The sequence below is a fragment of the Shewanella sp. SM71 genome (genome assembly GCF_025653905.1).
Lineage (GTDB): Bacteria > Pseudomonadota > Gammaproteobacteria > Enterobacterales > Shewanellaceae > Shewanella > Shewanella oncorhynchi.
The window spans coordinates 57,672-115,342 of record NZ_JAKKRW010000003.1; the positions used below are offsets into that span (position 1 = coordinate 57,672).

At 46.1% G+C, this 57,671-nt stretch carries 44 protein-coding genes, 8 tRNA genes and 1 pseudogene (1 of these 53 only partly in view); 36 read left to right on the forward strand and 17 right to left on the reverse strand.

What is annotated here, in order from left to right:
* Nucleotides 1-741 carry the 5' portion of an AEC family transporter gene (locus tag L5L97_RS03925; RefSeq protein ID WP_263146999.1) on the reverse strand. The gene continues 222 nt to the left of window position 1, outside the view, so the window shows 741 of its 963 coding nt (coding positions 1-741); the start codon lies at nucleotides 739-741; the stop codon falls past the left edge of the window.
* Nucleotides 742-1,032: 291 nt separating this feature from the next.
* On the opposite strand from L5L97_RS03925, the gene lldR reads away from it, so the two are divergent.
* Complete coding sequence (gene lldR, locus L5L97_RS03930) at nucleotides 1,033-1,932, forward strand: LysR family transcriptional regulator LldR (RefSeq protein ID WP_105251752.1); 900 nt, start codon at nucleotides 1,033-1,035, stop codon at nucleotides 1,930-1,932.
* A gap of 36 nt (nucleotides 1,933-1,968) precedes the next feature.
* Here the strand turns inward: lldR and L5L97_RS03935 are convergent, their stop codons facing one another.
* The 3 genes from L5L97_RS03935 to barA all read right to left on the reverse strand — a co-directional run bounded on the left by L5L97_RS03935 (nucleotide 1,969) and on the right by barA (nucleotide 5,721).
* Nucleotides 1,969-2,202 carry a DUF3319 domain-containing protein gene (locus L5L97_RS03935; protein WP_131523583.1) on the reverse strand — a complete coding sequence of 78 codons (234 nt, stop codon included), beginning with the start codon at nucleotides 2,200-2,202 and terminating at the stop codon, nucleotides 1,969-1,971.
* A 143-nt stretch (nucleotides 2,203-2,345) separates the two neighbouring features.
* A complete protein-coding gene (locus L5L97_RS03940; RefSeq protein ID WP_028761381.1) occupies nucleotides 2,346-2,945 on the reverse strand; it encodes a YjaG family protein in 600 nt (199 codons plus the stop codon).
* Nucleotides 2,920-5,721 carry a two-component sensor histidine kinase BarA gene (gene barA, locus L5L97_RS03945; RefSeq protein ID WP_105251754.1) on the reverse strand — a complete coding sequence of 934 codons (2,802 nt, stop codon included), beginning with the start codon at nucleotides 5,719-5,721 and terminating at the stop codon, nucleotides 2,920-2,922. Before barA ends, L5L97_RS03940 begins: the two co-directional genes overlap by 26 nt.
* Nucleotides 5,722-5,821: 100 nt before the next feature.
* On the opposite strand from barA, the gene rlmD reads away from it, so the two are divergent.
* Both rlmD and relA read left to right on the forward strand, forming a co-directional pair.
* On the forward strand, nucleotides 5,822-7,174 hold the full coding sequence (gene rlmD / locus L5L97_RS03950) for a 23S rRNA (uracil(1939)-C(5))-methyltransferase RlmD (protein WP_263181207.1): 1,353 nt from the start codon (nucleotides 5,822-5,824) through the stop codon (nucleotides 7,172-7,174).
* A 152-nt stretch (nucleotides 7,175-7,326) separates the two neighbouring features.
* The gene (relA, locus tag L5L97_RS03955; RefSeq protein WP_263181209.1) at nucleotides 7,327-9,534 is read left to right on the forward strand and encodes a GTP diphosphokinase; all 2,208 of its coding nucleotides are present in this window, start codon (nucleotides 7,327-7,329) and stop codon (nucleotides 9,532-9,534) included.
* Between the two features lie 488 nt (nucleotides 9,535-10,022).
* Here the strand turns inward: relA and L5L97_RS03960 are convergent, their stop codons facing one another.
* Entirely contained in the window at nucleotides 10,023-11,048 is a 1,026-nt protein-coding gene (locus tag L5L97_RS03960; RefSeq protein ID WP_263147011.1) for a transposase, read from the reverse strand.
* Nucleotides 11,049-11,542: 494 nt separating this feature from the next.
* On the opposite strand from L5L97_RS03960, the gene L5L97_RS03970 reads away from it, so the two are divergent.
* The 5 genes and pseudogenes from L5L97_RS03970 to L5L97_RS03990 all read left to right on the forward strand — a co-directional run bounded on the left by L5L97_RS03970 (nucleotide 11,543) and on the right by L5L97_RS03990 (nucleotide 15,628).
* On the forward strand, nucleotides 11,543-11,962 hold the full coding sequence (locus tag L5L97_RS03970) for a tetratricopeptide repeat protein (protein ID WP_011919768.1): 420 nt from the start codon (nucleotides 11,543-11,545) through the stop codon (nucleotides 11,960-11,962).
* Between the two features lie 134 nt (nucleotides 11,963-12,096).
* Nucleotides 12,097-12,309, forward strand: a pseudogene (locus tag L5L97_RS03975) (IS6 family transposase); the annotation flags it as partial.
* Between the two features lie 53 nt (nucleotides 12,310-12,362).
* Nucleotides 12,363-13,055 (forward strand): IS6 family transposase, encoded by a 693-nt coding sequence (locus tag L5L97_RS03980; RefSeq protein ID WP_263181210.1) that lies wholly within the window; start codon nucleotides 12,363-12,365, stop codon nucleotides 13,053-13,055.
* A 478-nt stretch (nucleotides 13,056-13,533) separates the two neighbouring features.
* A complete protein-coding gene (locus L5L97_RS03985; protein ID WP_263181212.1) occupies nucleotides 13,534-14,508 on the forward strand; it encodes a DUF1852 domain-containing protein in 975 nt (324 codons plus the stop codon).
* A 55-nt stretch (nucleotides 14,509-14,563) separates the two neighbouring features.
* Nucleotides 14,564-15,628, forward strand: coding sequence for a methionine synthase (locus tag L5L97_RS03990; RefSeq protein WP_263181213.1), 1,065 nt, complete (start codon nucleotides 14,564-14,566; stop codon nucleotides 15,626-15,628).
* A 179-nt stretch (nucleotides 15,629-15,807) separates the two neighbouring features.
* On the opposite strand, the gene L5L97_RS03995 is transcribed toward L5L97_RS03990, so the two are convergent.
* Together L5L97_RS03995 and aguA are read right to left on the reverse strand one after the other, a co-directional pair.
* Nucleotides 15,808-17,514 (reverse strand): amidase, encoded by a 1,707-nt coding sequence (locus L5L97_RS03995; RefSeq protein WP_263181215.1) that lies wholly within the window; start codon nucleotides 17,512-17,514, stop codon nucleotides 15,808-15,810.
* Between the two features lie 73 nt (nucleotides 17,515-17,587).
* Nucleotides 17,588-18,700, reverse strand: a complete 1,113-nt coding sequence (aguA, locus tag L5L97_RS04000) for an agmatine deiminase (RefSeq protein WP_263181216.1) — start codon at nucleotides 18,698-18,700, stop codon at nucleotides 17,588-17,590.
* 508 nt (nucleotides 18,701-19,208) lie between these two features.
* Between aguA and mazG the strand changes: the two genes are divergently transcribed.
* The 11 genes from mazG to rpoS all read left to right on the forward strand — a co-directional run bounded on the left by mazG (nucleotide 19,209) and on the right by rpoS (nucleotide 29,714).
* The gene (gene mazG / locus L5L97_RS04005) at nucleotides 19,209-20,135 is read left to right on the forward strand and encodes a nucleoside triphosphate pyrophosphohydrolase (protein WP_263181217.1); all 927 of its coding nucleotides are present in this window, start codon (nucleotides 19,209-19,211) and stop codon (nucleotides 20,133-20,135) included.
* A gap of 116 nt (nucleotides 20,136-20,251) precedes the next feature.
* On the forward strand, nucleotides 20,252-21,889 hold the full coding sequence (locus L5L97_RS04010) for a CTP synthase (protein WP_263181218.1): 1,638 nt from the start codon (nucleotides 20,252-20,254) through the stop codon (nucleotides 21,887-21,889).
* 230 nt (nucleotides 21,890-22,119) lie between these two features.
* Nucleotides 22,120-23,415, forward strand: coding sequence for a phosphopyruvate hydratase (gene eno, locus L5L97_RS04015; RefSeq protein WP_263181219.1), 1,296 nt, complete (start codon nucleotides 22,120-22,122; stop codon nucleotides 23,413-23,415).
* Nucleotides 23,416-23,514: 99 nt separating this feature from the next.
* The gene (gene ftsB / locus L5L97_RS04020; RefSeq protein ID WP_105253074.1) at nucleotides 23,515-23,814 is read left to right on the forward strand and encodes a cell division protein FtsB; all 300 of its coding nucleotides are present in this window, start codon (nucleotides 23,515-23,517) and stop codon (nucleotides 23,812-23,814) included.
* A 12-nt stretch (nucleotides 23,815-23,826) separates the two neighbouring features.
* A complete protein-coding gene (gene ispD, locus L5L97_RS04025; RefSeq protein WP_263181221.1) occupies nucleotides 23,827-24,618 on the forward strand; it encodes a 2-C-methyl-D-erythritol 4-phosphate cytidylyltransferase in 792 nt (263 codons plus the stop codon).
* A gap of 37 nt (nucleotides 24,619-24,655) precedes the next feature.
* Nucleotides 24,656-25,141 (forward strand): 2-C-methyl-D-erythritol 2,4-cyclodiphosphate synthase, encoded by a 486-nt coding sequence (gene ispF, locus L5L97_RS04030; RefSeq protein WP_168822943.1) that lies wholly within the window; start codon nucleotides 24,656-24,658, stop codon nucleotides 25,139-25,141.
* A 20-nt stretch (nucleotides 25,142-25,161) separates the two neighbouring features.
* The gene (gene truD, locus L5L97_RS04035) at nucleotides 25,162-26,277 is read left to right on the forward strand and encodes a tRNA pseudouridine(13) synthase TruD (protein ID WP_263181222.1); all 1,116 of its coding nucleotides are present in this window, start codon (nucleotides 25,162-25,164) and stop codon (nucleotides 26,275-26,277) included.
* Nucleotides 26,274-27,023, forward strand: coding sequence for a 5'/3'-nucleotidase SurE (surE, locus tag L5L97_RS04040; RefSeq protein WP_105251808.1), 750 nt, complete (start codon nucleotides 26,274-26,276; stop codon nucleotides 27,021-27,023). The genes truD and surE overlap by 4 nt, the downstream gene beginning before the upstream one ends.
* Nucleotides 27,020-27,655 (forward strand): protein-L-isoaspartate(D-aspartate) O-methyltransferase, encoded by a 636-nt coding sequence (locus L5L97_RS04045; RefSeq protein WP_028761363.1) that lies wholly within the window; start codon nucleotides 27,020-27,022, stop codon nucleotides 27,653-27,655. The genes surE and L5L97_RS04045 overlap by 4 nt, the downstream gene beginning before the upstream one ends.
* A 100-nt stretch (nucleotides 27,656-27,755) precedes the next feature.
* Complete coding sequence (locus tag L5L97_RS04050) at nucleotides 27,756-28,652, forward strand: peptidoglycan DD-metalloendopeptidase family protein (RefSeq protein WP_263181224.1); 897 nt, start codon at nucleotides 27,756-27,758, stop codon at nucleotides 28,650-28,652.
* A gap of 81 nt (nucleotides 28,653-28,733) precedes the next feature.
* On the forward strand, nucleotides 28,734-29,714 hold the full coding sequence (gene rpoS / locus L5L97_RS04055; RefSeq protein ID WP_263181226.1) for an RNA polymerase sigma factor RpoS: 981 nt from the start codon (nucleotides 28,734-28,736) through the stop codon (nucleotides 29,712-29,714).
* A 132-nt stretch (nucleotides 29,715-29,846) separates the two neighbouring features.
* On the opposite strand, the gene mutS is transcribed toward rpoS, so the two are convergent.
* Nucleotides 29,847-32,417, reverse strand: coding sequence for a DNA mismatch repair protein MutS (mutS, locus tag L5L97_RS04060; RefSeq protein WP_263173231.1), 2,571 nt, complete (start codon nucleotides 32,415-32,417; stop codon nucleotides 29,847-29,849).
* A 402-nt stretch (nucleotides 32,418-32,819) separates the two neighbouring features.
* Between mutS and recA the strand changes: the two genes are divergently transcribed.
* The 13 genes from recA to L5L97_RS04125 all read left to right on the forward strand — a co-directional run bounded on the left by recA (nucleotide 32,820) and on the right by L5L97_RS04125 (nucleotide 40,150).
* Nucleotides 32,820-33,887 (forward strand): recombinase RecA, encoded by a 1,068-nt coding sequence (recA, locus tag L5L97_RS04065; RefSeq protein ID WP_263181228.1) that lies wholly within the window; start codon nucleotides 32,820-32,822, stop codon nucleotides 33,885-33,887.
* A gap of 17 nt (nucleotides 33,888-33,904) precedes the next feature.
* Nucleotides 33,905-34,375: a regulatory protein RecX gene (locus L5L97_RS04070; RefSeq protein WP_372833087.1), complete on the forward strand. Its 471-nt coding sequence runs from the start codon at nucleotides 33,905-33,907 to the stop codon at nucleotides 34,373-34,375.
* Nucleotides 34,376-34,694: 319 nt separating this feature from the next.
* Nucleotides 34,695-37,319: an alanine--tRNA ligase gene (alaS, locus tag L5L97_RS04075; RefSeq protein WP_263181230.1), complete on the forward strand. Its 2,625-nt coding sequence runs from the start codon at nucleotides 34,695-34,697 to the stop codon at nucleotides 37,317-37,319.
* 9 nt (nucleotides 37,320-37,328) lie between these two features.
* A complete protein-coding gene (locus tag L5L97_RS04080) occupies nucleotides 37,329-38,585 on the forward strand; it encodes an aspartate kinase (protein ID WP_006082603.1) in 1,257 nt (418 codons plus the stop codon).
* Between the two features lie 118 nt (nucleotides 38,586-38,703).
* The gene (gene csrA, locus L5L97_RS04085; protein ID WP_006082602.1) at nucleotides 38,704-38,901 is read left to right on the forward strand and encodes a carbon storage regulator CsrA; all 198 of its coding nucleotides are present in this window, start codon (nucleotides 38,704-38,706) and stop codon (nucleotides 38,899-38,901) included.
* Nucleotides 38,902-39,106: 205 nt separating this feature from the next.
* Nucleotides 39,107-39,198, forward strand: a tRNA-Ser gene (locus tag L5L97_RS04090).
* 22 nt (nucleotides 39,199-39,220) lie between these two features.
* Nucleotides 39,221-39,297 (forward strand) — tRNA-Arg (locus L5L97_RS04095).
* Between the two features lie 44 nt (nucleotides 39,298-39,341).
* Nucleotides 39,342-39,418 (forward strand) — tRNA-Arg (locus L5L97_RS04100).
* Between the two features lie 86 nt (nucleotides 39,419-39,504).
* A tRNA-Arg gene (locus L5L97_RS04105) sits at nucleotides 39,505-39,581 on the forward strand.
* Between the two features lie 49 nt (nucleotides 39,582-39,630).
* Nucleotides 39,631-39,707: transfer RNA gene (locus tag L5L97_RS04110), tRNA-Arg, on the forward strand.
* Nucleotides 39,708-39,756: 49 nt separating this feature from the next.
* Nucleotides 39,757-39,833 (forward strand) — tRNA-Arg (locus L5L97_RS04115).
* A 45-nt stretch (nucleotides 39,834-39,878) separates the two neighbouring features.
* Nucleotides 39,879-39,970, forward strand: a tRNA-Ser gene (locus L5L97_RS04120).
* A 103-nt stretch (nucleotides 39,971-40,073) separates the two neighbouring features.
* A tRNA-Arg gene (locus L5L97_RS04125) sits at nucleotides 40,074-40,150 on the forward strand.
* Nucleotides 40,151-40,754: 604 nt separating this feature from the next.
* Here L5L97_RS04125 and L5L97_RS04130 read toward each other — a convergent pair.
* From L5L97_RS04130 to pepA, 3 genes are all read right to left on the reverse strand, one after another.
* Complete coding sequence (locus tag L5L97_RS04130) at nucleotides 40,755-43,631, reverse strand: valine--tRNA ligase (RefSeq protein WP_263181232.1); 2,877 nt, start codon at nucleotides 43,629-43,631, stop codon at nucleotides 40,755-40,757.
* A gap of 20 nt (nucleotides 43,632-43,651) precedes the next feature.
* The gene (locus L5L97_RS04135; RefSeq protein ID WP_263140268.1) at nucleotides 43,652-44,155 is read right to left on the reverse strand and encodes a DNA polymerase III subunit chi; all 504 of its coding nucleotides are present in this window, start codon (nucleotides 44,153-44,155) and stop codon (nucleotides 43,652-43,654) included.
* A gap of 343 nt (nucleotides 44,156-44,498) precedes the next feature.
* On the reverse strand, nucleotides 44,499-46,007 hold the full coding sequence (gene pepA / locus L5L97_RS04140) for a leucyl aminopeptidase (RefSeq protein WP_006082597.1): 1,509 nt from the start codon (nucleotides 46,005-46,007) through the stop codon (nucleotides 44,499-44,501).
* Nucleotides 46,008-46,250: 243 nt separating this feature from the next.
* On the opposite strand from pepA, the gene lptF reads away from it, so the two are divergent.
* Both lptF and lptG read left to right on the forward strand, forming a co-directional pair.
* Complete coding sequence (gene lptF, locus L5L97_RS04145; protein ID WP_113939369.1) at nucleotides 46,251-47,363, forward strand: LPS export ABC transporter permease LptF; 1,113 nt, start codon at nucleotides 46,251-46,253, stop codon at nucleotides 47,361-47,363.
* Nucleotides 47,360-48,418, forward strand: a complete 1,059-nt coding sequence (gene lptG, locus L5L97_RS04150; protein ID WP_105251819.1) for an LPS export ABC transporter permease LptG — start codon at nucleotides 47,360-47,362, stop codon at nucleotides 48,416-48,418. The genes lptF and lptG overlap by 4 nt, the downstream gene beginning before the upstream one ends.
* Nucleotides 48,419-48,525: 107 nt before the next feature.
* Here lptG and L5L97_RS04155 read toward each other — a convergent pair whose 3' ends face one another.
* From L5L97_RS04155 to L5L97_RS04175, 5 genes are all read right to left on the reverse strand, one after another.
* Nucleotides 48,526-49,035, reverse strand: a complete 510-nt coding sequence (locus tag L5L97_RS04155; RefSeq protein ID WP_263173219.1) for an RDD family protein — start codon at nucleotides 49,033-49,035, stop codon at nucleotides 48,526-48,528.
* A 59-nt stretch (nucleotides 49,036-49,094) separates the two neighbouring features.
* Nucleotides 49,095-49,352 carry a DUF2960 domain-containing protein gene (locus L5L97_RS04160; RefSeq protein ID WP_006082593.1) on the reverse strand — a complete coding sequence of 86 codons (258 nt, stop codon included), beginning with the start codon at nucleotides 49,350-49,352 and terminating at the stop codon, nucleotides 49,095-49,097.
* A 30-nt stretch (nucleotides 49,353-49,382) separates the two neighbouring features.
* Entirely contained in the window at nucleotides 49,383-49,733 is a 351-nt protein-coding gene (locus L5L97_RS04165) for a DMT family protein (RefSeq protein ID WP_006082592.1), read from the reverse strand.
* Nucleotides 49,730-50,227: a GNAT family N-acetyltransferase gene (locus L5L97_RS04170; RefSeq protein WP_113939489.1), complete on the reverse strand. Its 498-nt coding sequence runs from the start codon at nucleotides 50,225-50,227 to the stop codon at nucleotides 49,730-49,732. Before L5L97_RS04170 ends, L5L97_RS04165 begins: the two co-directional genes overlap by 4 nt.
* A gap of 443 nt (nucleotides 50,228-50,670) precedes the next feature.
* The gene (locus L5L97_RS04175) at nucleotides 50,671-52,176 is read right to left on the reverse strand and encodes a carboxypeptidase M32 (protein ID WP_263181234.1); all 1,506 of its coding nucleotides are present in this window, start codon (nucleotides 52,174-52,176) and stop codon (nucleotides 50,671-50,673) included.
* Nucleotides 52,177-52,569: 393 nt separating this feature from the next.
* On the opposite strand from L5L97_RS04175, the gene L5L97_RS04180 reads away from it, so the two are divergent.
* Both L5L97_RS04180 and L5L97_RS04185 read left to right on the forward strand, forming a co-directional pair.
* Nucleotides 52,570-53,205: a YqiJ family protein gene (locus L5L97_RS04180; protein ID WP_028761348.1), complete on the forward strand. Its 636-nt coding sequence runs from the start codon at nucleotides 52,570-52,572 to the stop codon at nucleotides 53,203-53,205.
* A 36-nt stretch (nucleotides 53,206-53,241) separates the two neighbouring features.
* On the forward strand, nucleotides 53,242-55,020 hold the full coding sequence (locus tag L5L97_RS04185; RefSeq protein ID WP_105251822.1) for a flotillin family protein: 1,779 nt from the start codon (nucleotides 53,242-53,244) through the stop codon (nucleotides 55,018-55,020).
* A 157-nt stretch (nucleotides 55,021-55,177) separates the two neighbouring features.
* On the opposite strand, the gene L5L97_RS04190 is transcribed toward L5L97_RS04185, so the two are convergent.
* A complete protein-coding gene (locus tag L5L97_RS04190; RefSeq protein ID WP_263181235.1) occupies nucleotides 55,178-57,547 on the reverse strand; it encodes an OmcA/MtrC family decaheme c-type cytochrome in 2,370 nt (789 codons plus the stop codon).
* Nucleotides 57,548-57,671 lie beyond the last annotated feature (124 nt).

Sequence of the window (57,671 nt, forward strand, 5' to 3'; positions counted from 1 at the left end):
TTGGATAGCCAGCTTGAAGAGGTTGATAAGGCTCAGTTCGATAAAATTCTTGGGGCTAAATACGCTGCTATCTTTCTGGTAGCGCATCGCTTTGGCGAGTACCATGCCGATAGCAAATAGGGCGCAGGGGCTTGAGGTATTGCCTATTTGCTGGATCATTAGCGCCAGCCCTGACGGCAGTTTTATCTCTAGCGCCGAAATGCCGACGCCAATTAAGCTACCAATAACGATAGGGTTTTTACCGACCGCCATCGCCATTATGACTAAGGCGTGGTGTTGTCTTTGGGTGTTAGTGGCCAGTTCCATCGAGACTAAGGCGACGGCAAACATCAGCACGGATAATAAGCTGGCAATCGCGGCGGCGACTAAGGCACTTTGTTGCTGCGGAAAGAGGATGATGAGCAGTGGAATACCAATAAATGCCGTATTACCAAAGGTGGCATTGAGGGCTCGAATAGCGGCAACCGCATGCTGTTTAGGGTTAGCGATCAGCGATAGCCCAAGGCAGACAAGATAAGTGATTACCATAGCTGTGCTGTAGCCCGCAATAAATCCCCATTGCAAAATCTCGTCAATCGGCTGCTGGGCGAGGGCGATAAGCATGATTGCAGGGAACGCAATATAGTAGACATATTGGTTTAGCACTTGATCCGTATCGACGGGCAAGAGTTTTAGTTTTTGCACTAGTGTACCGAGCAACATGATCCCGAAGACGGCAAACAGAGGGGTTAAAATGGTCATTTCCCTCACTCATCCTTACGATTAAATTTGAATAAACTCGCCCACCGTCGTCATTTTACTGTCGCTATGATTCTTGGTGGACAGAGTTACAGCACTTGCTTCTTTTTATGTCACTTTAGAGCCAGATTTAGCGCCAGCGCAGTAAAACTCGCCACAAAATAACATACCATTTCAATCTAAGGCTATTGCGCTATGGTCGTATAAGTGAATAATTCAATGATTTAAAACACAATCACTTAGTGAATTTAGCGTTTTAACGTCAATACCCAATATGTGAAATTAGGATATGCAATGAGTGATGATTTAGGCGCTGAACTACAACTTGTCTATCTTTTTGTGCATTTAGTCAATGCGGGCAGTTTTTCGCAGGCGGCGAAGGAGCTCGATATGCCCATCGCCACTGTGAGCCGCAAGTTAGCGAAGTTGGAAGAGAAGCTCGATAAACAGCTCTTTATGCGCAGCACCCGCAAGTTACGATTGACAGAGGAAGGGCTGGCGCTCTTTCAACGCTACCAGAGTGTGGTTGCTCAATTTGATGAACTAAGTGGTTTAGGCAGTGATAAACCCGAGGGAACCTTACGCATCGCCGCGCCGATTTCGATTATTTCCATTGTGTTTATTCAGGCATTGAATGAGTTTGGCCGTTTGTATCCAGATATCCGTTTGCACATTTCCCAGAGCAATGAGTTAGTCGATTTGATCGACAAAGGCATAGATGTGGCGATTGTTGGCGGTGCTCAGCCTGATTCTTCTTGGGTGTCGAGTACCTTAGGCGAGCTCGACTATTGCCTGTTTGCCACACCAGAATATTTGGCTCAGGCACCTAAACTTGAGCATCCCGATGATCTTGAAGCCCATCAACTGATAAAAGTCTGGCCGCTGTTTAATTGGCATTTAAAGCATCCAAGCGGCGAGTCTTTTTATTTTAATGGCCCGACTAAGCTCACCCTCACGGATTTACACGGAGCGATTCAGGCGACCTTAGGCCATGGCGGGATCTTGTATGGTCCTGAACTATTTGTAAAACAGCAGATTAAAGAGGGAAAACTCAAAGTATTACTGCCTGAATGGATTGGCGAACAGAGGCGAATTTCGATTTTATATCATCAGCGCAGCCAGCAGCCGCTAAAGGTAAGAGTCTTTATTGAGTTTATGCAGTCAAAGGCGCCAGAGTTATTCTCTATGCGTTGATTTAACCGAGTTATTCTTTAATAAGGGAACTGATTTTTAGCGTCTTTTAGGTTTTACGGTGTTTTTGCTCATGGTGTTTTGCGTTTGTTTTGCGTCTTGCAGGCTGGAGCGTGTCGCGGGCAGTATGCCGAGTTCTAAGAAGTATCCCACTAAACGCCGTAGTTCAAATAAAGAACCGATACGCTGTTGATCTTTGATGGTCAGTTTCCAACTGTCGGTGCGTCCTTCGCTATTGGTTAAGATAAATCCTTGATAAACAATCTTTCTCATTGGAATAACTCAATCTTTATTGATGCTATTTATAGCAACTGGATATCTTTGACGGGATTCGTTGGTGAGGGTGTAAAACGATGATCCCTTTCTTATTCTGCATGGATAATAGGTGCTTGAGTAACCCCAAGCACCCCTATCAATTAAGCGACGCTGATACCGATATTTGATACGCCAGCTTCGATAATGTCTTTGCGTAAACCTTTGACCAGTTCTGCAGTGATCTTCGGATTTTCTTCAATAATTTCCAGCAGAGAATTTTGTAATTCTTTCTCTTCTTCCATGACTTCATGGGCGAAAACGAAATCATCTAATGCTTCATCCACCAAATCGACATCGCTGATCGCTTCGATGTAGTTAGCCACTGTGCTGGATGACAATTTGCTGATATTGACTATGTCTTCTTCAATTTTGCCTTGAATCGCACCCAGTAAGGTCGATATGGCGACCACTGCATCCATAGCAGGGTAGACGCCATAGGCTTCAAAATCAGCAGGATCTGGGGTGTTATCTTCCAAGCGTTGCAGATGCACATCGACATTGAATTTGAGCTTGGAGTCGTACTGGGATTGCCACAATAGTTCTAATGCGGTACTCAACACAGTAGGATCGCCAAACTCACAAACTTCGGAAAACAGTTGATAGTTGGGCAACATACGTTGGCAAAGTGCAGTGGCAAAGAGTTGTTTTTGTGGCAGTGTTAACGCCTTGAGACGTTTAAAGAAGCCCGTTTTTTTGGTCATCTGTTATTTCCGCTGATAGCTGTGATATCACTTGATTTGCCGCAGATTCTACCTTAGTTAACTCATCAAGTAACTCTAGTATTTCGGGTTCGAGATCTTCAACCGATGTTTCACGTTTTAGTGCTGATTCAATTTCTTGGCATAACCTTTGTGTGGTGGGCACGCCGCAGTAGCAGCTCGCACCATGCAGCTTATGGATAGTACTGAGCATGACAGGGTGATCGTTTTGACTTAGCGCCGTTTGAATCGTCGCCACGGTTTGCGGCAATGAGTCGAGCAACATTCTGAGCATATCTAAGGCGAGATCGGCCTTGTGATTGGCTTGGGTTAAGCATAAATCCCAGTTCAGCGTATGCAGGTCAAAATGGGTGAACTTAGGTCGAGTGATCCAGCGATGAATAATGTCTTTGAGCGCCGCTTCATCAATAGGTTTCGGTAAATATCCGTCCATACCACTGCCTAAAATCAGTTCGCGTTCTTCGGCAATGGCATGGGCTGTCACGGCAATTATCGGCGTGTTGCGGTTCATCGAGCCTTGGCGAATTTGCTTCGTGGCACTAATGCCATCTGTGCCAGGCATTTGGATATCCATAAAGATCAAGTCGAAGGTGCGAGTCTTCGCCTGTTTAACTGCCTCATCACCACTGTTGACGGCAACCACAGTCGTCACTAATTCGCTGAGTAAAGTATCAATCAGTTTTAAGTTGGCAAAGTTATCATCTACCGCGAGCACGGTTAAAGATTGGCGCGCAACCGGCGTTGATATTGTCGCAGGGGCTATGATGTCGTACTCCATCGGTGGATAGAGTAAGTTGCGCGCAAGCTGATGCTCACTGACTGGCAGAGACAACACCACATCGGCATTCGGGCGAATAAATTGGGTTAAGGCATCCTGTTCTTGGCAATCGTATAGCACTATAAGGCAATCTGTTTTGGTCTTCGCTAAGTTTAGTGTACTTACCAGTTGTGCTGAATCGCTAAACCCATGGCAACTCAAGAGAACATAGTCGTATGGCGCTTCGGCCGTGGTGAGCGTAGTCAACAAGCTTGGAATATGCTGATGATGGGTGACTTTTGTATCCCATTGATTCAATTGGCGGCTTAATACTGCGTGGGTGAGTACCCGCGGTTCGTAAAACAGTATGGTTTTGTCTTTGAGTTTTTCGAGCGGCAGTGAGTCACCGATTTGGAATTGACCTAAGCCGAGCGGCAAACTGAACCAGAAGTTTGAGCCTTTTTCTGGGGATGAAGTAAAGCCGATTTGGCCACCCATTTGATTCACTAAACGTTTAGTGATCACTAAACCTAAGCCGGTGCCACCAAAGCGGCGCGAAATCGACGAGTCTGCTTGGCCAAAGGCTTGAAATAAAAAGTCCTGCTGGCTTTCATCGATGCCGATACCTGTGTCGACCACATCACAGCGCAGTACCACTTGTTCATCCGATTGGCTCTGCAGTTCGATTTTGACCATCACGCTGCCAGAGTCAGTGAATTTAATCGCGTTACCAACCAAGTTATTGATGATTTGGCATACGCGCATAGCATCGCCATTGACATTGTCGGGCACGTTGGGGGCGATATCGACGACGAGTTCTAGGCCTTTGGCCTGGGCGCTGCCGGAGATCAAGGTAATCGTATCGCTTATGGTTTCCCTAAGGCCGAAGGGCATGTTTTCTAACACCATTTTACCGGCTTCGAGTTTAGAAAAGTCGAGAATGTCGTTGATGATACCCAGCAGGTTAGTGGCGCTGCGTTCTATGGTCTTGATGTAATCGACTTGGCTCGAATGCAATGGTGTTTTGACTAATTGCCGAGCAAAACCGATAACGCCATTGAGCGGCGTACGTAACTCGTGGGACATATTCGCTAAGAATTCAGATTTAATTCGGCTGGCTTCTAGGGCGCGTTTTTTAGCTAAATCCAGCTCGACGTTTTGGATTTCAATCTGCTCTAAGGTTTCCCGCAGATCCGACGTCGCTTGGTCGATATTTTGCTGCATCTCATCATGGTATTCTGACAACGAACCTGCCATGGCATTGATGCCGCGTTTGAGTAAGTCCAGCTCACCAATCAAGTTGCCATCTAAGCGGGCGTCCAATTTACCTTCACGGATTTTAGCGACGACGCGCACCATTTCAGTAATGGGCTGAGTGACGTTTTTCACTAGCCGGAAAGTAAATAGCAGGTTTAACTGCACGCCGATCAACACGATAATAAAGGCGGCGACTGCGGCTCTATGTTGCTCTAACAAGGCGCGTTCTTTATTGATTATTATCGAGATATAACCTAAAAGATGACCATCGTCTGTCTGGATATCGTAATTAGCGGGAGCAGCAATGGGGCCTGTGGCAAAAATGGGCGTCCGTAAAATAAGGCTGTCGTCCACATGTTCAATTTCGGTTTTATGCAGCGTGTTGAGTGCTTCTTTGTAGCGCATAATCTCAAAGTCTTTGTGATAGTGGGAGGTCACAAAGAGTTGATTATTAGCATCGAAAATCGCGATGGATTTTACTAAGGTGGATTTGTTGAGCTGTGCCGCCGCGAGTAAGCGTTTGGTCGCCTCGCGATCATTCGCCACTAAGCCGATCTCACTGGCAATCGACAGTGGCTCGATAATATTGCTGCCCTGTTCGACGAGCGTATCTTCGAGCTCATAAAAACGGTTTATGGTAAAGTAGCTGCCCAGAAGGATACCGACCAAGATTGTTGGCGCGAGCGCCAGCACAAGAACCCAAGAACGTAGGCTGTATTTGGTCATGTTGTTGACAGGGTTCATAGCAGCGGCGGTGTTTCCTGTGACAGAGACTAAGATAATTTTATAAGACTGCCAGAAAGAGGGCGGTCTTTGCCAGTATTTTATTGATTTAGAGGCCGAAATGGCGCAATTTTTTAAAGCAAAACCAAATAGTTCCAAACAGTTGTCGGCTAAGTTATCGCTGAGCGTAGAACAGCTCGATCACTTAGGTGCTGGTATAGCACAACATCAAGGTAAAGTCGTGTTTATCCCTGGCGCTTTGCCCGATGAAACCGTAACGGTACAGCTCACCGAGCAAAAGAAAAATTATGCCCGTGCCAAGTTGATTAAAGTCGATTCATCAAGTCCTGAGCGCGTTGAGCCTGAGTGTCCACACTACCACACCTGCGGCGGCTGCGACTTACAGCATATGTCATTATCGGGTCAGCGTGAGCATAAAGAAGCCGCGTTGCTGGATATTATGGCTAAGTTTGCCGGTGCCGAAGGCGGCACGTTATCACCCGCATTAACGGGTGAAGGTTGGCATTATCGTCGCCGCGCCCGTCTTGCAACTTTATTTGATAAAAATACCAAGCACTTAAGTTTAGGCTTTCGCGCCGCCAGTAGCAGTAGTGTGGTGCCAATCAGTCAATGTCTGGTGTTAGCTAAGCCGTTATCGGACTTGATCGTACCCTTTGCTAAGTTACTGAACCAATTGTCGGCTAAAGCCAGCTTAGGCCATCTTGAGTTGATTGCCGCCGATAATGGTCATTTCGCCGTGCTGCGTATCACTAAGGCGCTAAATGATAAAGATCTCGCTAAGTTGTCAGCCTTTGCTGAGCTGCATCAGATCCATATTTGTCTGCAGGACAACGAAGGCCAATTCCAAGGCGTCGGCGCTGAGTTAGTGTTACCTGTTTATCAACTGCTAGATGAAAATACGCAGTCGCATGCGGTGAGCTTAAGTTTCACCCCAGGTAACTTTGTGCAAGTGAACGGACAGATTAACAAGGCCATGGTCGCTCAAGCGATGGATTGGTTAGCGCCAGCGCCAGATGAGCGCATTTTGGATTTGTTCTGCGGCATGGGTAATTTCAGTTTGCCCTTAGCGAAAATGGGCGCTGATGTGATTGGCGTCGAAGGGGTTGCCGAGATGGTGATTCAGGCACGGGTGAACGCGAAAGCTAACAATCTGGATAAACTGACCTTTTACCACGGCGATTTAAGTGCGGATTTATCCCTTGAGCCTTGGATGGGCAAGATTGATAAATTACTGCTCGATCCCGCCCGTGCTGGGGCATTTGAAAGCTTGCAATGGCTTAAGAAGATGAAGCCACGCAAAGTCGTGTATGTATCTTGTAATCCTGCGAGCTTGGCCCGCGATAGTGCAGTACTGTTAGAGCGCGGTTACCGATTACAGCAATTGGGACTTATCGACATGTTCCCACAAACACACCATATCGAAGCCATGGCACTGTTTGAATTAACCAAGTAATTTGCGCTGGCAAAGTAAGCAAAGCGTTTGAATAACGTAAAAAATGTGATTATTACGTCGGTTGGGTTTGACAAGTTCGCGCCAATGCTGAAGATAGGAGAGCTGAAGTGGTGCCCACTTTCTCTCTGAGCACGGATAAGGAAATAAATTAGATGGTCTCTGTTCGCGAAGCGCACTTTAATGATCCCGATTTTCACTTAGAAGATTGGGTAGCTCGCTATGTTGGTCATGCCGATGAAGCGCAGATGCTGCTCTCATTGATAGGGCAGATTGACGCCTTACCAGCCAAGAGTCCTGCGGCGAAGAGAGAACTGCTCGAACGTGCTCGAGAGATGATCGAAATCCTCGCACCGCTAAACATGGACATTGAAACCCTGCAGGCGGCAATTTTGTTTGTGGTGCTCGATGCTGGGTTATTGACCGAAGAAGCCATCCAAGAGAAATTTGGTGAGCCGCTGGCGCGTTTAGTCGCGAGTGTCGTGACCATGAATGCCATCGGCGCCTTGAAAATCAATCCTAATAGTCGCTCAACCGAGCCGCAAATCGACAATATTCGCCGCATGTTATTGGCTATGGTTGAAGATGTACGCGCCGTGGTCATCAAACTGGCTGAGCGTGTGTGTTTGCTGCGGGCGGTGAAAAATGCCGATGAAGAAACTCGCGTGCTGCTGGCCCGTGAAATTGCCGATATTTATGCGCCGTTAGCTAACCGTTTAGGGATTGGACAATTGAAGTGGGAGCTGGAAGATATTTCTTTTCGCTATCTGCATCCTGATACCTATAAAGACATTGCTAAGCAATTAGATGGCAAACGACTGGATCGTGAAGTCTTTATCGACAAGTTTGTCAGCCAGTTGCAACAAAGATTAGATGAAGATCAAATTCGCGCTAAGGTCTACGGCCGGCCGAAACATATCTACAGTATTTGGCGCAAGATGAAGGGCAAGCACCTCAAATTTGATGAGTTGTTTGACGTGCGCGCCGTGCGTATCGTGACTGAGCGTCTGCAGGATTGTTATGGCGCGTTAGGTGTGGTGCATACGCTCTGGCACCATATTCCACGGGAATTTGACGACTATGTCGCTAACCCTAAGCCTAACGGGTATCAATCGATTCATACCGTGGTGGTGGGGCCTGAGGGCAAAACCGTTGAAATTCAAATTCGTACCCAAGACATGCATGAAGATGCAGAACTCGGTGTGGCCGCGCACTGGAAATACAAAGAAGGCAATCATTCCGGTAAGCAAAGCGGTTACGAAGAAAAAATTAACTGGCTGCGTAAAATTCTGCAATGGCAGGAAGACGTGGTCGAAAGTGGCAACTTGGTCGAAGAAGTCCGCAGCCAAGTGTTTGAAGACCGAGTCTATGTGTTCACCCCAAGCGGTGAAGTCGTCGACTTGCCACTGGGCTCAACCGTGCTCGACTTTGCCTATTACATTCACTCCCAAGTGGGACATAAATGTATTGGCGCTAAGGTCGATGGCCGTATTGTACCGTTTACCTATCAGGTTGAAACGGGCGAGCGTATCGAGATCATCACCTCGAAACAGCCCAATCCTAAGCGCGACTGGCTTAACCCTAACTTAGGTTATATCCGCACCTCGCGTGCGCGTTCGAAAATCCAGCATTGGTTTAAGCAGCAGGACAGAGATAAGAATATTGTCGCCGGCAAAGAAATGCTTGAATCTGAATTGGCGCGGGTGAGCCTTAAAATTAAAGACGCGGCTATTGCGGTCGAGCGCTTTAATATGGCGAACATGGATGACTTACTGGCGGCGATTGGCGGCGGTGATGTGCGTCTGCATCAAGTGGTTAACCATATTCAGAGCCGACTGCGACTCGACGAAGTGTCAGAAGAAGATGCGGTCGAAGAATTAGTTAAGAAAGGCCAACATAAACCGACCTCCAGTGGCCGTGGTCAGGTTGAAGTCAACGGTGTGGGTAACTTGCTTAACCATATCGCTCGTTGTTGCCAGCCCGTTCCCGGTGATGAGATTTTAGGTTTTATCACTAAGGGCCGCGGTATTTCTGTGCATCGCGCTGATTGTGAGCAAGTTAAAGAGTTAATGCGGGTTCACCCAGAGCGTGGCGTCGATGTGGTCTGGGGCGAAAATTACTCCGGCGGTTATCGCATGCGTCTGCGGGTATTAGCCCACGATCGCAGTGGCTTATTGCGTGACTTAACCTCAGTGCTGGCGGCCGAAAAATCCAATGTACTGGCCATGAGTTCGTCATCGGACACTAAAAATCAGACAGCCGCGATTGAGTTGGAACTGGAGCTTTATAACCTCGATGGTTTATCGCGAGTGTTATCTAAACTGACCCAAGTCGATAGTGTGATCGAGGCAAGACGGCTTTAAGGCTAGCAACGCCTATCGAAGTGAATAGCCTTGAAATCTCTAGCAATATAAAAGACTTTGAGAAGCCATCTTGAAGCTAGAAAGTAATAAAGGATAGGGGCGGCAAGGCGAATTTCGCTGGCCGCCTTTTTATTTGGTTTTTTTATGAAAATTGAGTTGGATGACCAGTTAATTTAGTCTTTTGTATGTTTAGCTGTTGCTGCAAGCCATTCATAATGGCTTGTCATGGCATTCACTCACCGACTCGCAGCCAGTCCATCCGTGGATGCTCGACCGCCCCGTCCATGGGGCGGACGGTCGTCTCGCTAATCATCATGGCACGCCTTTCGAGTGCTTGCGTAACCTGTTGGTTTTAAAGGCTAGATCTAATCTTAACGATTATAGACACCACTCTATTGGGCAGAAATGAGCTATGTTTTGCACGGAATTCTCTGCATTCCGGATAAACAAAAATAATTCTAAGCGCTGAATCGTGGGCAGCGATGAACTTAAGGATGTAACGCTTGGCTTGAGGCTTTACCTTTACACCATTTGCCGCTGTTGTGCTGCTTTTTAAACTCGCACATACTATCCCATCGACCACTTATGCCACTGTATTGACGGCGAAACTCTTTGGCTGAAGTGAGCCATGCATCGGACGAAATGCCTAATTCATCGAGCAGTTTTGGCAGCTGATTATCAATATAACCTTTTTTATCAAGGCGAATGGCTCGTCCCGTCCAATCTATTAACTCAAGATAATCAGCAAAATGAAACGGAATACCCGTTTGCTGATTCTGAAGTGTTGAACCATCAAATTTTGCGAGGGCTTTATGTGGTATTTGCTGTAGGTTATCTGCGGTAGTTTTGGCCAGTTGGGGCGCGTTGCTATGAGGATTAAGCGCATTCACGCGCTCCTGAATCGATGTAAAATCAGAGGATTGCAAAGAGTCGGCAATCCCTGCTCGAATAGGATTTAAATCGACATACATCATGCACGCCAGCAGTGCTTGCTCATCTAACAAGGCTTGTGACTTAAAACGGCCTTCCCAAAAAGCACCTTTACACTCATCTTCACGATTGGCCTTACGGGCAATTTCTTCATTTAAACAGCGCATAAACCAAGAGATACTGCTCAGTCGCTCATGCCACTCGGCGAGAAATGCATCAAGTAACATCGCTTCACCGTCGATTAAAGCATCACCATTCATATACTTAGTGGCGACAGCATGGCCTTTAGTGATTTGACACCAGCGGCGAATAATATCTTTTTGCGTTAGCGATTTCGCCTTGTCGACATCAATTTTAAGCACTAAATGATAGTGATTACTCATCACCGCATAGGCACAAATATCAATACAAAAAATAGCGGACAAGACTTTGATTTTATCAACAATCCAGCCACGTCGATGCTCGTAACTGCGACCAGTGAGTTTATCCTCACCACACAAAAAAGCCCTTCTAACACAGCGATTTATCACATGATAGAAAGGCGTTGCATTGGCATCAATTAATTGTCTTCTAGCCGAAGTCATCACAAGTCACCGTACTGGCTAAATTAGGATAACTTAAAGCCTAGTCTAGAGGGCAAGAAAACACAAAAAGATATGGCTGTCCTCTCTATCTTCCCTATCTTTCTATCTCCTCTCTATCTCACTCTATCTCACTCTATCTCACTCTATCTCACTCTATCTCACTCTATCTCACTCTATCTCACTCTATCTCACTCTATCTCATTGATGATGTTAGTTAAGAGAGCATCGCTCATGATAAACTCGTTCCTCAGTTTGCGACAGAACCCTCGGAAGATGTATGGCGTCCACTACGAGAAGCAGATATGTCTCATAGAGTCGATGCAGTAAGTTGGTGGAACAGTACCGGAAGAGGATATGGAGCAAGACCTCCTGAGGTTAGAAACTGGATGCTGGACTCAAATAACTATTACCTTGATCATTACTCTATAAACAGATCGCAAGGTGCTATGTTAGGGCAAACATATTTAAAGCCATTGATTTAAAACGAGGTTCTTATGGGTGGCATTGAATCTGAAATTGTTAAAAAAATCGAGCTTGGGAATTCCTTTGAAGATAAGGGGGATTTTAACAAAGCATTGGAGGTTTATTTTTCGGCATTAACTGATATAGAAGATGCCATTGTTGATAAATATAAATCGGAAGAGGCTCGGTGGTTAATTTCATGCATATGTGGTGTGTATTTCTTAAAAAAAGAATATCTTGAGGCAAAGAAGTGGGCTCTTGAGATATTTAAATATAACATTCCTGAGTATGGAACGTCAGAGCTAATTGATTTAGGGGTAATATATTTCGAGCTGGAAGATAAGGATAATGCTTTTGAGTGTTTTTCAAAAGCATATGCAAGAGGGAAAGGCAGAGCCTTTCAAGGCTATAACAAAAAATATTTTGATTTTTTTAAATCGTATAAAAAATAGGGTAATGCCTCCAATCAGTTGAAATGGTGCCTTTCGATAAAGGCACCAATCACTTTCTCGGGTACTGTCGCAAAGTTGACGTTAAGAGTTTCATGGTGGATGATCTTCGAATATGAATTTGGAGCATCCACAGCATGACACTCAATTTTTCGGGACGGCATTATCCATCAGATATCATCATGCTGGCACTTCGCTATTACCTTGCTTATAAGCTTAGCTACCGTGATATTGAGGAAATCTTCGCTGAGCGTAATATCCACTTTGACCACTCAACCTTAAACCGTTGGGTTATTAAATACGTGCCACAACTTGAAGCTAAGTTCAGAGCAAAAAAGCGGGTTCTGTCGCAAACTGAGGAACGAGTTTATCATGAGCGATGCTCTCTTAACTAACATCATCAATGTCGCTAAACTTTTCTGGACGCCATTTCCCAACAGATATCATCATGCAAGCCCTACGATATTACCTGGCCTATAAACTGAGTTACCGTGAAATTGAGGAGATGTTCGCTGATCGTAATATCCATTTTGACCACTCAACACTGAACCGTTGGGTTATCAAATATGCGCCGCAACTCGAAGCCGTATTCAGGAAGAGAAAGCGTCGAGTATCAGGGTCGTGGCGAATGGACGAAACCTACATAAAGATTAAAGGTCGCTGGGTTTACTATTATCGCGCCGTGGATAAATACGGTGCTATTATTGATTTTTATTTGAGTGAGACCCGTGATGAACCTGCTGCTCGGGCGTTTTTCAATAAAGCTATCAACCAACATGGCTTACCTGAAAAGGTCGTCATTGATCAAAGTGGGGCGAATGCTGCGGCATTAGACACCATTAATATTCGTCTTTGGCTGTCTGGTTGCATGTTGTTTATGATTGAGGTTTTAGCCATAAAATATCTGAATAATATTGTTGAGCAAAGTCATCGAAAAGTGAAAGGTAAAATGCATCAATGTTTGGGTTGGAAGTCTTGGGAATGTGCCGAATCAACGCTTGCTGGCGTTGAACTTTGGTTCATGATAAAGAAAGGGCAAATGAACACCACCGAAAAGATGACACCATGGGAACAATTTTATTCTTTAGCCGCATAATTGTATCTGAGGGATCTTGCGCCCTCAAATCTTAGCTGCAAGCTCTCAGTTTGCGACAGAACCAAATATGTGTAATCGGCTATTACAAGCCGGCTCTAGGAGAACTAACTCGAAAATATATTGCTGCTCCTGCTTTTCCCTATCCCAAGTTCAGGTTAATCCACAAAGCCATGTTAATTGATCATGAATATGGCTCATGTTGTATGTGAAATAAAACCGTTTTTGTTCATGTGTCGAACCACGTATAAATGACTCCAAGCGAAATATTAGACAAGCTTGAAGTTGCACCCTAGCTAAGCCATCAGGACTTAAGTCATCGGCACTTAAGTTAAAAGCAAGTAGCCCCATAACTGAGTGAGAACCTCAGTACAGAACCTCAGACAGAACACGAATAATGTCTATCAGAGTAGGGTCGAGAAGCTAGAAGAGCAGTGCATAAACTCAGGTTTGAAATCAGACAACGGGATACTGGATCACTATGAATAAGCATTTTACATTTACGATTAACAGCATTTGTCTTGATGAAAATTATCATCCCTCAGACAAGACGCGTATCACGACCAACTTTGCTAATTTGGCCAGAGGAAGTCATCGCCAAGCGAACTTACGCAACGCGTTAAAGATGATTGACAACAGTTTTAATGCCTTAGCGCATTGGGATAACCCTAAAGGCGATCGTTATACTGTCGAACTCGAAATTATCTCCGTTAATCTGGATATTGACGGCAGCGGTCAAACCTTCCCATCGATTGAAGTTTTGAAAACCAATATTGTTGATCATAAAACTAATAAACGTATTGAAGGCATTGTCGGCAATAACTTTTCATCTTACGTACGCGATTATGACTTTAGCGTATTACTGGCAGAACATAATAAGGGCCAAGCCAAATTTAGTATTCCAGATGATTTTGGGGGGCTGCATGGCAAGCTATTTCAGTCTTTTGTTAATTCTGATGCTTACAAACAGAATTTTAATAAGCCACCGGTTATCTGCCTCAGTGTGTCGGATAATAAAACCTACCATAGAATTGAGAATCAGCATCCCGTATTAGGGGTTGAATATCAGCCAAATGAATCGTCTTTAACTGAGCAATATTTCAAAAAAATGGGCTTACAGGTGCGCTATTTTATGCCACCAAATAGTGTGGCGCCGTTAGCTTTTTATTTCTTTGGTGATTTACTCAATGATTACACCCATCTTGAGTTGATAAGCACCATCAGCACTATGGGAACTTTTCAAAAAATCTATCGCCCTGAGATTTATAACGCCAATGCTGTTGCAGGAAAATGCTATCAACCTAATTTGAAAAATCTGAATCATTCACTGACTCAAATTGTTTATGATCGAGCTGAACGTAGCCAATTGGCGAATGAGCAAGGCAAATTTGCAGCGGAGCACTTTATCAAACCCTATCAAACGTTTTTTGAACAATGGTCTGCTAATTACCTTTAGTCGCTCTGCGCCTAATCGTCACGCTCAATAATTAACCCAATACGGCATCATTATTATGACAACACGACTTAATAAAACATCGCTTAACCAGACACTGTTACCGACTTCAACTGCGGGCAGTTTGCCTAAACCTTTATGGCTTGCAGAGCCTGAAACACTTTGGTCTCCATGGAAATTGCAAGGAGAGGAATTAATTACCGGTAAACACGATGCACTGCGTTTGTCATTACAGGATCAACAGCTAGCAGGGATTGATATTGTCAGTGATGGCGAGCAAACGCGGCAACATTTTGTCACTACCTTTATTGAGCACCTCAACGGAGTTGATTTTTCAAAACGTAAAATCGTTAAAATTCGTGATCGCTATGATGCGAGCGTGCCCACGGTTGTTGGCCCAGTGAGTCGCCAAAAGTCGGTGTTTGTTGAAGATGCCAAATTTTTACGCAAGCAAACTACGCAACCGATTAAATGGGCGCTGCCTGGCCCTATGACCATGATAGATACGCTTTTTGATGACCATTATAAAAGTCGCGAAAAGCTCGCTTGGGAATTTGCCAAAATTCTTAATGAGGAAGCCAAAGAATTAGAAGCTGCGGGTGTTGATATTATCCAATTTGATGAGCCTGCCTTTAATGTGTTTTTTGATGAGGTAAACGATTGGGGTATTGCGTGTTTAGAAAGAGCCATTGAAGGGCTTAAATGCGAAACGGCGGTGCATATTTGTTATGGTTACGGCATCAAAGCTAATACCGATTGGAAAAAAACCTTGGGCTCAGAGTGGCGCCAATATGAAGAAGTGTTTCCTAAACTGCAAAAGTCTAATATCGATATTATCTCGCTAGAATGTCACAACTCCCATGTGCCAATGGAGCTACTTGAACTCATTCGCGGTAAGAAAGTCATGGTCGGCGCGATTGATGTCGCCACCGACACGATTGAAACCGCTGAGGAAGTGGCTGACACCCTACGAAAAGCCCTTAAATTTGTCGATGCCGACAAGCTCTATCCTTGTACCAATTGCGGCATGACGCCTTTATCCCATCAAGTCGCAAGAGGCAAACTCAACGCCTTAAGTGCAGGCGCAGAGATCGTCAGAAAAGAACTCTTGGCATTAAGATAAGACGCGTTAAGTGTTGCAGCCTGTTTTACAGCAGTATGTTTTATAGCAGTATGAGTCCAGCTTTGTTGAAAAGGTATCGATGTCGGTATTAAAAAACGGGATTGGCATCTTGATGCCAATCCCGTTTTCATTTTTAAGCTCATGCATTTAGTGCTTGGGCTTATGCATTGTCTTAGCGCTTATTCACCAAGCTTTGGTGTACGTGGCGGGATCATGCGCCTGTTACCTGTTGACTCAAATGCACCTGCAAATTTAAGCAGGTTGTTATCGTCATAGGCACGACCTGCGAAGGTCAAACCGACTGGCATGCCAATATCGGCCATCACTCCCATAGGCACAGTCACAGTCGGCACGCCTAAATGGCGAATCGCAAGGTTTCCGTTAGCGACCCAAACTCCGTTGCTCCAAGCGATATCGGCGGAAGCCGGATTCACATGCGCATCGGCAGGGCCGACATCTGCCACGGTTGGGAACAGCACTGCATCGAGCTTTAGTTCGTCCATCCAGTCTTCGAGATCTAGCTTACGCGTCTTCTCTAAGCCACGCAGACCATCGGGAATACTGTCGATCTGGTCATAGGATTTAAGACCACGCTTAGCCATGTTGACGTACTCTTCCATGCCTGCCGCTAAGTCACCTTCACGGTTTGGCAAGGTGCCTAAATCGTGTGGAAAAATCAGATAGCCGTTAACATCTTCAAGCTTGTTGAGTTTAGGGTCATTGTTAGCACGCAGGAATTCATCGAATGCCCAACCCGAGAGTTCCCATAATTCATCATGGAGGAATTGAGGCGAGACGATACCGCGGTTAAACACGGTCGGCGCGCCGGGGCGATCACCTTCACAATTTGATACCAGCGGGAAATCCACTTCAATCACTTCGGCGCCAGCGGCTTCTAAGGCTTTACGAGCCGCTTCCCATAGATCGATAACCGATTGGCGGGTATGAATACGTTGACCCGTTGGGCCGCCAATGCCCGGATTTTCGCTGGTGCCCGCCAATTCATCTTTATTGATGTACATGCGCGGCACACCAAAACGCTTACCTTTAAGCGTGTCGGCTTGAGCGGCAAGCTCCAGATAAGATGCTGGACGGACACTTGATGCTTTAGGGATTTGTACCCAAGGTTGCAGACGCCAGAGATCGCCACGGGTGATAGGATCGTCTGCCACAATAACATCCAACACTTCAAGCATATCGGCCATAGTGCGGGTATAAGGCACGACGACATCCATAGTCGGCGTTAACGGCCAGTTACCGCGCACCGAAATCACGCCCCGTGACGGAGTGTAAGCACATAAACCGTTATTGGACGCAGGGCCACGGCCACTCGACCAAGTTTCTTCAGCAAGACCGAAAGCCGAATAACTTGCCGCCGTGCCTGTGCCCGCCCCATTGGAAGAGCCCGAAGCGAATGGTGCAGTAAGATACTCAGCATTGTATGGGCTTTCAGCGCGGCCATAGTGACCACGCTGCATGCCGCCATTGGCCATGGGTGGCATATTGGTTTTGCCTAGGCAAATGGCACCCGCGGCGCGTAGGCGCTCAACGGCAAAGGCATCATATTGCGCCACTAAATCCTTAAAGGCTGGGCTGCCAGACGCCGCCGTCAGTCCCTTCACCAAATAGCTATCCTTGGCGGTATACGGAATACCCTCAAGTGGGCTCAGTGTTTCACCACGGGCGCGGCGCGCATCTGACGCCTCAGCTTCTTTGAGCGCATCGGGATTGTGTACCACTAACGCATTGAGCTTAGTCTTTGTCGCAGGGCCGTCATACGCCTCAACCCGCGCGAGATACGACTTAACCAACTCCACTGCGGTGGTGTGGCCAGATTCGAGCGCAGCACGCAGCTCGGCAATGGAAACTTCAGTGACTTCAAACATCTTGCGCCCTCCCGCAGAAAGCCAATTGTGGTGTAATAACAGTGACATCAATCGTCATGCTGTTCTCCTTGGGTTACTTTCCAGCAGGGATTTGCTGAGTAATACAATGGATATTGCCGCCACCTAATAAAATCTCACGGGCTGGCACACCCACAATCTCATGCTCTGGGAAGATTTCCTGCAGTTTTTGGGCGGCGATATCATCGGTTGCAGGGTCAAGCAGTGGGAACACGATGCGATTATTGGTGATTAAAAAGTTCACATAAGAACCGGCTAAACGCTCACCCGCCGTGCGTGGCACGCCAGTGCCTTCGGTCACACCTTTTGATTCTTCTTCGGTGCAATGCAGCGGCCCCGGTTGTGGCAATAGATGGATTTTTAACTTACGGCCTTTGGCATCCACGGTATTTTGCAAGACCTCTAGCGCCGCTTTTGAGCGTGGATATTGTGGATCAGTCTCATCATCGGTCCAGTGCAGAATGACTTCACCAGGACGGGCAAAACAGCACATATTGTCGATATGACCATCGGTCTCATCCATATACACGCCATCTTGCAACCAGATAAACTGCTTAACATTCAAATAGTCACGCAGTAAGTCTTCAATCTGTTCTTTTGTCAGTTCAGGGTTACGGTTGGCATTGAGTAAACATTCTGCACTCGTCATACAGGTGCCTTCACCATCGACATGGATGGAGCCACCTTCGAGGATCAGCGGCGCGCTGTAACGGGCAAAACCATGCTGCGCAAGCATTTGCTGCGCGACTTGCTCGTCCTTATCCCATGGGAAGTACAAACCACCGTTATGGCCGCCCCAAGCATTAAAACCCCAGTCAACACCACGGCATTCGCCATTGTCATTCACAACTACGGTTGGCCCAGTATCGCGAGCCCAGCAATCGTTACTGTCCATTTCAACCAAGGTAACGTGGGATGGCATTACCGTTTTAGCTTCGGCTAAAAAGGCTTTAGGAACACCCATATACACTGGAGTTGCCGCACCAATGGCATCGGCCACCATAGCAAAGGTCGCCTGAGCATAAGCACCAGCTGCACGCCAGTTATCAGGACGATAGGGCCAAATCATCCACACCGCTTGCTGCGCAGCCCATTCGCCAGGCATATAAAAACCATCTTGGGATGGCTTAGTCGTTAACTGCGTGGCATCCACTGTCACGTTTGTCATGAGTTTTGTCTCCAGTAATGCTTAAAAACGATAAGGGTGTGCGTCCTAACATCGGACGACAGAATCGAAATATACCTAACATCAATCAAATGAATAAATTGAAGGACCGCATTTATCATGTGCATAGTTTGGCCGCAATTGTCAGGTCTTCACTCGGTGAGTTTTAGCTTCATTGAAATATTGCTGCGTATCTTATCATTTAAGATGGCTTGCGCTAAATACTTGTATGCAGGACATAGATGAGAATTTGTAGGGGAGGAAGGTTGTCAATTTATTGCTCACGAGATGAGTAAATTACGAAATGGAGCGAATGCTCTTTAGTTAAAATAAGTCTTAGTTGAAATACAGCACTAAAATCTGATCTCAGCATCAAAATAGCGCTTTTATTTTACCTAGCTTATCATCATCGCTTTATTGTAGCCTTTTGCTAAAAAACACTGCTAAGGCGTATTTTTTGTTCTTTCTCAATATTCGCCCGTTGCAGTATTTATCTTTAAAGGATATCAGCATGACTTCCCACACTGCGCCATTAACCTCATTTTCTACTACTGAACCTTCTCTCACTGAACCTTCTACAACAGAACCTTCTACAACAGAACTGTCTATAACAGATGTAGAGCCGCTGCTTAAGATAATGGAAAAACTGCGCGATCCACAAACAGGTTGCCCGTGGGATAAAGCGCAAACCTTTCAAACCATAGTGCCTTTTACTTTAGAGGAAGCCTATGAGGTCGCCGATACCATAGAGCGTTTAGCCTGGGATGAGTTACCCGATGAACTTGGGGATTTGTTATTTCAAATCGTATTCTATTGTCAGCTTGGTAAAGAGCAAGGCAAGTTTGACTTTACGAGCGTGATTGAGAAAATTAGCGACAAGTTAACCCGTCGTCATCCCCATGTGTTTGGTGAGCAAAATCCGCAAATAGGCGATAGTGCCCAAGCGATGAAAGCCAATTGGGAGGCGATTAAAGCGATTGAGCGTGAGCAAAAGGCGCAGCAAGTGGTGGGTGAAACCCAAGCAGATACTGTGGTTTCTGCGTTAGACAATATTCCGCGTACCCAACCTGCGTTGTCGCGCTCAATCAAAATTCAGCAAAGGGTGGCGCGAGTCGGGTTTGATTGGGCCGAGCTTGAGCCCGTGGTCGCTAAAATCCATGAAGAAATCGATGAAGTCTTGCATGAAGTGAATCAACCCGAGCAAGACCAAGCTAAAGTGCAGTCCGAAATGGGCGACTTGCTGTTTGCCGTGGTGAATTTAGCTCGCCATCTTAAGGTCGATCCAGAACAAGCGTTGCGCCAAGCCAATCTTAAATTTGAACGCCGTTTTCGCGGTGTAGAACAGTTGGCGAGTGACAGCGGTAAAAGCATGGAAGAGCACACATTAATGGAGCTTGATGCCTATTGGGACCAAGTAAAAGCGACGGAGACGAGATAAACGGCAAATTATCCCGATTGGTGTTTGTCGAATCGCGCCGCCTTTGGTATACTACTGCCCCGTCCTAGTGCTTTCTTACAAGCACGTATTTTCAAACTCATTTTCTCAGGTTCAGCATGACTACAAGGTATATCTTCGTTACTGGTGGCGTTGTTTCATCACTAGGTAAAGGCATTGCAGCAGCATCATTAGCTGCAATTTTAGAGGCCCGCGGTCTCAATGTAACCATCATGAAACTGGACCCTTACATTAACGTTGATCCGGGTACCATGAGCCCAACCCAACATGGCGAAGTATTTGTTACTGAAGACGGTGCAGAAACAGATCTCGACTTGGGTCACTATGAGCGTTTCATCCGTACGAAGATGAATCGTCGTAACAACTTCACTACCGGTCGTATTTACGAAGAAGTATTACGTAAAGAACGTCGTGGCGATTATTTGGGCGCAACCATTCAGGTTATCCCACACATTACTAATGCGATTAAAGAAAAAGTATTAGCAGGTGGCGAAGGCCATGATGTGGCTATCGTCGAAATCGGCGGTACTGTGGGTGATATCGAATCCTTGCCGTTCCTAGAGTCTATCCGTCAGCTCGGTGTTGAGCTGGGTCGTGATCGTACTCTTTTCATGCATTTAACCTTAGTGCCTTTCTTAGGTGCTGCAGGCGAAGTGAAAACTAAGCCAACTCAACACTCAGTGAAAGAGCTGCGTTCTATCGGTATTGCACCAGATGTGCTGGTTTGCCGTGGTGATCGTGCGATTCCTGCGAATGAAAAAGCCAAAATTTCGCTGTTCTGTAACGTCGAAGAGCGTGCGGTTATTTCATTAAAAGATGTTGATAGTATTTATAAAATCCCAGCTTTGTTACGTTCACAAGGTTTGGATGACTTAGTGGTTAAGCGTTTCGGTTTAGAATGCCGTGAAGCGGATCTGTCTGAGTGGGAAAATGTGATTTATCAAGAAGCTAATCCAAACGGCGAAGTCGTTATTGGTATGGTGGGTAAATATATTGAACTGCCAGATGCCTATAAGTCAGTCAACGAAGCATTAAAACACGCAGGCCTTAAAAACCGCGTATCAGTGACCATCAAGTATATTGATTCACAAACCGTAGAAGCTAAAGGCGAAGAAGTCTTACAGGGCTTAGACGGTATCTTAGTACCAGGCGGTTTTGGCGAGCGTGGTGTTGAAGGTAAGATACTGGCGGCAAAATTTGCCCGTGAAAATAATCTACCATATTTCGGTATTTGTTTAGGTATGCAAGTTGCTCTGATTGAATTTGCGCGTAATGTTGCAGGCATGACTGATGCACATTCAACTGAATTCAATAAAGAAACACCATTCCCAGTGGTGGGTTTGATCACTGAATGGATTGACGAAGAAGGTAATGTTGAGCAGCGCCATGAAGCGTCTGACTTAGGTGGCACTATGCGTTTAGGCGCTCAATTGTGTCATTTACTCGAGGGTTCAAAAGCGGCTCAAGCCTACAAAGGCAACAGCTGTGTAGAACGTCATCGTCACCGTTACGAAGTGAACAACAAATACAGAGAGCGTTTAGAGCAAGCTGGCATGATTTTCAGCGGTTTGTCTTCTGATCGTAAACTGGTGGAAATGATCGAATTAAAAGATCACCCATGGTTTGTTGCAGGTCAATTCCATCCTGAATTCACCTCAACGCCGCGCGATGGTCACCCATTGTTCGAAGGGTTTATTGCTGCGGCAAGTGCGCATCAAAAACGTGATCTGAAGTAAGAATATTTGAGGCCGGACCCGCGACAGTGGTGCCGGCCTTTTGCTACACTCGTCGCGACTTGAAACATAAGAATTTAATACTTCTGGGTGTAAACAGCATGCGTATCCGTTGCATCTGTATGGACGCAAACCGTAAATGGAATTTGGTTATTTTCTGCGGTATGTGACTTCCATTTATTCCCATAGGTATTGGTTTTTTCTTTTATCTTTAAACTTAAATCGAGGGTGTTATGGCTAAGATTATTAACGTGATTGGTCGCGAGATTATGGATTCTCGTGGTAACCCAACTGTTGAAGCCGAAGTGCATTTAGAAGGTGGTTTTGTGGGTATGGCTGCGGCGCCTTCTGGTGCATCAACCGGTAGCCGCGAAGCGTTAGAATTACGTGATGGCGATAAGAGCCGTTATTTAGGCAAAGGCGTATTAACGGCTGTTGCTAACGTAAACGGTGTCATTCGCGCTGCATTATTAGGCAAAGATGCGACGGCACAAGCTGAGCTTGATCAAATCATGATCGACTTAGATGGCACAGAAAACAAAGACAAGTTAGGTGCAAACGCGATTCTGGCTGTGTCTTTAGCGGCTGCTAAAGCAGCTGCAGCATCTAAAGGTATTCCTTTATACGCGCACATCGCTGAATTAAACGGTACACCAGGCCAATATTCTATGCCTGTGCCTATGATGAACATCTTAAACGGTGGCGAGCACGCGGATAACAACGTTGATATCCAAGAATTCATGGTGCAACCTGTTGGCGCGAAAACTTTCCGTGAAGCACTGCGCATGGGCGCTGAAATTTTCCATACGCTGAAAAAAGTATTGCACGACAAAGGTCTAAGCACTTCTGTGGGTGACGAAGGTGGTTTTGCACCTAACTTAGCGTCAAACGCTGATGCGTTAGCCATTATCAAAGAAGCGGTTGCACTTGCTGGCTACAAGTTAGGTACTGATGTGACGTTAGCGCTGGATTGCGCTGCATCTGAATTCTACAAAGACGGCAAATACGATTTAGCGGGCGAAGGCAAAGTCTTCGACTCGAACGGTTTCTCTGATTTCTTAAAATCATTAGCTGACCAATACCCAATCGTGTCTATCGAAGATGGCTTAGACGAATCAGATTGGGATGGTTGGGCTTACCAAACTCAAATTATGGGCGATAAGATCCAATTAGTGGGCGACGATTTATTCGTTACTAACACTAAAATCTTAACCCGTGGTATTGAAAACGGTATTGCTAACTCAATCCTTATCAAGTTTAACCAAATTGGTTCATTGACTGAGACTTTAGCGGCTATTCGTATGGCGAAAGAAGCGGGTTATACCGCCGTGATTTCACATCGTAGTGGTGAGACTGAAGATTCAACCATTGCTGACTTAGCCGTGGGTACTGCTGCAGGTCAAATCAAAACCGGTTCACTGTGTCGTTCTGACCGTGTCGCTAAATACAACCAATTGCTGCGCATCGAAGAGCAATTAGGTGAAAAAGCCCCATACCGTGGTTTGAAAGAGATCAAAGGTCAGGCGTAATTTAATATTTGATGTAAAAAGGCCACCACTTGGTGGCCTTTTTTGTTGTACTATCTGCTGTATATTTTTTTAATCCAAGATACTGACGCTAATTCCTCCATGAAATTTTTTGTCATTGCACTCATAGTGCTACTCGGTGTACTGCAATTCCGTCTTTGGTCGGGAGGTAATAGTCTTCCTGAATATTTCGTTCTGCAAAAACAAATTGCCGCCCAGCAAGAAGGTAACGCCAAACTCAATGAGCGTAACCAAGTGCTGAAGGAAGAAATCATCGATCTGAAAAGTGGTACAGAAGCCATAGAAGAGCGCGCACGCAACGAACTTGGCATGGTTAAAGAAGGCGAGACCTTCTATCGCGTCGTGGGTGGTGAGCGCTCGGTATCGAGTCCATCTCAGTAATATGGAGTTAGGATGACAGAGCTAGGACATTTAGATCTTGGATTAAATGAACAATCCAATCCCGATAGTCAATCTGATCTGGTAACACAAATTGAATTGCAGCGCCAAGCTGAGCATGTCACTCAAGCTGTGGTTGCCATCGTTCCCGCCGCAGGCATAGGTAGCCGTATGGGCGCCGACAGACCTAAGCAATATCTTGAGGTGTGCGGCCAGAGTATTCTTGCTCATACCTTAGATAAGCTCTTGTCCTATCCGCACATTTCTCAAGTGATCGTTGCCTTACATTCGAACGATACTATCTTCGATACCTTGCCACAGGCCGTGCACCCTAAATTGATTACAGTAATAGGTGGCGGTGAGCGCGCTGATTCTGTGTTGGCGGCGCTGCAAATTGCGCCCGAGCACAGTTGGGCCTTAGTGCATGATGCGGCAAGACCTTGTTTAACCGCGACGGATATCGACAAGTTACTCGCATCCAGAGTGCAATTCCCCCAAGGTGCTATTTTGGCAATGCCTGTACGCGATACCATGAAGCGCGCGAATAAACAGGGTGAAATCAGTGCCACTGTGTGCCGCGATAATTTATGGCATGCATTGACGCCGCAGTTATTTCCAGCGCAGCAATTAAAAAATTACCTCAATGCGGCTCTGGCTGCAGGTGCGGTAGTCACAGATGAGGCTTCGGCGATGGAATGGGCGGGGATATCACCCGGACTCGTTTCGGGCCGTGCTGATAATATAAAAGTAACGCATCCCGACGATTTAGGGCTAGCCGAACTGTTTTTGATGCGTGCCGTTAAATAGTCATAATCAAAGTAAAATAATACGTTAGGAATATTAAATGAAAATCCGTATCGGCCATGGTTTCGATGTGCATAAATTTGGTGCGGCGCGGCCACTTATCCTTTGTGGCGTGGAAGTACCCTATGAAACAGGCCTAGTCGCACATTCAGATGGTGATGTGGTACTGCATGCGATTTCCGATGCCATCCTCGGTGCTTTAGCGCTCGGTGACATAGGAAAACATTTCCCCGATACCGATGCCGCCTATAAGGGGGCCGATAGCCGCGTATTGCTGCGTCATTGCTATGCTTTAGCGAGAGCGAAAGGCTTTGTGCTCGGCAATCTTGACGTCACTATCATAGCCCAAGCTCCTAAAATGGCACCGCACATAGAGGCAATGCGCCAGATATTAGCCGCCGATTTAACCGCGGAACTTGACGATATTAATGTCAAAGCGACCACGACTGAACAGCTTGGATTTACCGGGCGTAAAGAAGGTATTGCGGTAGAAGCCGTGGTACTTATGGCCCGCAAACACGATTAACTTAAGAGTAAAAAAGTCCCATGAGCGAATTACATTATCTGTATGGTAAGCCTTTAGGTACAGCAGATCTAAGAACCCAAAATAGCGATTTTATTGTGAAAGAGATTTTGCCTTTTAGCCCGACGGGTGAAGGTGAACATCATATGCTGCATGTACGCAAAGAAGGGCTAAATACAGTACAAGTCGCTGAAATGATCGCTAAGTTCGCTAAGGTGCATCCAAAGGAAGTCACCTACGCTGGGCAAAAAGATAAAAATGCCATCACAGAACAGTGGTTCGGGGTGCGTATTCCAGGTAAAGAAACGCCTACTTGGAAGGAGCTCAATAGCGAACGTTTGACCATATTGTCGAGCAGCCGCCACAGCAAGAAACTGCGAATTGGTGCCTTAGTCGGTAACCGCTTTATTCTTACCCTGAGAAATGTCACCCAAGTGGAAGACATTATCAGTCGTATCGAAAAGGTCGCTCAAGTGGGCGTGCCCAATTACTTTGGTGAGCAGCGCTTTGGTCATGATGGCAAAAACTTAGTGTTTGGCCGCCAAATGATGGCGGGTAAAAAAGTGAAAGACAGAAATAAGCGCAGCATGTATTTGTCTGCCGTGCGCTCAAATCTGTTTAACACTGTAGTGTCGTACCGATTAGCCAACCATGGCACTAAGCCTTTAGCGGGTGATTGTGTGATGTTAGCGGGCAGCAAAAGCTTCTTTGTTACGCCTGAATGGGATCTCATCGTATTGAAGCGTCTGATTGAAAAAGACATTCAACTTTCTGCACCATTGTGGGGGCGCGGCATGATGTTACCCCAAGGTGAAGCTGCTGCGGTGGAAACCTTAGCCATGAGTGAGTTAGCTGACGATTGCTATGGTTTAGAGCACGCCGGATTAGAGCAAGAACGCCGTCCGTTACTGCTTGAGCCCCAAGGCCTTAAATACGAACAAACCGCTGATGGCTTAGTGCTGGAGTTTGTGTTGCCTGCGGGCAGTTTTGCAACATCATTATTGAGAGAGTTGGTTAATTATCAAGATGTTAAAGAGCAGCAATGGCAAGCTACATTGGTGCAGGAGCCTGCGCCTGAGGTAATTAACGCTAACGTAGTGGCTAACACTGATACTGTTAAGACTGAAGCAGAGTCATGATCCGTATCCTTGTTAGCAATGACGATGGGATTAATGCTCCAGGTATCAAAGCCTTATCTGAGGCTTTGGCTGAAATAGCGACTGTGCTGACTGTTGGGCCGGATCGAAATTGCTCTGGTGCGAGCAACTCATTAACCTTGACTAATCCATTAAGAATTAATAGGTTAGATAATGGCTATATTTCCGTTCACGGTACACCGACAGATTGCGTTCATTTGGCTATCCGAGAATTATGTGATGGCGAACCTGATATGGTGGTGTCTGGCATCAATGCGGGGGCAAATATGGGTGATGACACCTTATATTCGGGGACAGTTGCCGCCGCGATGGAAGGACGCTTTTTAGGTTTTCCTGCAATAGCGATTTCGCTTAATGGCCGTAAATTCGAACATTATCAATCGGCTGCTGTTTATGCTCGGCGGATAGTTCAAGGTTTGTTGGCCCAGCCTTTGGCAAAAGATCAGATCTTAAATGTGAATGTGCCTGACTTGCCACTTGATCAAATTAAAGGGATCAAAGTGACTCGCCTCGGTGCTCGTCATAAGGCCGAAGGCATAGTGCGAACGCAAGATCCTGCCGGACGTGAAATCTTCTGGCTTGGTCCACCGGGACAAGAGCAGGATGCCACAGAGGGCACTGATTTTCATGCTATCGCCAATGGCTATGTTTCAATTACGCCCTTGACGGTTGATTTAACCGCCTACGGACAACTAACGGCATTGCAAAATTGGGTAGATAAAATATGACTCGAGTTGCCTTAACATCGGCGGTGAATTTAGCTAAAAAGCTTCAAGATGCGGGGATCCGTAATCAAGCCGTGTTAAAGGCGATATCGCATACGCCGCGAGAAATGTTTCTCGATAATGCGCTAGCCCATAAAGCCTATGAAAATACGGCTTTGCCAATTGGACAAGGGCAAACCATTTCGCAGCCTTATATCGTTGCCCGTATGAGCGAACTCTTACTGCACAAGATGCCACAGCGAGTGCTAGAAGTGGGGACGGGATCGGGCTATCAGGCAGCCATTTTGGCTCAATTGGTGCCTCAGCTTTGTACTATCGAACGGATCAAAGGTTTACAAATTCAAGCAAGACAGCGTTTAAAACGATTAGATTTGCATAATGTGTCGTTTAAATATGGTGATGGTTGGTTGGGATGGGCTAATCGTAGTCCGTTCGATGCCATTATGGTGACTGCGGCGGCGGCGACTATACCAGAAGCTTTGCTGTCTCAGTTGGCTGATGGAGGGGTGTTAGTCTTACCTGTGGGAGAGGATACTCAGCAATTGATGCGTATTACGCGCACTGCTGACCGCTTTAGTTCTGAAACCATTGAAACGGTTAAATTTGTACCTTTAATTAATGGAGAGTTAGCTTAACCTTGTGTTGTGCTACTGTGTTAAGCGAAGTGCTTGTTTTGCACAGAAGGCGTCATTTTTTCATCATAAACAGTAATACAACCTTACCAAGGAGTTTTTATTGTTGAATGCGGGTTTACTTTTAAACCTTTGCTTTATATTTCTGCTTGTAGGCTGTAGCTTTCAGGCCAGCAGACCCGCACCCGTCGAAAATATTTCCCATAGCTACTCTAAAAATAGCAAAGGCCACATTAAATCGAATTCATATAAAGTTAAAAAAGGCGACACTCTCTACTCTATTTCTTGGGCTGCAGGGAAAGACTTTTCTGAAATAGCTAAACTTAATCAATTAGATAACCCTTATACAATTTACCCTGGACAGATTTTATATTTAGCTAATGCTAAATCTAGTAACCAATCAAAATCTACGACTTTAGATGGAAATATAACGGGTAATTCAGATGCTAACTCAAGTAAAAGTGATAAAAAACAATTAGATGATAAGATTTATCAGTCTAATGCTAAGTCAAGTGACGATCTGAAAAAAACACTTGATCAGAAAGCTAAGTCCGCGTACCTTGTAACAAGTTCCCAACAAAATGTTAACCGGCTAATGGTTCCACCCACCTCAACACTGCCAGCCAGTGTGAGTCAGTGGCAGTGGCCAGTAAGAGGGAAGTTAATCGGAACTTATTCTGCCAATGAGCAGGGAAATAAAGGTATTAAGATCGCGGGAAATCGGGGAGATATCATCAAAGCTGCTGCAGATGGGCGGGTGGTATACGCAGGAAGTGCTCTTAGGGGTTACGGTAATTTAGTGATTATTAAACATAGTGACGATTACCTTAGTGCTTATGCTCATACGGACAAGATCTTAGTCAAAGAAAAGCAACATGTCCTCGCAGGGCAGACTGTTGCAAAAATGGGCAATACAGGTGCCAATCGGGTAATGTTACATTTTGAAATTCGTTACCATGGACAGTCTGTAAACCCACTTACTTATTTACCTAAACAATGATTGTTTGGGGGCCTTGTTGGCAAATGGAGGATAGGAAATTGCACTAATTCAGCAGTTTAATTAGGTTTGGGAGATTTGATCATGAGCCGCATAAATAGCACTGCCGCAGAAGCACTAGTAGATTTTTCCGTAGAAACCGCAGACTTTGATCTTGAAAAAGAAGAAGTTGCCACCGATCTAGTCCAAGAGCTAGGAATAGAACAACAGGTCCAAGATGACCTGCAAAAAAATCTTGATGCCACTCAACTTTATCTAGGTGAGATTGGTTTTTCCCCACTGCTTAGCGCAGAAGAAGAAGTTTACTTTTCCCGTAAGGCCTTAAAAGGTTGTGCAAAATCCCGTAATCGCATGATCGAAAGTAATTTACGTCTCGTCGTAAAAATTGCACGTCGTTACAATAACCGCGGCTTAGCACTGCTTGATCTTATCGAAGAGGGTAATTTAGGTTTAATTCGTGCCGTAGAAAAGTTTGATCCAGAAAGAGGTTTTCGTTTTTCAACCTATGCGACTTGGTGGATCAGACAGACGATTGAACGCGCTATCATGAACCAAACTCGTACTATTCGTTTGCCTATTCATGTTGTTAAAGAACTCAACGTATACTTGCGTACTGCCCGTGAGTTAGCACAAAAACTGGATCATGAACCTACAGCGGAAGAAATTGCTGAAAAACTGCAAGTTTCTAGCTCTGATGTGAGCCGCATGCTTAAGCTGAATGAAAAAATTACCTCTGTTGATACGCCTTTGGGGGGCGATAACGAGAAAGCATTATTAGATGTATTGGCCGATGATGATAGTGTTGGCCCTGACTATAAAGTGCAAGATGAAGACATCTCTAACTCTGTGGTGAAATGGCTTAACGAGTTGAACACAAAACAAAGAGAAGTATTAGCCCGTCGTTTTGGTTTGTTAGGTTATGAACCTTCTACGCTTGAAGATGTGGGGGCTGAGATTGGTTTAACCCGTGAACGTGTTCGTCAAATCCAAGTGGAAGCATTAAAACGCTTACGTGATTTATTGGGTTCTCAAGGTTTATCTGTTGAAGCTCTATTTAGAAACTAAAATCTGTCTTCTGGTGCCTTTCAGAGAAGCTATCCAGAAAATGCACTTAGTGTGAGATCACGCCATAAAGTAAAACGCCCACTATAGAGTGGGCGTTGTTATTTTTAGGCTTTTATTTAGATCACCTGATGTTTAGCTCAAGCGTTTCAGTTCATAGAGTAAATCAAGCGCCTGTTTTGGCGTTAAGTTATCGGGATTAATGCTACTTAATTTAGTCAAAGCTGGATTTTCAACCGGTTCAGGTAAAGCGAGTAAGCTTTGAATGGGCGTCCTCGTTCCTTCTGGTTGGTGATCGCGACTCTCCAATTGCTGCAATTTATGTTTCGCTGCTTTAATCACTTTGTTTGGCACGCCGGCAAGCGCCGCAACTTGTAAGCCGTAGCTTTTACTGGCGGCGCCTTCTTGTACTGCATGCATAAAGGCGATGGTATCATCGTGCTCTATGGCATCAAGGTGCACATTGTAAACACCTGCCATTAAGTCAGGTAATTGAGTTAGCTCAAAATAATGGGTGGCGAATAGGGTCATAGCCCCTACTTGCTGGGCTAAATATTCCGCCGCCGACCAAGCTAGTGATAAACCATCATAGGTGGATGTTCCACGCCCGATTTCATCCATTAACACTAAACTACTGGCAGTGGCATTGTGCAGGATGTTGGCAGTTTCAGTCATTTCTACCATAAAGGTTGAGCGGCCAGAGGCCAGATCGTCTGATGCGCCAATACGGGTAAAGATGCGATCAATCGGGCCAATCAGGGCGCGATCTGCTGGCACAAAACAACCAATATGGGCCATCAGCGTAATCAAGGCGACTTGACGCATATAGGTCGATTTACCGCCCATGTTAGGTCCGGTGACAATCAACATACGTCTTTGATTGTGCAAGGTCACTGGGTTAGCGATAAACGGCGTTTGGCTAACACGCTCCACCACTGGATGGCGACCTGCGTCTATTTGTACGCCGATATCTTGGCTCAGCTCTGGACAAGTGTAGCCTAAGGTTTCGGCACGCTCGGCAAAGTTACTCAGTACATCAAGCTCAGCCGCTGCTCTAGCAAAAGCCTGTAATTCATGTAATTTCGGCAGAATAAGATCGAATAACTGTTCCCATAACTGCTTTTCGAGTGCCAGCGCTTTACCTTGGCTCGAGAGGACTTTTTCTTCGTATTCCTTAAGTTCGGGCGTGATATAACGCTCCATATTCTTAAGTGTTTGGCGTCGTTGATAATTGAGCGGTACTTGTGAGGATTGCAGGCGGCTTACTTCGATGTAATAGCCGTGTACGCGGTTATAGCCGACTTTAAGTGTATTGATGCCAGTACGTTCTTTTTCTCTGGCTTCAAGTTGTACTAAGTAATCACTCGCTCCTTCGCTCAGACCGCGCCATTCATCTAGTTCGCTGTTGTAGCCTTCACGGATCACCCCGCCATCGCGGATAAGCATAGGTGGATTATCGACTATCGCGCGCTCAAGTAGGGCTTGCTCAGCGGGGAACTCGCCTAAGTGTTGACGCAATTGAGTCGTGTGCGGCGCGCTCAGTGTACTTAAACTCTGTTGTAATTCAGGCAATAAGCCCAGAGCTTGACGTAAACGTGCAAAGTCCCTTGGACGGGCAGTGCGCAGGGCTAACCTTGCCATGATACGTTCGATATCGCCAAGTGCCTTTAACTGCTCATGCAAACCTTCGTGGGCTGCGGTATCGAGGAGTTCAGTCACCGCCTGTTGGCGCGCCTTAATTTGCTTAGGATCTCGCAGAGGCTGATGGATCCAGCGTTGTAACATACGACTGCCCATAGGCGTTGCCGTGTTATCTAATACTGCGGCTAAGGTATTATCGCGGCCACCGGCAAGGTTTTGAGTGAGTTCTAGATTTCGGCGAGTTGCCGCATCGAGTACTATGCTATCGGTTTGATTGAAGCGGATAATGGCATTGATATGGGGCAGTGCCGTGCGCTGTGTGTCTTTGACATATTGCATCAAGCAACCCGCAGCTTGCAGTGATAAACGTGCATCTGCGATACCAAAACCATGTAAGTCTTTAGTGCCAAACTGAGCTAGCAGTAACTTGATACTCGTATCGTAATCAAATTCCCATTCAGGGCGACGACGTTTACCTTTAAAACCGTTAAGTAGACCTAGTTCGCCAAAGTCTTCACTGTAGAGAATTTCAACGGGATTAGTGCGTTGCAATTCTGCTTCTAATGACTCTCGCGTGTCGAGCTCTGCAATCACAAAACGTCCGGATGAAACATCTAATGTGGCATAACCAAAACCAACTTTACCTTGATAAACCGCGGCTAACAGATTGTCTTGGCGTTCTTGTAGCAACGCTTCGTCGGTTAAAGTGCCTGGCGTGACAATTCGCACCACTTTACGTTCTACTGGCCCTTTAGATGTCGCGGGATCGCCAATCTGTTCGCAAATCGCAACTGATTGACCAATTTGAACTAATTTTGCAAGATAGCCTTCCACAGCATGGTAAGGAAGCCCCGCCATCGGAATAGGATCGCCACCACTTTTACCGCGCGCAGTGAGTGAAATGCCTAACAGCTCAGAAGCGCGTTTAGCATCGTCATAAAACAACTCGTAGAAGTCACCCATGCGATAAAACAGCAACATATCGTGATGTTCTGCTTTCATCGTCAAGTACTGACGCATCATAGGAGTATGTTTTTCTAAATCATCGGTATCAATTACATTCATTAAATCGTTATCGTCCGTTGTGGCTGCCTAAAGGCGATACAGTTTGTGTGGTTAAGGGTGATTAAGCGCTATGGAAGCGGAAGACTGCTGTACAATTTTCAGCTAAAAAGACCACGCAAAATTTGTTGCGCCAATCTTAGCAATAATTTAGTGAAAATTGAGCCCTTAACGATGGATATTGATCAAAGGGAGCTATTATCTGATTTGATATTCGCTAAAACCTTGGCCATATTAAAAATCCTATCAGCTAAAAATAATTCAGTCACAGGTCTTGATACTGTATGATTGTACAGTATACTAGTCAGCAGAATTAAGACAAAAAGCGCGGCTTTTTGAATTACCCGTTTGTAAATTGAATATCACTTTTGACAGCTTAATGCTTGTCTTGATGAGGGAACAGGAATGAAGGTCGATCCAAATAAAGAGAAAGCACTTGCTGCGGTATTGATCCAAATTGAGAAACAATTTGGTAAAGGCTCCATCATGAAGCTGGGCGAAGATCGCTCTATGGATGTTGAGACCATTTCTACCGGTTCTCTGTCTCTGGACGTTGCTTTAGGTGCTGGCGGTTTGCCAATGGGTCGTATCGTTGAGATCTATGGTCCTGAATCATCAGGTAAAACAACACTGACTTTAGAAGTGATTGCGGCAGCGCAACGTGAAGGCAAAACCTGTGCCTTTATCGATGCAGAGCATGCACTAGACCCTATTTATGCTAAAAAATTGGGCGTAGATATTGATAACCTGCTGTGTTCACAACCGGATACCGGCGAGCAAGCGCTTGAGATTTGTGATGCTTTAACTCGTTCAGGCGCTGTTGACGTTATCGTAGTCGACTCCGTGGCGGCATTAACGCCTAAAGCTGAAATCGAAGGCGAAATTGGTGATTCTCACATGGGCCTAGCGGCGCGTATGATGAGCCAAGCCATGCGTAAACTTGCGGGTAACTTAAAGCAATCTAACACCTTACTTATCTTCATCAACCAAATTCGGATGAAAATTGGTGTGATGTTCGGTAACCCAGAAACTACAACCGGTGGTAACGCGCTGAAGTTTTATGCTTCTGTTCGTCTAGACATTCGCCGCACTGGTGCCATTAAAGACGGCGATGAAGTTGTCGGTAACGAAACTCGCGTTAAAGTGGTGAAAAATAAGGTTGCAGCGCCGTTTAAGCAAGCTGAGTTCCAAATCCTTTATGGCCAAGGTATTAACCGTACTGGTGAGTTAGTAGACTTAGGCGTAGCCCATAAGTTGATTGAAAAAGCGGGCGCTTGGTACAGCTATAAAGGTGACAAAATCGGCCAAGGTCGTGCTAATGCTGGCAAATATCTGACTGAAAACCCAACTATTGCTGCTGAAATTGACAAGACGCTACGTGAGTTGCTTTTGAGTAATCCGAGTGCCTTGGCTGCCAAAGCTGATGATAGTACTGAGGACAATATTGATTTAGAGACAGGCGAAGTATTCTGAGTCAGTCAGCCCATCAAATTGCGGTCGCGCTGTTAGCGCGCCGCGATTATTCCCGTTTACAAATCCGCGATAAATTGCTCGAAAAAGGTTTCGAAATTAACGATATCGAACCTGTACTCGATGCTTGCGAATCCTCCGGTTTTATTAATGATGCTCGTTATGCCGAACTGTTGGTGCGAAGCCACATCAGTCGAGGCCACGGTGCAATACGCATCCGCCAAGCCATCGCACAGAAAGGCTTATCTAAAGACTGTATTGAAGCCGCTTTGGTTAATTGTGATTGTGACTGGTTTGAGCTAGCAAAAGATAAAGCCACCAAAAAATACGGTGTTCCTCGCGTAACAGAAGTGAAGGGCTCTAAAGCTCGGGATCTCATCGTGAAGGAAAAAGCCAAACGAGTGCGTTTTTTAATGGGCCAAGGCTTTAGCTACGATCAAATCACTTACGCACTAGATTCAGATCCCAATGATCTCGATGAAAATTATTAAATTTGGAGCTAAGACTGTAAAAGCTCATCTAAATATCATCAATGAGTCTTGTCCATTTCGTACTCCACATTAGACTCACTTGCTTAAATATTGTCCGTGCCGCGATAAACTTACACCGTCTTTATTTGTGCTTTATCTTGTCGTTTTGCTTCTAGTGACTCTGGTGTGGGCGATTCACGCTAAAATATTAAATTCCTGATGTGTATATCACCAATCAAGACTGGTCGTCCTTCCTTAGTCTGCTTATAATGCTGGGCAAATAGAAATACGGCTAGCCTAAGGCGTAGCTGGTAATGCTTACCCAATTCAGGATGATTTCATGTATCAAACTACAGCAGAGCTCAGAAGCGCTTTCCTCGAATTTTTCCGCAGCAATGGTCATCAAGTTGTGGACAGTAGTTCATTAGTGCCAGGCAACGATCCCACACTTTTATTTACCAATGCAGGCATGAACCAGTTCAAGGACGTGTTTCTTGGCATGGACAAACGCAATTATACGCGTGCGACCACTGCTCAACGTTGTGTACGCGCCGGTGGTAAACATAACGATTTGGATAACGTTGGTTACACAGCACGTCATCACACCTTTTTCGAAATGCTAGGTAACTTCAGTTTTGGAGATTATTTCAAAGAAGAAGCGATTCGTTTGGGCTGGACTTTTTTAACTGAAACGTTAAAGCTGCCGAAGGAACGTCTGTGCGTCACTATTTATCAGACAGATGATGAAGCCTTTGAAATCTGGAATAAAAAAATTGGTGTCGCTGCCGAGAACATCATACGTATCGGTGACAATAAAGGTGCTGCCTTTGCGTCAGATAACTTCTGGCAAATGGGTGATACCGGTCCTTGTGGTCCATGTACTGAGATTTTTTATGATCATGGTGATCATATTTGGGGCGGACGTCCTGGCAGTCCTGAAGAGGATGGTGATCGTTTCATCGAAATCTGGAACATCGTTTTCATGCAGTACAACCGTCAAGCATCGGGTGAAATGTTACCTTTGCCTAAGCCCTCGGTTGATACAGGTATGGGGATTGAGCGTATTGCTGCGATTATGCAGGGCGTACATTCTAACTACGAAATCGATATTTTCCGTACTTTGATCGCTAAAGCGGCAGAAATCATCGGCGTAAGCGATTTAACCGAGAAGTCACTGCGCGTCATTGCCGACCATATCCGTTCATGTGCATTCCTTATTGCCGATGGCGTTATGCCGTCGAACGAAGGCCGCGGTTATGTGCTGCGCCGCATTATCCGCCGCGCAGTTCGCCATGGTAACAAGTTGGGCGCGACCGAAGCTTTCTTCTATAAGTTGGTTCCATCTTTGATTGCGGTGATGGGCGATGCGGCTAAAGGGTTAGCTGAGACGCAAGTCATTGTTGAAAAAGCGCTGAAAGCGGAAGAGGAGCAATTTGCCCGTACGCTTGAACGTGGTTTAGGTATTTTAGATACGGCCTTAAACGAGTTGAAAGGCGACACTTTAGACGGCGAAACCGTATTTAAGCTGTATGACACCTATGGCTTCCCAATGGATTTGACCGCTGACGTCTGTCGTGAGCGCAACATCATTGTCGATGAAGCAGGTTTCGAAGTCGCCATGGCTGAGCAACGTAGCCGCGCCCAAGCTGCTGGTAACTTTGGTGCAGATTACAACGCAGCGCTGAAAATCGATGCTGAAACCGCATTCACTGGTTACACCGAATTAGCGGGCCAAGCTAAGGTCACCGCGATTTATCAAAATGGTGAGTCAGTGACGGCGATCAAAGCGGGTGATGAAGCCGTTGTCGTGCTCGATGTAACACCTTTCTACGCGGAATCTGGCGGTCAAGTAGGCGATAAAGGCCAATTGGTTGCAAACGGTATTGAGTTTACGGTAAACGATACGCAAAAGTATGGTCAAGCAACGGGCCATCAAGGTGTTTTGGCTACAGGTAGCTTGAGCGTTGGCCAAGTTATTGAAGCGAAAGTGGACAAAAAACTGCGTCACCGTACTCAGTTAAACCATTCTGTTACGCATTTACTGCATGCCGCACTGCGTCAAGTGCTCGGTACTCATGTCTCGCAAAAAGGTTCTTTGGTTGATCCTGAGCGTTTACGTTTTGACTTCTCCCATTTCGAAGGCGTAAAAGCTGCTGAATTAAAAGAAGTTGAAGAATTAGTTAACACTCAAATTCGTCGTAACCATGAGCTGAAAACCGCTGAAATGGGCATAGATGAAGCTAAAGAGAAAGGCGCTATGGCACTCTTTGGTGAGAAATATGATTCACAAGTGCGTGTTGTGACTATGGGCGATTTCTCTATCGAATTGTGTGGCGGTACCCATGTGGGTCGCACTGGCGATATCGGCTTATTTAAAATCACCTCTGAAGCAGGTATTGCTGCGGGTGTACGTCGCATCGAAGCCGTGACTGGCGCTGCTGCTATGGCTTATGTGGCGCAGCAACAAGCTGAACTGGAAGAAGCCGCTGCCTTATTGAAAGGCGATGCCAACTCAGTGGTGGCTAAGTTAAAAGCGCAGCTCGATAAGATGAAGCAACTCGAAAAAGAAATGGCGCAGTTGAAAGATAAGCTAGCGGCGGCAGCGAGTGCTGATTTAGTGGGTGATGCCGTTGTAGTTAATGGCGTTAACGTACTGATCAAAAAATTAGACGGCGTTGAGGCAAGTTCATTACGTGGCTTGCAAGATGAATTAAAACAGAAATTGAAATCGGCCATTATCGTGCTTGGCACTGCGCAGGAAGGGAAAGTTAACCTGATCGCGGGTGTAAGTAACGATCTGATCGGTAAAGTCAAAGCGGGTGAGCTCGTCGCTATGGTCGCTGCACAAGTGGGCGGTAAAGGCGGTGGTCGTCCTGATATGGCTCAAGCGGGCGGTAGCCAGCCAGAAAATCTGGATGCGGCATTGGCTCAAGTATTACCTTGGATTACTGAGCGTCTAGCTTAAGAGGTTGCTGTGCCCCAAAAACGAAAGCTTAGTGGTAGCAAGCTTTTTGTGAAAAAGTTCGGCGGCACTTCGGTGGGTTCTATTGAACGTATCGAAGCGGTCGCTGAGCAGATTACAAAGTCAGCTCACAATGGTGAGCAGCAAGTCTTAGTTTTATCCGCGATGGCGGGTGAGACGAATCGCCTGTTTGCACTTGCAGCACAAATTAATCCGCGCGCCTCGGCGCGCGAGTTAGACATGCTAGTCTCGACGGGTGAGCAAGTGAGTATTGCTTTGATGTCGATGGCGCTACAACGTCGCGGCATAAAAGCAAAATCCCTTACGGGCGATCAAGTGCAAATTCATACAAATAGTCAATTTGGCCGCGCCAGCATTGAGCGAGTTGATACTGAATATTTGCAGTCTTTGCTTGCCGATGGTGTTGTGCCGATCGTTGCAGGGTTTCAGGGCATCGATCCTCAAGGCGAAGTGACCACCTTAGGACGCGGTGGTTCAGATACCACTGCAGTAGCCTTAGCGGCAGCGTTAGAAGCCGATGAATGCCAGATTTTTACCGATGTGGCTGGGGTATTTACCACAGATCCGAATATTGATAGCAGTGCACGTCGCCTCGATGTGATTGGGTTTGATGTGATGCTCGAAATGGCAAAGCTCGGCGCTAAAGTATTGCATCCCGATTCTGTTGAATACGCCGAGCGTTTTCGCGTACCGCTGCGAGTATTGTCGAGCTTTGAAGCTGGGCAGGGGACGTTAATCCAATTTGGCGACGAGTCGGAATTAACGATTGCCTCGTTAGTGCAAGGTATCGCGATTAATAAGGCGCTGGCAACGCTAACGATTGAAGGGCTGTTTACCACCAGTGAACGTTATCAAGCGCTGTTAGGCTGCTTAACGCGATTGGAAATCGATGTGGAATTTATTTCTCCATTGAGGATCCATGAGGATGATCCTTCGGGTCGCGTCAGTTTTATGCTCGCTGAAGCTAAGGTCGATACTCTACTTAATGAGCTCGAAGGCTTAAGTGAAAGCCTCGCACTCGGGCCATTGATTATCGAACGTCAACGTGCAAAAGTATCTTTAGTTGGCAAAGGTTTACAGGCAAAAATGGGATTATTGACTAAGATGTTAGAAGTCTTGGGTAATGAAACTATTCATGCTAAGTTACTCACGACGTCAGAGAGTAAATTATCAACCGTTATCGATGAAAGGGACTTACACAAGGCGGTTCGGGCGTTACATCACGCTTTCGAGCTAAATAAGGTGTAATTAAATAACCGTTTGAGTATTGAATACTATTAATTTGTACTAAGCTGACCTTATAATAAGCCCATCTACCGGATGAGTGCCGTGTGTAAGCTGAATTAAGAAATAAAGGAGCTATCGAATGCTGATTTTGACTCGTCGTGTTGGCGAAACACTGATGATTGGTGATGAAGTCACAGTTACAGTGCTAGGGGTAAAAGGCAATCAAGTGCGTATTGGTGTGAATGCACCAAAAGAGGTTTCTGTTCATCGCGAAGAAATCTACCAACGCATTCAATCTGAAAAATCAGGTACACCATCGGAAGGTGGTAACTTTTAGTACCTTGTTTTGGCAAGTGTACTACGGCAACAGAAGAGTCAGTTTTTTAACTGGCTTTTTTATTTTTTAGACCGAAAGATTGGCGTAAATCAATACATTGGCTTGATATAACAGCAATGTGATTAAAAACAGTTCAAATGGAATCTGTTTCGGAAAAAGGGTTTGACTTATTTTCGTCAAACAGTAATATGTGCGCCAAGAAAACGGAGAGGTGGCCGAGTGGCCGAAGGCGCTCCCCTGCTAAGGGAGTATGGGCTTTAACTCCCATCGAGGGTTCGAATCCCTCCTTCTCCGCCATTTCTTAAAGATAGAAAACAGTGCGCGTGTAGCTCAGCTGGATAGAGTACCTGGCTACGAACCAGGCGGTCGGAGGTTCGACTCCTTCCACGCGCACCATTTTTTATTAGTGTTTGATGTAAAAGTAAATTTAGATACAAGTCGCGCGTGTAGCTCAGCTGGATAGAGTACCTGGCTACGAACCAGGCGGTCGGAGGTTCGACTCCTTCCACGCGCACCATCTCTGCATTAGTTAATCTTTAACTCGTCAGTTTTGAATTTCATAAGAAATTTTGTAGATAATTGCTTATAGCAAAGAGTTAAAATGCGCGTGTAGCTCAGCTGGATAGAGTACCTGGCTACGAACCAGGCGGTCGGAGGTTCGACTCCTTCCACGCGCACCAATTTAGATTAATATGATTTAAATCGTATTAATGTTTTACCGTTTAACATGCGCGTGTAGCTCAGCTGGATAGAGTACCTGGCTACGAACCAGGCGGTCGGAGGTTCGACTCCTTCCACGCGCACCAATTTAAATTAATATGATTTAGGTCGTATTAGTGTTTTACCGTTTAACATGCGCGTGTAGCTCAGCTGGATAGAGTACCTGGCTACGAACCAGGCGGTCGGAGGTTCGACTCCTTCCACGCGCACCAATATAGTTAACAAGATACGTCTTGTTGATTTAAAGCGTTAAACGCGGAGAGGTGGCCGAGTGGCCGAAGGCGCTCCCCTGCTAAGGGAGTATGGGCTTTAACTCCCATCGAGGGTTCGAATCCCTCCTTCTCCGCCATTCTATTCTCTTAGTCGAGGGGAATAGAATAAATTTTCGAGATAAAAGTGCTTATCCTAGACTCAATCTTGATTGGATCTATTAGAAGTACAAAAACGAGTTTGCGCGTGTAGCTCAGCTGGATAGAGTACCTGGCTACGAACCAGGCGGTCGGAGGTTCGACTCCTTCCACGCGCACCATATAGATAAGCCCTGCAAGCAATTGCAGGGCTTTTTTATTTTTTAATCTGTAATGGTTTAACTCATTATATTTTTACCCGCTTAGGTTTAACCTTAACTTTGCATCATCATCTTTTGCCTTACCTTAGTATCTTCGGTATCGCTATCTTTAGCCATTTCGCTTTAAACACTTCTCTTTCTTAGGTTCAACTCACTGAAGAATCTGCTTTTGCCTGTGTTGAGAGTCTATGACGACATTGGATATCTATGTCAGCACTCAATGTCAGTCTCTCAGAGCTGTCTCGGGAGGTATTAGCTGTTCTTTAGTCTACATGTGTGGTGTTTACGTATGTCGGCAGTGATGGGCTACGTGTGAGCTCATGAGCGATAGACCACGGGGAATGATGAGGATGAATGGTGTGGTGGTTTCAATACAGTGCCGTAGGTTAAATGACAGTGTTTAGAGTTGACTCGGGTTAAAGGCGGCATCTGGCTCAAGAACGTAGATTAAGGCTCATAATTGCTCATAGATTGCAGCGATATAGATACAAGGAGGGCAGCCAAGTGGCTGCCCTTCATTCAGTTAGAACTAATCATAACAAGTGAATCAGAGTAAATGAGAAGCTTAAGCTTCTAACTTAGCGAACTCTGATTTTTGTTCATTGAGTTTGTCCATATCTCGCTTGAGATCGGCCATCTTGGCGCGCTCTTTGTCGATAACCTCGGCTGGAGCTTTTGCCACAAAACCTTGGTTTGACAATTTGCCTTCGATGCGAGCGATCTCTTGGCCGAGCTTTTCAAGCTGTTTATCGATACGGGCCATTTCGGCGGCGACATCGATCAAGCCTGCCATAGGGATCAGCAGCTCCATTTCGCCAATCAAACCTGTGGTCGACATAGGCGCAGTTTCGCCATCGGCTAAAATGGTCATGCTTTCTAAGCGGGCAAGTGTGGTGAAGAAGGTTTGGTTGGCTTCAACACGGGCTTTATCCTGCGCACTAACACCACGAAGTAGGGCATTTAGCGGTTTAGATGGGGCAATGTTCAGTTCGGCGCGAATGTTACGCACAGCGACGATCACTTGCTTAACCCATTCTAAATCGGCCATTGCTGCGCTATCGACTTTAGCGGCATCAAATGTTGGGAACGGTGCCAGCATGATGGTATCACCAGCGACACCAGCTAACGGTTTAACGCGCTGCCAAATGGTTTCAGTGATATACGGCATCATAGGGTGCATCAGGCGTTGCATCGCTTCGAGTACTGTCACTAAGGTGTGACGGGTGCCGCGCATTTGCGTTTCGCTGCCGTTTTGCAATACCGGTTTGGTTAACTCTAAGTACCAGTCACAGAACTGGTTCCAAGTGAACTCATACAGGGTATTGGCCGCTAAGTCGAAACGGTAGGCTGTCATGTGATCGTCAAAGGTCTTAACGGTTTGATTGAACAAGCCAATAATCCAGCGATCGGCCAACGACAGTTCCATCTCGCCGCCTTTGTGCTCTGGTGAGCCTGGGCCGCAATCTTGATCTTCTGTGTTCATCAGCACGTAGCGTGAGGCGTTCCATAACTTGTTACAGAAGCTACGGTAACCGTCTAAGCGCTTCATATCCCAGTTGATGTCACGACCCGTTGATGCCATTGCCGCAAGCGTAAAGCGCAGTGCATCAGTGCCGTGGGCTTCGATACCGTCGGCAAACTCTTTGCGAGTGCTCTTTTCAATTTTAGCGGCCAGTTGTGGCTGCATCATATTACCGGTACGTTTTTCAACGAGATCTTCAAGGCCGATACCGTCGATCATGTCTAATGGATCGAGTACGTTACCTTTAGATTTTGACATCTTGTTACCCGCTTCATCGCGGATAAGACCGGTTACGTACACGGTTTTGAACGGGACTTGTGGCTTGCCGTCTTCATCTTTGATGAAGTGCATGGTCATCATGATCATACGGGCAACCCAGAAGAAGATGATGTCAAAACCTGTCACCAACACGTCGGTTGGGTGGAAGGTTTTTAAATCTTCTAAATTGTCAGGCCAACCTAAGGTTGAGAACGTCCACAGGGCTGAGCTGAACCAAGTGTCCAGTACATCTTCGTCTTGGCGTAATGTCATAGAGTCGGCGATATTGTGCTTAGCACGTACATCGGCTTCGTTGCGGCCGACATAGACTTTGCCATTTTCGTCGTACCACGCAGGGATGCGGTGACCCCACCACAATTGACGCGAAATACACCAGTCTTGAATGTCGCGCATCCACGAGAAGTACATGTTCTCGTATTGCTGCGGCACAAATTTAATGCTGCCATTTTCAACTGCTTCGATAGCGGTTTTCGCCATTGGCGCAACAGCTACATACCATTGGTCGGTCAGCATCGGCTCGATAACCACACCGGAGCGATCACCGTAAGGCACTTTCAAGGCGTGAGGCGCGATTTTTTCGAGCAGCCCTAAAGTGTCAAATTCAGCGACGATAGCATCGCGGGCTTTAAAACGATCAAGTCCGGCAAAGCGTTCAGGCAGGCTGCCATCGAGCGTTTTGTTAAAGGTACCGTCAGAGTTCACCACTTCGGCGCTCACGCGAATGGCGGCATCTAAGGTCAGCACGTTGAACATGGGTAGGTTGTGACGTTTACCGACTTCATAGTCGTTAAAGTCATGGGCCGGGGTGATCTTCACGCAACCTGTACCAAAGGCCATGTCGACGTAATCGTCGGCCACGATAGGAATGCGGCGGTTAACAATCGGCAACAGAATAAACTTACCGACCAGCGCTTGATAGCGTTCATCATCGGGATGCACTGCAACCGCACTGTCGCCGAGCATGGTTTCAGGGCGCGTGGTTGCGACTTCTAAATAGTCTTTACCATCGGCCGTCAGTTCACCGTCGGCCAGTGGATAACGCAGATGCCACATGTGGCCCTGTTTTTCTTTGCTTTCCACTTCTAAATCAGAGATAGCCGTGTGCAGCTTTGGATCCCAGTTGACCAAACGCTTACCGCGATAAATCAACTCATCTTCGTACAGACGTACAAACACTTCTTGTACTGCCTTGGACAAGCCTTCGTCCATAGTGAAACGCTCGCGGTCCCAATCAACAGAAGCGCCCATACGACGTAGCTGCTTAGTGATAGTGCCGCCCGATTGTGCTTTCCATTCCCACACTTTATCCATAAAGGCATCGCGACCTAGGTCATGGCGATTCTTGCCTTCTTCGGCTTCAAGCTTGCGCTCAACCAACATTTGGGTGGCGATACCCGCATGGTCAGTACCGACTTGCCATAGGGTATTTTTGCCTTTCATCCGTTGGTAACGGGTCAAGGTATCCATGATGGTGTCTTGGAAGGCGTGGCCCATGTGCAAGCTGCCCGTCACGTTTGGTGGCGGGATCATGATGCAATAATTGCCTTGGGATTCATCGCCGTGTGGCTTGAAGTAACCTTGCTCTTCCCAATTTTGGTAAAGCGTTTGCTCGATGGACTGCGGATCGTATGTTTTTTCCATGGGAACGTGTCTGTCTCAAACTAATTAAGTGGATGTGTTGCTAAGTCTTGGGTCTGTAAATTGACCCCTAAGCCGCGATACTGTCGATAACGTTCGCGAGCGACCGCTTTATGCTGATCGTCATTGGCAACAAAATCGATAATGTGGCCAAAGTTTACCGCAAATGGGGGCGCTTGGTCTGCAAGATTAATCAGAACTTGGCGACTTTTGTTGGCGCCGAGGCGATCAAAACCGATTTCAACCGGCGATCCCGTCATCGGGCCTTCACCTTTGAGGTTATGGGGTACAAAGGCACTTGGCTCAAACTGCCATAAAAGTTCATCAATTGCATGGGCTTGCTGTTTATCTTGGCAATGGATATAGACCCATTGTTGCTTCACAAAAGCCTGCTGCGCCAGTTGGCATGCCAGAAGATGCATCTCGCAAAGTGCAGGGTTCGCATTCGCGGTTGCAACAGGTGAATCAGCCTTGGTTTTGGCAGGCGATGCCACTGGCGGCATAAGATAAAACAGCACTTGAGTCATGATTTCAATGCCTTGCTTCACTTGTTTTAGTGGCGAACGAGAGCAGCAGTTTACACTAAAAGTCAGTATGGGTTAATGCTTAGGGCAAACCTTACAGTGAGGTTTTATCTATCACTGTCTGGCGGGACTTAATGGGATGCTTTCAAACCGTTGGAGATGAAGAGGGTAGAACTATAACTCTTTGAAAAATGATTCTAAAACCATTAATTGTTCAGTTTTTTTATTTTCTTAATTTATTCAGGAAATCGATTTTCTGATTAAATTAAGAAAATAAAAAAGGCGAAGATTTTCATCTTCGCCTTTCATTTATCGAGCCTTTAACACACTAAGGCCGGATAGTTGGTTATTCGCCGAGTTCGACGCCAGCACGATTGATCAGGAACTGAGTCAATAGTGGCACTGGACGGCCCGTAGAACCTTTGTTAGCACCGCTATTCCAAGCTGTGCCTGCAACGTCTAAGTGAGCCCAGTTGTACTTTTTAGCAAAGCGCGAAAGGAAACATGCTGCAGTGATAGCTCCAGCAGGACGGCCACCTAAGTTGGTCATGTCAGCAAATGGGCTGTCGAGCATATCTTGATACTCATCCCACAATGGCATGCGCCATGCGCGGTCACCACTTTGCTCACCGGCACTTAATAGCTCGTGTGCCAGAGGGTTATGCGATGAGAACAGACCCGATGCGTGTTTACCAAGGGCAATCACACACGCGCCAGTCAGGGTTGCAGTATCGATAACTAATTCAGGATCGAAACGCTCAACATAGGTTAATACGTCACATAGGACTAGACGGCCTTCCGCATCGGTATTTAACACTTCAACGGTTTGACCTGACATAGTGGTCAGAATGTCACCTGGACGGTAAGCATTACCCGATGGCATGTTTTCACAGCCAGCCAGAATACCGACAACGTTGATAGGTAACTTCATATCACAGATGGCTTTCATGGTGCCGATAACACCTGCTGCGCCGCCCATGTCGTACTTCATTTCGTCCATGGCTTCGCCAGGCTTCAATGAAATACCACCCGAGTCGAAGGTTAACCCTTTACCGACTAATACGATGGGTTTTTCTGTGCTATCGACAGCGCCCTTGTATTCCATCACCGTCATAATAGATTCATTGGCACTGGCGCGACCGACTGCAAGGTATGAGTTCATGCCCAGTTTGGCCATTTGCTCTTCACCGATAGTGGTGACATGCAGAGTGTCGTGTATTTCAGCCATTTGGCGAGCTTGAGAAGCTAAATAGGCTGGATTACAGATGTTCGGTGGCATGTTTGCTACATCGCGACATAAATGCATGCCAGCAGATACTGCCATACCATGCTCGATGGCGCGCTCACCTAAGGTTAATTCACGGCGAGTCGGGACATTGAATACTAATTTACGCAGTGGACGGCGAGTTTCACCTTTGCGGGTCTTCAGGGCATCAAAGCTATAAAGACTGCTATTAGTGGTTTCAACCGCTTGACGTACTTTCCAATACGTATCGCGTCCTTTCACGTGCAGTTCAGTTAAGAAGCAAACGGCTTCCATTGAACCCGTTTCGTTAAGGGTGTTGATTGTCTTAGTGATGATTTGTTTGTATTGGCGTTCGTCTAATTCTCGTTCTTTGCCACAACCTACTAATAATACACGTTCACTCAATACGTTAGGAACATGGTGCAGCAATAACATCTGGCCAGGTTTACCTTCCAGATCGCCGCGACGCAGTAGGTTACTGATATAACCTTCGCTAATTTTATCTAATTGCTCCGCGATACCCGACAGACGACGGGGTTCATAAACACCGACCACGATACAGGCTGAGCGTTGTTTTTCGGGGCTACCGCTCTTTACGCTAAACTCCATGAGCACTCCTAGATTCTTAAAGACAAATTTTTATATTTATTGGATAATGTCTGCTTGTCCCGAAAAGGGCCTAAGTTATTACTCCAAAGGTGATTTATTCTCGGCGCTTGAGTCACGCATTTCGTGACGTTAAGTTTACCTAGAACCCCTGAAGCTGGTCAGAAAACTATCAAAAGTAAACAGTTTACATGAAAGTTAGTCTGTTACCAGCAAAAAGATAAGTTTAGAGACCGGATCCTGCCTGTGATTGTATTTAAATACCTTATTCGAGAAGTTTTAAAGGCACAAATTGCGGTACTTTTAGTGCTGTTAACTATTTTTATTAGCCAGCATTTCGTGCGTATACTGGCCGATGCCTCCGACGGCGATTTTCCCGCCTCTTTAATCATGACTCTGATTGGGCTTAACTTGCCTTATCTGGTGATCTTAGTGCTGCCGTTAAGTTTGTTCTTGGGTATTTTACTGGCCCACGGCCGTATGTATTCCGAAAATGAAATGGTCATTCTCCACGGTGTTGGGGTCAGTGAGTGGTATGTCACCCGCGTAACGCTGATCCTCGCCGTGATCAATATGCTGTTTACTGGCTATTTATCCCTTTATGTTGCTCCTTGGGCAGAAGAACAGCAAAACCAAGTGCTCGAAAAAGCCCAGTCTGAAGCGGGTCTTGCCGCCTTAATCCAAGGGCGTTTTCAGGCGAGTCCCAATGGTCGCGCGGTATTATTTGTTGAGCGTATTGGTAAAGATAACGAGTTAGATAAAGTGTTTGTAGCCCAGTTGCCAGATCCTGATGATGAAACTGGCGTGACCAATGTCGTGGTGGCTAAAGGTGGACGAGTACAGGAAGATAGTTCAGGTGCTCAACAATTGAACTTGAATGACGGCGTGCGTTATCAAGGCAGCCCGAAGGCGAAGGACTACCAAATGATCGAATTTGGTGGTTATAAAATGCAAATTAAAGAGCAGCAAGTTGATGAGCGTCGCCGTAAATTATCTGCACTGCCCGTTGATGAACTCGTGAAAATTGAAGGTGCTGAAGCCGCGGCTGAATTCCACTGGCGTCTTGCTATCCCGCTCGCGATTCCAATTATGACACTGATTGCTGTACCGTTAGCGCGGGTGAATGTGCGCCAAGGTAAGTTTGCTAAGATGTTCCCGGCAGTTCTTTTGTACCTTGGCTATTTTGGACTGATGGTCGCGGGACGTAAGGCATTGCAAGATGGGATTATTCCACTGTATTTAGGTATGTGGTGGATCCATGTTTCTGCGCTCTTGATGGGGTTATTCTTGCTTGGCAAAGATAGGCCTATTTTCAGTCGTATATCGTCCTTGTTTGCCAATAAGAAGGTGGCAGCATGAAGATATTAGACCTTTATATCGCCAGAATATTGTTAAGCACTTCAGCGCTTTGTTTGCTGGTGTTGACTGGTTTGTCGGGCATCATCAAATGGGTTGATCAGCTGCGTTTAGTTGGCCGTGGCACCTACAGCATGATGGATGCTGGCATCTATGTTTTATTTTTAGTGCCACGGGATATTGAAATGTTTTTCCCTATGGCCGTCTTGCTAGGCGCTTTGATTGGTATGGGAATGTTGGCATCGAATTCCGAACTTGTGGTGATGCAAGCTTCTGGCATGTCACGTTTGCAGATCACTATGTCGGCGATGAAAACTGCTGTGCCTTTGATGTTATTGGTGATGGTTTTAGGGGAGTGGGGCGCACCGATTGCTGAGCAAAAAGCGAATGAGTTACAAGCTGTTAAACTCTCTGGCGGGAGTTTAATTAAGTCCCATCGTGGAATTTGGGCAAAGGATGGTGATTTGTTCGTTAATATTGGTGAAGTTGAAAACATCAATAAACTCAGCAATATCACGCTTTATAAATTCAATAGCGAACTTAAGCTCACCAACGTAGTTCACGCAGACCGAGCGGTATTTTCCCAAGATCGCTGGCGTTTATTTGACGTTAAACGTACTGATTTAAGCTATGAAAAAGTCGTGCTTGAGTATCTTGAAGAAGACCAATGGCAATCGAGTTTAACGCCAGATAAGCTCAGCGTAGTGTCGATTAAACCCGAGGCATTATCTATACGTGGTCTGGTCGGCTATCTTGATTACCTTAAAACTAACAGTCAAGATCCCAGCCGTTATGAGCTTGCTTTATGGCGCAAGGTGATGCAGCCCGTGACGGTCGCAGTGATGATGTTAGTGGCACTGTCGTTTGTATTTGGTCCGTTGCGGACTGTGACTATGGGCGCGCGTGTATTACTTGGGGTTGTAGCAGGTTTTAGCTTTTATATCAGTAATGAGATTTTTGGCCCCATGAGTATAGTGTATGAGCTACCCGCTTATGTGGGGGCTGTTGCGCCAAGCTTGTTGTTTACTGGCGTTGCCTTCTACTTTATCCGGCGATGATACGCAGCTTATTACTCCTTACTCCGGATTCCGTCAATTAAAAATAGCCCATAAAAAACGACGCTTTTGCGTCGTTTTTTGTATTTCGGATTTACTTAAGAATACACTTATGCGCCGTGCCAGTTACGCATTTGGTTGGCTTCTTTAGACAGCACGACCACTTCCGAGCGAGTCATCATATCCTGCAGTGCGCGCTTATCATCATTGATTAAAATCCATAAATTGCCAATGCCGAGCAGTGACCAAATGATGCGAGCGTAGGCAGTGATCAGGCTTAAGTTTTGGCCATTAGGATGTTGAATTTTAAGCCGCCAAGCGCGCATCCCTAAGGTTTGACCGCCCTTACTCCAGAATAATGCATAGAAAGTGCCGACACACAAGGCAAGCCAAAGTTGATAAATTCCCTGATAAGCTGGCGTGCCATTGAGTGCATCTGAGACATGCTCAAAGCCATTCATGCCAGCCAGTCCTGAAGCGGTGAGGCCGTAGAAAATCCCAAAGCCCATTGCGCCAGCAACCATATAGACGGCCACGGCTAACATCGAATCGTAAACTGCAGCGCCTAGGCGGCGGAAGAATCCTGCGCGGGGGAAGTTAGCATGTTCGGTATTGAGCATTACAGTGTCCTGTTATTGAAGTGCTTAAAGCTAATACAAAAAACAATTAATACATTAGCTTAGGCTTCAGGTTCTTCATCTCTGACAAAGTGGATATTGCTAAAACCAAAGCGGGCAAACTCTACTTTCCTGAATTCTTTTTCAGCCTTGGCACCTTTACGAGATGTCATGGCGACTTGTTGTTCCATAGCCAAAAATTTGGTCAGATCTATGCCCTCGGCTTCGGCCACAGCTTCATATAAATCATGGTGTTTGTCGTAGCTAAAGGCGATAGTTTTCGTCTTACCTTTGAAGGTATAAGTGACTTGACGGGCCATGGGGGGAGCTCTCCTGAAATAAGTCTGAAATTAATTAAATTCACTTCTAAAAATAAAATACACAGCACCTAAGATGCACAGTCCTGCCCACAGATAATCGAGCTTCAATGGTTCTTTCATATAGAAATAGGCAAAGGGGACAAACAAACTTAAGGTGATGACTTCTTGTAAAATTTTTAACTGGCCGACATTCATTACTGTGTAGCCGATACGGTTAGCAGGCACTTGCAGCAAGTATTCAAATAGGGCGATACCCCAGCTCACTAAGGCCGCAATAATCCAAGGTTTTGAGCCTAGCGTTTTCAAATGCCCGTACCAAGCAAAGGTCATAAAAATATTACTTAAGCAAAGTAAACCGATAGTGGTTAGGGTTGGATTCATTTTTCATCTCTATGATTAAATTTATAAATCATATACATAGCATCGTCAGTATAGCTGCCAAGACATTTATCGATTGCCTTAGGTTTAAAACCCATTTTAAGCCAATAGCTGTCGGCACCTTGTACGGCTACGAGGGATAAGGAATTGAGATTATAGCGATCCGCCAATAGTGTTAGGCGGGTCAGCGCCTTAGCGCCAGCGCCTAAACCTTGGGCTTTAGCCGAAATCGCAATATCGTGTAGGTATAAGGTATCAGCCTTGGGTAAATGGGTGATGGGCTGATATAGCGCGGGCGGCATATTGGCGGTCCATGGGTGAGCCAAGCAATAACCGACAACCGATTTATCCACTTCGAACACAAAACAGGACTGAGGTGATACCTGCCATTTACTTTGCAGTACGTGCAGTGGCTCAGGATCCAGTTGTGAGTAACACTCGTCTTGGATCGCTAAAATGGCATCCCAATCCTCTGGGGTGATTGCACGCAGTAACATGGCCGACATTTATCCTGTTTCAAGAGTCCTGTTGAAAGAACACCGTGGAAAGAGTCCTGATTCAAATAAGTTCGGCATTATAACCTCAAGCGGCTTAAAAATGCAGGCTCCAGCGGCAATATAAAGCGCTTTAAAACCCGTATAAACTGAGCTTTCAGCGCTTGTATACCCAAACAACCTGAAGATACAGGATTCAGCGGGAATTTAACGCACTTTAGGCAAGGCGGTTATTTGCAGACCTAGCGGGCTAAGTTAAAAATAACCAACACAGCATAAAGTGCGTTAAAACCCGCCGGGACGGAGCGCCTAGGGCACTCCACTTCCGTGTTGCATCAATTCAAAAGGTGGCCGACATTCAGTCATTGATGCGCCTTGAATTGATGCACCCTAGGCGCTCTGAAACTCGACTCTTCAGGTAGCTTGGGTATAAGCATTAGCAGCGGTTAAATGCCCAGATATCGTTGGCGCAGGTGACGCTCAAGATATTGACCATTTAGGGTTTCGCCCGTTGCTTGGCGGATCAGTTCATCGGTTGTGAGCAAAGATCCCTTAGACCAAATGTGTTCACTCAGCCATTGGAATAACGAGTTCAACTTGCCTGTATCGATTAGGGTTTCAATTGGCCCTAAGGCTTTTTCCATCGCAAAACGGCATTGGGCGGCATACATGGCGCCTAAGGTGTAACTTGGGAAATACCCTAGTTCACCAACGGCCCAATGAATATCCTGCATGCAACCGTCTCGGTAGTTGCCATCGGTATTAATCCCCAGTAGTTGTTGCATCTGCGTCGACCAAAAATCAGGTAAATCCTCTACGGTTAAGCTGCCGTCGATAAAGGCTTTTTCTGCCTCAAAGCGCAGTAAAATGTGGCAAGGATAGGTGACTTCATCTGCATCTACACGGATAAGTCCTGGCGCTACGCGGGTGTAATGCTGTGCTAATTCTTGGGCGCTAAAATGACAATTGAGATGTTGCGCAATTTTAGGCTGCAATTGGCGTAAAAATGCCGGATTTGCCCCGAGTTGCATTTCGCAGAATAGACTCTGGCTCTCGTGGATACCCATAGAACGCGCCAGTCCCGCAGGTTGTCCACGCCACGCTTGAGGTAAACCTTGCTCGTATCTGGCATGGCCTGTTTCATGAACTATGCCCATGATAGCACTACTGAAATCAGCCTCATTGTAGCGAGTCGTTATCCGTACATCGCTTGGTACGCCGCCACAGAATGGATGGCTGCTGATATCTAGCCTGCCGTGATTAAAGTCAAACCCCAGAAAATCCATTACGTCTCGGCCTAGGGCTTGCTGCGCGCTAACATCGAAGGGACCATTTAGCGTTAACTTAGGCTCGTTTGCCTGTTTAGCCAGCACTTCTTGGATAAGTGTCGGTAGCCAATTTTTCAGTCCGCCAAAGGTTTGCTCCAGCTTTGCCGAGGTCATTCCCGGCTCAAATTTATTGAGCAGGGCATCATAGGGGGAAATATTCTGGGCTTCGCCGCGGATCTGCGCTTCTTCCTTAGCAAGTGCAATTACGGCTTTGAGGTTTGGTTTAAAGCCTTGCCAGTCATTATTTTTACGTTGTTCACGCCACGCATTCTCACATTGATAGGCCATTTTAGTTTTGGCTTGCACGAGAGCGCCGGGCACTAAATTTGCCTGTTGATATTGGTACTGCATTTCCCGCAGGTTAGCTTGTTGTTCCGTTGTGAGAGATTCGTCCGTCGCGCTGTGTAAGTGTTCGGCTAAGACGGTTGAGGTTTTGAGTGTGTGGATATGTCGCGCCAGTTCAGCCATTGCATCGCCGCGATCGCTATTACCGCCCATAGGCATCATGGCTGCTTGATCCCAGTCACCAAGAGCGCTGAAATGTTCAAAGTGAGAAATTTTTTGAAAATGTGCTGTCAGTTTATCGTAACTTGGTGTTGGTACTTTGCTCTTGGGTGAGTCCATGGAATTTCCCTTCTGGCGCATCAAATTCTGCGCGAATAAATAACAATAACAGGATGATCATACAATGACGTCAACAGTATACTCAAACAACCTGAAGATGCAGGACCATTTATTGCTCCTGAATAAATGGCATCCACGCCATATATGGCGATTACGGCTATTTGCAGCGCTAGCGGGCTAAGTTAAAAAGAGAGTTGCAGTGTTAAAGTGGTTTTCGATAGGGTACTCGTAGCGAAGATGGCCACGCGATTTTGGCGCAGCAGAGTGATAGTCAAAATCTATTTTAGGGACAATTTTTAGTTTGGAAATTGTGCTTGCCTTGCTATTCTGTTGTGGTTAAGTCGATAATTACAGTGAAATAAATGGAATGCTGTATTGTTCAAGGAGATGACTATGTGGGCGTTTTTAGTTGAACAGCCTAATTTACCTTACACCATAGCTTTTGCCTGCGTACTGGCCCTTGGTGTGTTTGAAGTCTTCGCATTATTCATAGGTTTAAGCATGTTAAGTGCGTTAGACCAATGGGTGCCTGCTGATGTGGAATATGATGCTGATGTGGGCGCGGGTGGACTCACGGGCATTGCCGGTTGGCTGTGTCTAAATAGACTCCCATTACTTATTTGGTTTGTGCTTGCGCTGACCAGTTTTGCGATTGCGGGTTATATCGTCAATTTTATCAGTGTTAGTCTTGCTGGTTTTTTACTGCCGCAACTGTTCACTTTACCCATTGCTATTGTCGCCAGTGCATTTTCTTGCCGTTATTTTGGCCGAGTACTTGCTGATCATTTGCCTAAAAATGAATCGAGTGCGATCTCGCTAGATGATCTTAGCGGCTATGTCGGCACTATCACCTTAGGTTGCGCAATTAAAGGCATGCCCTCTGAAGCTGTCGTTCGCGATAAACATCAACAAAAACATTATGTTTTAGTCGAGCCCGAAACTTCGGATATCGAGTTTGCCTCAGGCACTCAAGTCGTGCTGCTTAAGCGAGAAGGCCGAGTCTGGTCTGCTACGCGTTTTGATAATTAATCTTCCCAAGCCATAAATCAATTGAAAGGAAATCAAATGGATGTGTTAACAAACGTAGGTTCATCCGGTAGTTTTATTTTGCTCGTTGCGGGTATGGTGCTACTCGGCCTCATTGTGATCGGGTTAATTTTCGCCAAGCTATATAAACGTGCAACCAAAGAAATGGCCTTTGTGCGTACCGGCTTTGGTGGTGAGAAAATCATTAAAGATGGCGGCGCTATTGTGTTGCCTGTATTACATGAAACCATCTCGGTAAACATGAACACTCTGCGTATCGAAGTGGAGAAAACCCAGAAAGATGCGCTAATCACTAAGGACAGAATGCGTGTCGATGTGAAGGCCGATTTCTACTTGCGTGTCGCCCCACATTCCGATGGTATTTCAATGGCAGCGCAAACCTTAGGCACGCGTACAAACCGCGTTGAAGAGCTTAAAAAGCTGATGGAGTCTAAGTTTGTTGACGTGCTGCGTGCCGTGGCCGCCGAAATGACCATGACAGAAATGCATGAGCAGCGTGCCGATTTTGTGCAACGGGTGCAAAATAACGTCGCCAACGATCTGGAGAAAAACGGTCTCGAACTCGAATCGGTTTCATTAACGGGTTTCGATCAAACTGATTTGCAGTTTTTTAATGAAAACAACGCATTTGACGCCGAAGGTCGTGCGCGTCTGGCGAAGATTATCGAAGAGAAACGCAAAGAAACCAACGATATTCAGCAGGAAAACCGCATTAAGATCGAGCAGCGTAACCTTGAAGCTGAAAAGGAATCCTTAGAGATTGAAAAGTCGGAAGAAGAAGCGCGCCTGATCCAGCAACAGTCGTTAGAATTTAAACGCGCCGATCAAAAAGCGGAGATTATTAAGCAGAAAGAAAACAAGGCCCGTGAAGAACGCGAAGCCGAGATTGCTAAAGAGCGCGCCATTGAAACCGCTGAAATCGAAAAGACCAAAGATATCGAAACCCGTGAGATTGAAAAGTATAAGTCGATTGAGCAATCGCGCATTCAACAGCAAAGGGATATTGAAGTTTCTGAGCAGGAAAAACGCATTGCGGTTGCGGCCAAATCTGAAGAAGAATCAGCTGCCCGTGCTCGTGCAGCTGAAGCCGAAAAACTGAAAGTTGAAAAAGAAGAAGCGGTAATCACAGCGCGCCAAGTGGCAGAAGCTAATCGTCGCAAAGAGATTGAAGTGATTGATGCTCGTAAGGAAGCTGAGCGTGATGCTGTCGGCGTAACAGTGCAGGCCGAAGCTGAGAAACGTGCCGCTGAAGACAGATCGAGTGCTATTCTGATTGAAGCGCGCGCCAGTGCCGATGCGAAAAAACTGCAGGCTGAAGCGGATGAAAAAGTGTATGCCGTTGAAGCCGCAGGTAAACAAGCACTTTATGAAGCTGAAAACGTCTTAAGTGATGAGCAGATCGCCCTGCAAAAATCCCTCGCCATTTTGAAGGCCTTGCCTGAAATTGTGGCACAAGCCGTTAAGCCGTTAGAAAACATCGAAGGTATTAAGATTCTTCAAGGTTATGGTGCAGGTCATCAATTTGCTGTGGGTGGCGAAGGTGCTCACCATCAAGGTGGCATCGCAGAGCAAGTGACCAGTGCAGCGTTAAACTATCGCGCCAATGCGCCTGTTATCGATGCCATGCTTAGGGAATTAGGGTTAGTGAATGGCGACTCTGGAACCTTGAATGATTTATTGAACGGCAATAACACCTTAACCGCCGAAGCCTTAAGTGGTGTGACCTTGTCGAACTCTAGACCTAAGGACTATAGCCAAACGCAGGTAGTAGAGAGCCAAAGTGTGCTCAAGTCTTAATCTCAACGACATTAAACTAAGTCAAATCAAGTAAAGCGCTCGCCGTTGCTCTTTTGAGCCTTGTGCGGACAAAAGATTGATAAATAGGACGAATGAAATAAAACCGCTCACCATTATGGTGAGCGGTTTTTTTTGGCATTAAATCAAATCTAACGGCTTATTTGTGTACCTTGTCGACCCCCGATGAGCGACCTTCAGCATGACAGGTTGCGCATGACTCCTGTCCTGATTGGTAAATTCGACCACCGCTGGCATCACTTTGGTAAACTCCGCCAAAGCTGCGTGCATGGACGACTAAACTATCGATAAGCGTGTGACATGCCGTGCAGGTTGCTAAGGTTGGTGAGTACTCGGCAATTTGCCCTATGTTGGCTGCATCGGGTGTCGCAACTAACAGGGATTGCTGTGCACTTAGCCCCTCGAGACTGAGCTGTCCTGTGCTATGACAAACACTGCAGTTATTTTTTGCATTAGGGTAAGTGAGTTCGGGACGTGGATTATCAAAACCCACTACAGTGCGGGTTCCCGCATGCAGTGAATGCACCATTTCCCTGTAGCTCAAAGTATTGTTGATGGTGCGATAGGGCTTGATTTGGCTGGCCCCAGGAGTATGCATCACATTGGCATTGAGATACATAATCGCATCATTACTATGGCAACTTTGGCATTGCCCATCGGTTAGTGCGGTGGCCGTTTGCGGTGCATGACAAGTGCCACAGGTGCTATTGGGTTCAAAAATTCCTTTCATTTGATGCGCCGACAAAACTCTATCTTCTAATCCTTGATCATGACATTGGCGACAGGCCTGTTCATCGACCTTAGCTTTTGCCGTAACAGCTTGACCTTCAAGGCTTAGCAAATTAATGGCACTGAGACTCACCTCTTGATTTGCGATATTACAGTTAACGGCAAAGCCGGTATTTTTATCGGCACAGAGCACCAGTTTACTGTAGAGTTTTGACTGACTCAGATCGCCAAAATCGGCAGCCGACAGGTTAGATATAGTGACGGTTAGCTGATTGGGCGCGGTAATTTTTAAGGCGACGTCGCTGGTGTTTGCTAATAAATCCCACACTTTACGCTGGCCGTTATTGATTGGCATGTTCGCGCTATTTGTTTCACCAGTGGCAATCAACCAGAAGGATTTTATCATAGGTTGACTGGCGGGCAGTTGCTCCATTTGCTGCACTTGCAATGTCACTGCAAGGGTCTTAGCTTCAACGCTTAGCTGCGAACTCAGTAACTTAACTTGGTAATCGCTCACCAGCTTAGTGGCTGTTTTAACGGCGGCATTGTGGAAAAGCCCGACACCTTCAGGATTAGTGCTATCAGGGTGGCAGCCGCTACAACCCAGTGCCCATGGGTTGGCAAAAATTTCCCTGTTGTGGAATAAACCCGCTACAGTGCCATTCCAATCTGCGGGAATTTGCGCTTTGTGACAGTCAAGACACGCGGTTTTACTGGGGATATTACTATTGCCACTTTGCGCCGTTGCGCCGGGAATATGGCATTGCTGACATTGGGTCATATCACCGGGAAAGGTCACATTGGCGTAGTCATATAGCTGCCCCTTGTAACCGATAATTTGATATTTGGCTTGGTGGATCTGGTGTGTCAATGTCGCCATATCAAGGCTATTACCCGTTTCAGGATCGCCAGAGTAAGTCGTGTGACAGACAACGCAGCCCTCAAAGGCAAAACGTTTATTGCCGTGCATCAAAAGGCGAGTATCGGTATTGGCTAAGTCTGGGTTATGGCATCGAAAACAGGCTTGTTCCGGCGCGATCACTTTACGGCCCATATCCGCCGCGACTGTCTGTCCTGTGGCGGGAACAAAATCGTACACGCTGTTGATCAACTGAGTGTCAATTGGGCTATTTGCGAACGGTTTTAACTCTAGGTAAATCCTGTGGGTGAGCTCAGGCGAGTACTGGGTATCTATCCCCGTAAATTGGGAGTAACCCGTGAGTGGTTTACTCAAAGTGTAACGGTATTGGCCCGCGCCTAAGGAGGTTAGACACGCCGTTTTACAGTTGCTTTCAATGCCTGCTTGCCACTGAGTCTGTGCATTCGCTTGGGCATTTGTGGCAGGTTCTACTTGATTATTGATGTAACTGGTCCATTGCAACGCAGCATCTGTCGCGCTTGCTGCAGAGTTAGTGACTTCAGCGCCAGTTGTTGCCATAGCATTAGCCGCGGTTTGGGTGATTTGATAGTGCTCCTGCGGCGGTGCTAATTTGGCAATACCGACAGCTAAGGTATCTAGCTCCTTCAGGTTTTCTAGCCCTGTGACCGCAATACCATTGGCATTGCTGAGGAAGAAATCGACCTGCACATGAGTTTGTGCATCGATAACCACATTTTCTATTGTCGCTTTGAGTGTATCCGCTTGTTCAATGCTGATACTCACAATCCCTGGTGGTCCTTCTTTCCCATCGTCACCATCGGAACAGGCTGTCATCAGACAGACTGCGACTGCCATTGGCGTAAAGATTTTCCATTGAGAACGGGTATTCGTTTTCATCATTTTCCATTCCTTTTTAATTAGATTCTGTCGGGACTCTAATCGGAATGTATGCGGTATAGATATTAGCTTAGTTATGAGTCGAGTTGCACTTAATTAACCAAGTTTAAAAGTTATTTGTTAATTA

What these genes read in the sequence shown, in the direction of transcription:
- aguA (WP_263181216.1), bottom strand. Translation starts at nt 18,700, where the DNA reads ATGACAAACGTGACAGTGGATGCCACGCAGTTAACGACTAAGCCATCC.
- L5L97_RS03995 (WP_263181215.1), bottom strand. Translation starts at nt 17,514, where the DNA reads ATGTTTGAAGTCACTGAAGTTTCCATTGCCGAGCTGCGTGCTGCGCTC.
- L5L97_RS04010 (WP_263181218.1), top strand. Translation starts at nt 20,252, where the DNA reads ATGACTACAAGGTATATCTTCGTTACTGGTGGCGTTGTTTCATCACTA.
- relA (WP_263181209.1), top strand. Translation starts at nt 7,327, where the DNA reads ATGGTCTCTGTTCGCGAAGCGCACTTTAATGATCCCGATTTTCACTTA.
- L5L97_RS03990 (WP_263181213.1), top strand. Translation starts at nt 14,564, where the DNA reads ATGACAACACGACTTAATAAAACATCGCTTAACCAGACACTGTTACCG.
- truD (WP_263181222.1), top strand. Translation starts at nt 25,162, where the DNA reads ATGAGCGAATTACATTATCTGTATGGTAAGCCTTTAGGTACAGCAGAT.
- L5L97_RS04135 (WP_263140268.1), bottom strand. Translation starts at nt 44,155, where the DNA reads ATGACTCAAGTGCTGTTTTATCTTATGCCGCCAGTGGCATCGCCTGCC.
- ispF (WP_168822943.1), top strand. Translation starts at nt 24,656, where the DNA reads ATGAAAATCCGTATCGGCCATGGTTTCGATGTGCATAAATTTGGTGCG.
- csrA (WP_006082602.1), top strand. Translation starts at nt 38,704, where the DNA reads ATGCTGATTTTGACTCGTCGTGTTGGCGAAACACTGATGATTGGTGAT.
- L5L97_RS04170 (WP_113939489.1), bottom strand. Translation starts at nt 50,227, where the DNA reads ATGTTACTGCGTGCAATCACCCCAGAGGATTGGGATGCCATTTTAGCG.
- L5L97_RS03980 (WP_263181210.1), top strand. Translation starts at nt 12,363, where the DNA reads ATGTCGCTAAACTTTTCTGGACGCCATTTCCCAACAGATATCATCATG.
- L5L97_RS04155 (WP_263173219.1), bottom strand. Translation starts at nt 49,035, where the DNA reads ATGCTCAATACCGAACATGCTAACTTCCCCCGCGCAGGATTCTTCCGC.
- lldR (WP_105251752.1), top strand. Translation starts at nt 1,033, where the DNA reads ATGAGTGATGATTTAGGCGCTGAACTACAACTTGTCTATCTTTTTGTG.
- recA (WP_263181228.1), top strand. Translation starts at nt 32,820, where the DNA reads ATGAAGGTCGATCCAAATAAAGAGAAAGCACTTGCTGCGGTATTGATC.
- mutS (WP_263173231.1), bottom strand. Translation starts at nt 32,417, where the DNA reads ATGAATGTAATTGATACCGATGATTTAGAAAAACATACTCCTATGATG.
- mazG (WP_263181217.1), top strand. Translation starts at nt 19,209, where the DNA reads ATGACTTCCCACACTGCGCCATTAACCTCATTTTCTACTACTGAACCT.
- L5L97_RS03960 (WP_263147011.1), bottom strand. Translation starts at nt 11,048, where the DNA reads ATGACTTCGGCTAGAAGACAATTAATTGATGCCAATGCAACGCCTTTC.
- ftsB (WP_105253074.1), top strand. Translation starts at nt 23,515, where the DNA reads ATGAAATTTTTTGTCATTGCACTCATAGTGCTACTCGGTGTACTGCAA.
- L5L97_RS04180 (WP_028761348.1), top strand. Translation starts at nt 52,570, where the DNA reads ATGTGGGCGTTTTTAGTTGAACAGCCTAATTTACCTTACACCATAGCT.
- L5L97_RS04130 (WP_263181232.1), bottom strand. Translation starts at nt 43,631, where the DNA reads ATGGAAAAAACATACGATCCGCAGTCCATCGAGCAAACGCTTTACCAA.
- alaS (WP_263181230.1), top strand. Translation starts at nt 34,695, where the DNA reads ATGTATCAAACTACAGCAGAGCTCAGAAGCGCTTTCCTCGAATTTTTC.
- eno (WP_263181219.1), top strand. Translation starts at nt 22,120, where the DNA reads ATGGCTAAGATTATTAACGTGATTGGTCGCGAGATTATGGATTCTCGT.
- L5L97_RS04160 (WP_006082593.1), bottom strand. Translation starts at nt 49,352, where the DNA reads ATGGCCCGTCAAGTCACTTATACCTTCAAAGGTAAGACGAAAACTATC.
- L5L97_RS03940 (WP_028761381.1), bottom strand. Translation starts at nt 2,945, where the DNA reads ATGACCAAAAAAACGGGCTTCTTTAAACGTCTCAAGGCGTTAACACTG.
- surE (WP_105251808.1), top strand. Translation starts at nt 26,274, where the DNA reads ATGATCCGTATCCTTGTTAGCAATGACGATGGGATTAATGCTCCAGGT.
- L5L97_RS04165 (WP_006082592.1), bottom strand. Translation starts at nt 49,733, where the DNA reads ATGAATCCAACCCTAACCACTATCGGTTTACTTTGCTTAAGTAATATT.
- rlmD (WP_263181207.1), top strand. Translation starts at nt 5,822, where the DNA reads ATGGCGCAATTTTTTAAAGCAAAACCAAATAGTTCCAAACAGTTGTCG.
- L5L97_RS04190 (WP_263181235.1), bottom strand. Translation starts at nt 57,547, where the DNA reads ATGATGAAAACGAATACCCGTTCTCAATGGAAAATCTTTACGCCAATG.
- pepA (WP_006082597.1), bottom strand. Translation starts at nt 46,007, where the DNA reads ATGGAGTTTAGCGTAAAGAGCGGTAGCCCCGAAAAACAACGCTCAGCC.
- L5L97_RS03970 (WP_011919768.1), top strand. Translation starts at nt 11,543, where the DNA reads ATGGGTGGCATTGAATCTGAAATTGTTAAAAAAATCGAGCTTGGGAAT.
- L5L97_RS04185 (WP_105251822.1), top strand. Translation starts at nt 53,242, where the DNA reads ATGGATGTGTTAACAAACGTAGGTTCATCCGGTAGTTTTATTTTGCTC.
- barA (WP_105251754.1), bottom strand. Translation starts at nt 5,721, where the DNA reads ATGAACCCTGTCAACAACATGACCAAATACAGCCTACGTTCTTGGGTT.
- rpoS (WP_263181226.1), top strand. Translation starts at nt 28,734, where the DNA reads ATGAGCCGCATAAATAGCACTGCCGCAGAAGCACTAGTAGATTTTTCC.
- L5L97_RS03985 (WP_263181212.1), top strand. Translation starts at nt 13,534, where the DNA reads ATGAATAAGCATTTTACATTTACGATTAACAGCATTTGTCTTGATGAA.
- ispD (WP_263181221.1), top strand. Translation starts at nt 23,827, where the DNA reads ATGACAGAGCTAGGACATTTAGATCTTGGATTAAATGAACAATCCAAT.
- L5L97_RS03935 (WP_131523583.1), bottom strand. Translation starts at nt 2,202, where the DNA reads ATGAGAAAGATTGTTTATCAAGGATTTATCTTAACCAATAGCGAAGGA.
- L5L97_RS04175 (WP_263181234.1), bottom strand. Translation starts at nt 52,176, where the DNA reads ATGGACTCACCCAAGAGCAAAGTACCAACACCAAGTTACGATAAACTG.
- L5L97_RS04045 (WP_028761363.1), top strand. Translation starts at nt 27,020, where the DNA reads ATGACTCGAGTTGCCTTAACATCGGCGGTGAATTTAGCTAAAAAGCTT.
- lptG (WP_105251819.1), top strand. Translation starts at nt 47,360, where the DNA reads ATGAAGATATTAGACCTTTATATCGCCAGAATATTGTTAAGCACTTCA.